We start from the raw sequence: 57,671 nt of genomic DNA, 5'->3' as shown, positions 1-57,671 counted from the left end.
CGGCCACACCGTGTTTTTCGGTGCCTATCCCGAGGGGGTAATAAGACAGATATTGCCCCGCTGTGAAAAAGAAGAGCTGGGGGTGGACCGGGCAGGTGACCGCTTTGGCCAATATCTGGCCGGTTTAATTGCCGGCCAAAAAGGACCCATAGAAAATGCCGCCATGCTGGCCGGCCATATCAGCACCGGCAGCCGGGGGGAAATGCTGGAAGAGGTGGCTGCCAGGGTGGAAAGACTGGTGGTTGACGGAACAAACCCGGGGGACCTAGCCCTTGTAGCCCCCATGGTGGATAAGGTAATGGAGTTTATATTAACTAACAAACTGCAAGAAAAGGGCATTGCCATTGCCAATGTCAGCCGGGGTAAAAAACTACTGGATCAACCCTTTGCCCAGGCAATGGTAACACTGGCCCTATTGTGCAACCCCCAGTGGGAAAGGCAAATTAACTTTTCCGGCCTGGTGCAGACCCTATCCTTGGTACTGGGCATTGACCCGGTGCGGGCAGGTATTTTAGCCGAGGAAATTTTTAAAAATGAACTGGTACTGCCGGATATAGACAATTTAAAGCTCCTTGAACGGGTGGGCTTTGACAATGCAGAGCGCTACCGTCAGCTGCAGGGGTGGGTAGAAGAGCGAAGGCAGGCCGGACCGGATATAGAGCTGCTCTTTCAACAGGCCTTTGCGGAACTCTTGTCGCCCTTGTTGCAGGCTGAAGAGGACCTATTGGCCTGCCGCCAAGTAATTGACTCTGCGGTAAAACTGCGCCGGGTTTTGGCCAGCTACCGCCCCGGCGGCGAAGAGACCTTGGGCTACAGCTTTATTGATATGGTGCAAAGGGGTACGCTGGCAGCGGATGTGCTTTACCGTCCCCCGGTTAACACCGACAAGGTAATTCTGACTACGCCGCTAAACTTGATATTAAATCCCCATGTGGCACCGGTTAAATATCAAATTTGGCTGGATGTGGGCAGCCGGGGCTGGCTGACCGGCATGGCCAAAGAGCTGGCTAACCCCTGGGTGCTGTCCAGGCGGTGGAAAGAGGGCCTGCTGTGGGATGATGCCACCGACCAAGAGGTGAGGGAAGCAAAACTAAGGCTGCTGGTCCAAGGACTGCTGGGAAAGTGCAGCCAGGGTATTTACACCGCCCATAGTCACCTAAGCAGCCAAGGCTGGGAACAGGAAAGTATACTGGTGGATGTTATTGAAACCGTGCAGCAGGGGGGTGGCAGTCAGTGATTAATTTAAGACCGGGCCAGCGGGAAGTGGCAGCCTACCGGGGCGGGAAAATGGCAGTGCCTGCGGTGCCGGGGGCCGGAAAAACCACGGTGCTGGCCTATTTGGCGGCGGACTTAATAGAAAAGCAGGCAACGGGCGGGGGTAAAATTCTCATAGTCACTGTGATGAATTCGGCGGTGGCCAACTTTCGCAGCCGCATCGGTGACTTTTTAGAGGACCGGGGACTGCCCCGTTCTAAAGGCTACGATGTTAAGACGCTGCACTCCTTGGCGATGACCATTTTAAAGGAAAAACCGGAGTTTTTACTGATCAACCAAAACTTTCAAATAATAGATGAAGGCAGCCAGCAAAAATTGCTGGCCCAACTGACCCAAGACTGGATGTCCAATAACCGTAAACTGTGGATGGAGCCAATCAATATACCCAGCCATGATAAATGGTACCACCGGGCACTGGAAAGCTGGGAACAGCGGGATTTACCCGCAATTATTAAGGATGCGGTGAGCTTTATTAAAGCTGCGGGTCTAAACACAGAGCAAATTAAAGAAATGCGGGCCCGGCTGGATGACAGCTCATACCTGGCCTGGGCATTGGACATATATCGGCAATACACCAGGGAACTAAACAAGAACGGTCTGCTGGACTTTGATGATTTAATAGTGCAGGCACTTCGCCTGTTAAAAGAGGAAGCCCAGGTGTTAGAACGCCTGCAAAAGCGCTGGACGCTTTTCTTTGAAGACGAGGCCCAGGATTCTTCACCCCTGCAGGAGGAAATTCTACTCTTGTTATCTGCCCACAGCGGAAACTTGGTACGGGTGGGCGATTCCAACCAGGCAATTCTGGGAACTTTTACTGCCGCAGAGCCGGAGATTTTTCGCAACTACTGCGCCCGGCCGGATGTGGTAAAGCAGGAAATATTGTATTCCAGTCGCAGTACCACCCAGATAATTAACCTGGCCAACGGGCTGGTGGACTGGGTAAACGAAAGCCACCCCCAAAAGGAGTGCCGCAGCGCACTGGAGCCCCAGCATATTCGGCCGGTGGATGACAGGGACCGATTTCCTAATCCAAAAACCAATGGCTACACCATACACATCAAGGGTTTTTCCAACCAAGAGCAAGAAACTGAACGGGTGGCCCGGCTAGCCGCTGAACATGTGCGGCAAAATCCGGAGAACACCGTGGCAGTGCTGGTGCCCACCCGGCGGATGCAAGAGAAGTACGCAGAACAATTTCACCTATTGAATGCACCCTTTGAGGAAGTGGGCCAAATTACCAATAAGCAGAAAAAAACAGTGGCGGATGTAAAGGAAGTGCTGACTTACCTGGCAAAACCCCATCACACCGGTAATTTGATAAGGGTGATGAAAAATATTTTTGTATCAGACCTAAATGATGATGCCCAGGTGATACTGGGAGGCCTGTTTGAGAAATATTCTCCGGAGCAGGTGCTCTACCCGGTGGGTGAAGCCCTGCCCTGGTTAGAAATGCCCGAAGAGTTTTCAGACCCGGAAGTTTATGGCAGGTTTGTGCAGGGAATTAATAAACTACAGCAGTGGTTAGATGCCAGTGTGAAAATGCCCCCCGATGAACTGGTGCTGTTTTTGGCTGAGGATATGAACTTAGAATTGGAACAGTTGGGCATAGCCCATAACCTGGCACTGCTAATACGCCAAAAGCTGCATCAATACCCCCATTGGCACCTGGTGGATATTGCTCAAGAATTGCCCGCCATGGAGAGTTCAGTGCGGACCTATTTAAAAGCGGTGAATGATCAGCAGGGTTTTGAGCCCAGCCCGGGGGTGATATCCCTTATTACCACCCATAAATCCAAGGGATTAGAATGGGATACCGTCTACCTCACCGGGGTTACCGCCGGTGAATACCCCAGCACTGTTAAGGACAAATTTAGAAGCGATATGTGGTACCTAAAGGAAGACAAAAACAGCCCCATGGCCAGGATTAAGGCAGAGCTCAAGGCCCACACCGGGAAGACCGCAACAAACCCCATCAGGCAGTTTAAAATTGATGAAATAAGCGAGCGTTTAAGACTGCTCTATGTGGCCATCACCAGGGTAAAAAAGAATTTACTGCTCACCTATTACGACAATTACTTCAGGAAAAAAATTGGGCCCAGTGAAGCGCTGATTGCACTGAGGAATATTATGGCAAGGGAGCGTGCCGCCAATGACAAAACATGATATCAAAGACTTATATTTTAGTCAGTTGGCACTGGGTGCCTTTGACAGTTGCTACTTAAAGTTTCGCCGCCGGTATATTGACGGTCTTTATTGGCCGGGAAACTGGGTTACCAAGGAAGAGTATCGGGAAGCCATAGAACTGGGCCAGCTTTTTCACCTCTTGGCCCAACGCTATTACAGCGGCCTGCCGGTGGGAGAGGGCCAAGGGGAAGAGGCACAGAGGGTGATCCGGTGGATCCGGGCCATGGCTGACTTTTGCCCCAGGGATAATAGCGGCATCTACCTGCCGGAACAAGAACTGCGCATTAACCGGGAGGGACTGCGGCTGGTGGCCAAATACGATTTGTTGAAAATATTACCCGACGGCAGGGCAGTGATTTACGACTGGAAGACCAACGACCGCCCACTAAAAGAGGCTTATCTGGCCCATCACATTCAAACAATACTGTACCGCTACCTGCTGGTAAGGGCAGGGGGCATATATACTCCCATAGGGCAGTTAAAGCCGGAGGATGTTTCCATGGTGTACTGGAATCCAAGGTATCCAAACCAACCGGTGTCACTGGCCTACAACGAAAAAAAATATCAAAGTGACGAAAAAAATATTAGGCAAAAGATTAAGGATATTGAAAGCAGAAGCTATGCAGAATTTTACGCCACCAGCAATGTAAAGAACTGTGCTCACTGTGAATATTCACCGCTCTGCCACGGGCAGCCAATGATTGAGCCCCCGGAGGGCGAAGAAGATGAATTGGAACTGGCATGGGATGAAATAGAAGAATATACCTTTTAACATTATTACATTACACAAGGGCGTAAAAGGAAGCGGCGAACAGGGGTGATTTGGTGGGGGAATACAATAACAATAACAAAGTATACCGGCACCTTGCCGGGCGCTTAGATAAGATGCTGGTACCTACACTGCTCTTTTTTCTTTCCCAAAAACCTTCCCACGGCTATGAACTAATCCAAAAAATTGACGAAGCTAATTTTTGCGAGCTGGAAGTGGACCCGGCAACCATATACAGAAATTTGCGCAAGATGGAAGAGGACGGGCTGGTTATTTCCAAGTGGCAGGCTGAATCAATAGGTCCGTCGAGAAGGTTATACCAATTAACCGCCGAGGGGGAAAGGGCCTTAATTTACTGTGTAGAATTAGTAAAAGAGAAGGTTGACAATTTACAGACCTTTTTAAATGAATACCGTAACTGGGCGGGGAGGGAATAGCCATGAAGACAAGCCTAAGGATATTACATGCCGGTGCCTTGCGGATGCCCATTACCCAGTGTGCTAAGCTGTTAAAAAACACATACCCGGGGCTTAATATAATCTTGGAGGGCCATGGCTCAAGGGCATGTGCTAAGCAGGTTGCCCATGGCAAAAAGGTGGATGTGTTAGCCCTGGCTGATCCAATGCTCTTTGAGGAACTGCTGGTGCCCAAATATGTTGACAAATACTATATCTTTGCCAACGACCAAATTGTATTGGCATATAATAAACTCTCCGGGGAAAGTGGGGCAATCAATGCCGACAACTGGTATCATATTTTACTAAAGGACAATATTACCTTCGGCCGTTCCGATGATAACCTTGACCCCTGCGGTTACCGCACCCTGATGGTTTGGCAGCTGGCAGAGAAGTATTACCAAAGCCCCAAGCTCTTTCAAAAGCTGGACAAAAAATGCAGCAAAGAATTTATCTACCCCAAATCCTACGACCTGGCCTCCGATGTCTTGGTCGGTAAACTGGACTACGCCTTTAGCTATCTTTGTGTTGCCAATCAGTTTGGCTTAAAATATGTCAGCTTGCCTGAAAAAATAAATCTGTCCAACCCTGCCCAAGCGAAAAATTACCGCCAAGCAAGCGTTAGTTTACAGGGAAAGAAATCCGGCGAAAGGGTGTCGATAACAGGGGCACCCATAGAATTTGCGGTGGCCCTTCCTAAAAATGCAGAGAATAAAGAGGTGGCAGAAGCATTTTTAGAATTAATACTCAGTAAAAAAGGCCAACACCTATTAGAAAAATGCGGTTTAATACCCTATTAACAAAAGCTTAAGGCGGGCAAGAATGCCCGCCTTAGAAAATTTCTGCCACATATCTTAAAGCAGCGAAAATCAATACAAAGGCCAGTACCCACTTAATGAAGGTTGCCGGTACAAACTTTTGCGCCCTGGCCCCTAAATACATACCCAAGGCTCCGCCGAAACCAAAGAGCAAGCCCAAGATCCAGTCGGGAGCCACGGCCAAATGGGGATAAAAGGGAGCAATAATTTGATAAAATAAAACAGCCGTTAATGAAGTGAGAAATGTTCCCATCAGGCAAGCGCCGGCTATGGTGTAAACCGGCAACTTAAAAATAGCGACAAAGATGGGAGAGATAATGGCCCCGCCGCCGATGCCGTAAATGCCGCCCACTATGCCGACAAAGGAAGAAAAAGAAATTATAATTATGGGGTTAACTGAAAAGGTTTCACCGTAAAAGGTGTACTCCATCTTTTTAATACCGAAACTTACTACCTTGGTGGTGGGCAGAGCTTCTTGGTTTACTTTATCTGCCTGGTTCTTACGAAATTGGAGGACCATTTCCTGAAAGCGCTTTTCAGCCGACTTTTTGTCACTGCCCGGAGCCGGTTTTTTAAGCAGGGAGTGAACCATCATACCGCCTATGTAAAGCAAAACCAAGCCGGCAAAAAATTTAAAATGAGTGGGATCAGGCAAATAATGCACCCTGGCCCAAACTCCCACAAAAACCCCGGGAATGGTGCCTATAATGACCATGATGCACAAGGGCCACACCATCCGCCCTTCACGGATATACCGATAAACCCCGCTGGGTATTGCCACGATGTTAAAGAAGTGGTTGGTGGCGCTTACGGCCGGGGTGGTAAAACCAAGTACGCTCATTTGAAAGGGCAAGAGCAGATTAGCCCCGGACACCCCGCCCATACTACAAAAGAAAGCCACCAAAAAACCCGCCAGGAAAGGCAGCCAAGGGGCTACCTCAATTCCGGCCACCGGAAAATACATTTCATTTCCCCCCTTAAAAGCTTGCTTTATAACACTATATGCACAGTGCAAATAGTCTTGCATTAATTTTAGCATTTAAGGATTGTGATTTCAATAACTATTTGCGGGCATAGCCCAGTTACCTTTGAACAATTATAAGCCCCTTGAAGACCCGGTAAGCTAAGGACAGTGGCTGACATTGGCCGGCTGCCGGGCCTTGTCCTTTTCAAGCCTGTTTTGAAGGGCTTTATGTCCTTCAGTGCTAAAATAATTGGCAATATATAGCCGGTATCGGATATAATTAGGCTGGTAACTTAAACAAGATGTTTTTTACTTACAGAAAGGGATGTTTTTTATGGCTCAAGTGACAATAAAAATCAAAGGTATGTCCTGTGCTGCCTGCGTACGCAGAGTAGAAAGGGGAATTAAAAAAATAGACGGTGTTTGGGAGGCCAACGTAAATCTCAGCACCGGAAAGGCCGCCGTTAATTATGATGAAGGGGCTGTGAAGCTGGAAACAATCATTGCCTCTGTTGAAAAAATGGGTTTTAAGGCCTACCCTGCCCAAGCGGAGAGGGCAATAATACCTGTGGGCGGTGTTACCTGCGCTGCCTGCGTCCGGCGCATTGAAACCGGTGTAAGCAAATTAGAGGGTGTTAACTCTGTGTCCGTTAACCTGGCCACTGAAAAGGTGGCAGTGGAGTACGACGGTGACACTGCTTCACTGGCAGACATTAAGGATAAAATAGCACAGCTTGGCTATCAAGTTTTTGAGGCGGTAAGGGAAACCGCCGAAGACCGGGAAAAAACAGAGCGGGAAAAGGAAATGAAAAAACTAACCTTTGACTTTGTTTTTGGGGCGGCACTGACAGCGGTGGTCTTGATGGGCTCTCTGCCCCATATGGTTGAAGGTTGGGGTCAATGGGTACCGGCAATTTTAACCATGCCTATCACTCTTTTGCTGATAACCACTCCGGTTCAATTTATCTCCGGATGGAGATTTTATAAGGGTGCCTATGCCGCCCTATCCCACGGCACCAGCGACATGAATGTATTGGTGGCAATTGGCACCTCCTCGGCCTGGCTCTACAGTGCGGCCATGACCTTATTCCCGGGCTTTTTAACCGGATTGGGTTTTCCATATCAACTCTATTACGATGTGGCAACGGTAATTACCACCTTAATTCTACTGGGCAGGTTGTTGGAAGCAAAGGCAAAGGGCAAGACTTCGGAGGCCATTCGCAGCCTGATGGGTATGCAGGCTAAAACCGCCCGGGTGGTTAGGGACGGCCAAGAGGTGGACATACCCATTGAAGATGTGGTCTTGGGTGACATAGTAGTTGTGCGCCCCGGTGAAAAAATACCTGTGGACGGCATAATTGTCAGCGGCCGTTCATCGGTGGATGAATCCATGTTAACCGGGGAGAGTATACCGGTGGAAAAATCCGAAGGGGACCAAGTTATCGGCGCCACCATCAATAAAACCGGTGCTTTCAGATTTAAGGCCACTAAAATCGGTAAAGACACCATGTTGGCACAGATAATACGGCTGGTGGAAGAAGCCCAGGGTTCAAAGGCCCCCATTCAAAAACTGGTGGATGTAATTGCCGCCTATTTTGTACCGTCGGTGGTGACCATAGCGGTAATTAGTTTTCTCTTATGGTGGTACTTTGGCCCCGAGCCCTCATTAATTTTTGGGCTGACAACCTTTATTGCGGTGCTGATAATTGCCTGTCCCTGTGCCTTGGGTTTAGCAACCCCCACCGCCATAATGGTTGGCACCGGCAAGGGGGCCGAAAACGGTATTTTAATTAAGGGAGCCGAAAGTTTAGAAACTGCCCATAAGATTGATACAATAGTATTTGACAAAACCGGCACCATTACTGTGGGTGAACCTTCCCTTACCGATTTAATTGTAAATGACGGCTATGCACAGGAGGAAGTTTTGTATTTAATAGCTTCGGTGGAAAGGGGATCTGAGCATCCCCTGGGTGAAGCCATTGTAAAAAGTGCACAGGAAAAAGGGATATCACTGGCTGAACCGGAAGAGTTTGATGCAGTTCCAGGTCATGGAATTTCAGCTAAGGTGAACGGTAAAAAGATATTAATAGGCAACCTGCGGCTAATGAAGTCCCAGAAGCTTGAGCTTGGGGAAGGCATACTAAAAACCTCAGATCAGTTGGCCGATGAAGGAAAAACCCCGATGTTTATTGCCATTGACGGCAGCATTGCCGGGGTGGTGGCCGTTGCGGACACTGTAAAAGAAACTTCGCTAAAGGCTGTCAAAGTTTTAAAACAAATGGGTATTGAAGTGATTATGCTCACCGGAGATAACAGGCGCACCGCAGAGGCAGTGGGCCGCCAGGTGGGCATTGATCGGGTGCTGGCCGAGGTGTTGCCGGAACATAAGGCCCAAGAAGTTAAAAAGCTACAGGATGAAGGCAAGGTGGTGGCCATGGTGGGGGACGGCATTAATGACGCCCCGGCCCTGGCCCAGGCCAATGTGGGTATAGCCATCGGCACGGGTACCGATGTGGCCATGGAAGCGTCGGATATTACCCTGATTAGGGGCGATTTGCGGGGGGTGCCCACAGCCATTAAACTTTCTAAGGCTACCATGGTGATGATTTGGCAAAACCTCTTTTGGGCCTTTGCCTATAACATTGTACTTATTCCGGTGGCAGCGGGTATATTATGGCCCTTCTTTGGCATTATCTTAAACCCCATGCTTGCCGCTGCCGCCATGGCCTTTAGCTCCATTTCCGTGGTCTTAAATACCCTAAGGTTAAGGACCTTCAAACCCCCGGCAGAATTGATGGATTGAGGAGTTTTTAATGAAAAAGTTAACTGACATGGTAACCGGCATACTAATCAAGAGAGGTGTACCCAGGGAGCTTTGGGACGGCTTTTTAGACCCGGCTCTATATAAGCCCACAGACCCCACTGATTTTCCCGGCATTGAAAATGCCGCCGATTATCTTCAGCAGGCAGTGGATGCAGGCAAGGGGATTTGTGTTTACGGTGACTACGACGTGGACGGGGTTACATCCACGGCACTGCTGGTGTCGGTGTTAAAATCCCTGGGTGCAGATGTAATATATAAGGTGCCCGATCGGTTTAAAGAAGGATATGGGTTAAATGCAGCGGTGATTAAAGAAATGCCTTTAAAAGGGGTAGACTTGATACTTACCTGTGACTGTGGCATAGCCAATGTGGAGGAGGTGGCCTTGGCCAGGCAGCTGGGCATGGATGTAATAATTACCGACCACCATTTACTGCCCGACAAGTTGCCGGAGGCAAACGGCATTGTAAGCTGCCAACTGCTGCCCCAAAATCACCGGGCCCGCCACCTGCCCGGGGTGGGGGTGGCCTATTTTCTGGCCCGGCTGCTGCTGGCCCGGTATCATAGGGAAGAGGAGGCAGAGCAATACCTGGACTTGGTGGCCTTAGGCCTGGTGGCCGATGTTGTGCCCCTGACCGGGGAAAACCGTTATTTACTGCAGCGGGGTTTGCCTAAAATCCGCCAAGCTTACCGGCCGGGCATTAAGGCCCTGTTGCAAGTGTGTAACTTAAATGCCGATGAACTAACTGAAGAGCATATTGCTTTTCAGCTGGCGCCCCTCATTAACGCCGCCGGACGGATGGAAACTGCCCAAGATGCAGTGGAACTGCTGCTCTGCCGAGAAGAAAAGGCCGCCCGGCCCTGGGCAGAAAAATTATACAAAATTAATCAACAGCGCCGCCAGGTTGGTGATCAAATGCTGGCCGAGGCCGAGGCACTGTTAGCCGGCCCGGTGGGCGGTGCCATAGTACTTTATCAACCCCACTGGCACCAGGGCATTATCGGTATCACAGCCGGCAGATTGTGTGAAAAGTACCGGGTGCCGGTGGTGCTCATGTGTAAAAAGGATGATGGGGAAACCATTGTGGGTTCAGCCCGTTCGGTGGAAGGGGTACATATTTACCGGGCACTGGGTAAATGTGCTGACTACTTGCTGAGCTATGGCGGCCACGCCGCTGCCGCCGGCCTTTCACTGCACCGGGACCAATTAACCATATTTACCGGCCTTTGTACCAAAGTATTATCTGAAATGAATGAACAAGCCCTAAAGGATGCCGGGCCCACCTATGATCTGGAACTGCCCATCGGCGGGGTAAACAGCCGCTTGTATTATCAACTGCGCCGGCTGGCTCCCTTTGGCGAGGGCTGGCCCCAACCTCTGTTTTACTGCCCCCAGGTCAAGGTGCTCAATGCTCGACCCACCACCGGGGACAAACACCTGCGCCTGGTAGTGGAGCATGGCGGCAGCCAAATGCCGGCCATTTACTGGTGGGGCGGAGATAAGAAGGACATAAAAAGCGGCCGGCTCTTATATAATCTTTCTGTAAACCGCTGGCAGGGGGAAGAAGCGGTGCAGCTGGTGGTGGTCAATCTAGAGGAGGCAGAGGAAGCCCCTGCCCAAGCCAGGGTAGAAAAACAAGTGATCGAGGTACAGGATTACCGGCGCTGGCGGGAGTTGGGCTACAGCCCACCCCAGTTTAATGATGCCCTCTACTTTTACGAGGGCCCGCCATTAAAGGACTTTCCTTACCGGGTCAACCACCGCTATTTGATGACCCCTGCGGACCGTTTAGTGCTGTTAACCTGTCCCCCCGATCCCCGGGTGTTGCGGGAAGTTATTGCCCTAAGCGGGGCCCGAAAACTGGTGCTGGCATATTCCATTAGCACTTCCCCAGGCTTGAGCGATGTTATAAAAACCTTGATGGGCTATCTAAAGTATATCATTAACCGGCGGGGAGGAAGTACCGATGTCTTTGAATTGGCGGCGGTAACCGGACATACCGAGCTGCTGGTGATGAAGCTGATCAGGCATTTACAGCGTTTAGAACTATTGGAGGTCCAAATGCCTGGCAGGGGGCAAATGTTAATTAAGCCAAGCCAAAAAAAAGGGAAGAAAAAAGCCCCGCCGGAGCCGCTAAAAAAACTACTGAACGAAAGCAACGCCTATCGCAGGTTTATGCTGCAGGCCGGTACCGAGCAGTTGCTGGCCCAGCTGCCCTAAGCCGCCTTTGGACTAAAGGGGGGAATATTCGCAAAATAATGATTTTTTTAGGATTTCCACTATTTTCTTTATGTTATTACCTGTATAATAAAGTAGATAAATAAAACAGGAGGGGATAGTTATGCATCCGGTTGTTAATGAAGAAACCTGTATTGCCTGTGGTACCTGTGAAAGTGTTTGTCCTGCCGACGTATTTAAGGTCGCTGAAGTGTCAAAGGTAGTAAATCCAGATGATTGTATTGAGTGTGAAACCTGTGTGGGTAGTTGCCCCACCGGCTCTATTACCTTAGTTGAATAATTAAATATAAACCTTCTACCGCATTTTTTGCTTGTGTTCCATGGACATGGTTGGTTAATAAAAAATATGTCAAAGGGGAGGAAACAAGATGTTTTGTAATCAGTGTGAACAAACTGCCAAGGGGACAGGCTGTACTGTAACCGGCGTTTGCGGTAAAAAACCGGATGTGGCCGCCCTCCAAGATTTACTGCTACATGCTGTGAAAGGCTTATCGTATTATGCCCATGAAGGACGTAGGTTGGGCGTAAAAGACAACAAAATAGATCACTTTGTCTGCCTGGCTATTTTTTCTACCCTGACCAACGTGGTCTTTGATCCGGAGCGTTTGCAGCAGCTGATTAATCAGACCGTTGAATATACGGCCCAACTAAAGGACAAAGTTGCCCAGGCCGGCGGAAATGTAGAATTTGCCGATCCGGCAGCTAACTTTAAGCCTGCTGCTGACCTGGAAGGTTTAGTTAAACAGGGTGAGGAGGTGGGCCTGCCTACCGCCCGCGATGTTGATGCCAATATACAGTCCCTGCAACAAATCTTATTGTACGGTATTAAAGGAGTTAGCGCTTATGCTGACCATGCAGCAATTCTGGGCCAGCATGATGATACTGTTTATGCCTTTATTTACGAGGCAATGGTATCCTTTGCCAATAAAGAGCTGGGCCTCAATGACTGGGTAGGTTTGGTGCTTAAATGCGGTGAAATAAACCTGCGGGCCATGGAACTGCTGGATGCCGGCAATACCGGTACATATGGACATCCGGTACCCACCGAAGTTCCCTTGGGTGCAAAACAAGGCAAGTGCATCTTAGTTTCCGGCCATGACCTCAAAGACCTGGAACAACTGCTAAAACAAACCGAGGGTAAAGGCATTAACATTTATACCCACGGGGAAATGCTGCCCACCCACGGTTACCCGGAATTAAAGAAATACCCCCATTTTTACGGCCACTACGGCACTGCCTGGCAGAACCAGAAAAAAGAGTTTGCTGAATTCCCAGGGGCGATACTGATGACTACCAACTGTATCCAGCAGCCCCAAGAGCTATATCAGCAAAACATCTTTACCACCGGACCGGTGGCTTGGCCAGGGGTTAAACATGTGGACAATAGCGACTTTAGTCCGGTAATTGAACGGGCTTTAGAGCTGCCCGGATTTGCCGCCGATGAGGATAAGGGCACAGTCATGGTAGGCTTTGGCCGCAACGCAGTCCTTGGGGTGGCCGATAAGGTTATCGAAGCAGTTAAAGCCGGCCAAATTAAGCACTTTATGCTGGTGGGCGGCTGCGACGGTGTGAAAGCCGGCCGTAACTATTATACTGAACTGGTGGAAAAGGCACCCAAGGATACCGTAATATTAACCCTGGCCTGTGGTAAATTCCGTTTCTTCGATAAGGATTTAGGAGATATCGGCGGCATTCCGCGGCTGTTAGACGTCGGTCAGTGCAACGACGCTTACTCAACTATCCAAATTGCTGTGGCACTGGCTAAAGCCTTTGACTGCGGTGTAAATGATCTGCCGCTGTCTCTGGTGCTTTCCTGGTATGAGCAAAAGGCAGTGGCAATTCTGCTCACCTTGCTGCACCTGGGCATTAAGGGCATCCGTTTAGGCCCCAGCCTGCCCGCCTTTATCACCCCGGCGGTGTTGGATGTACTGGTGCAGAACTTTGATATTAAACCCATCGGCACAGCAGATGAAGATCTGGCTGCTATTTTAGGCTAATAAGGATAATCAAAAAAGTCAGCTCTTGGGCTGACTTTTTTTAAATGCACCGCTGAAGAGGGCCCAGTGAATAAGCCCCCCGGGGATTTACAGTTTACCCTGCCCCCTTAATACAGGATGTAACCTGTTTGTCAACATTATAAAAAGGATAATTTGGATTAAAATAACAAACTTTTCCACAAACATACTCAATAATATTATTCTGGACTAAAAATTGCAAATTGCAAGAAAATAACTGGTGTATTGTGCTCTCCTCTGGTAATATAAGTATACAAAAAAAGGAAGGGGTGAGGTAAGCGGGGTAATGAGAAAAAAAATAATTTGGTTAACTACTTTGGCATTTGTGGGATTTTGTATGATGTTGCTTTCTAATGTGCCCGCCCTTGGCTTGGATGGGCCCAGTTTTTGCGGTCAATGCCACGTGATGGAAGAACATGTTGACACCTATCTTCATTCAGCTCACCGGTTTGAGGCGTCCTGTGGGGACTGCCATATTCCCCACAACTATGTTCTTGGCGCCACTTATAAAGCTTATACCGGCACCAGGGACGTTGTGGCGGTGGTTACCAATACTGTGCCAACGGATATTAGAACCAGTAACCACGGTAAAATAGTAATCCAAGGCAATTGCATTCGGTGTCACGGTGATCTGCTGGAACAAATAGGAGACACCATGAGAGCAGGCGGAAAAAATTGCTTTGACTGCCATCGCCATACCCCGCACCAAAGATAATGAAAGGAGGAAATTAGATAATTGATAGCTAAAGAACACCGTATTTTAGCGATTTTCTCTGTGATTGCAATTATTGCACTGGCTGTTTCAGGATTTATGTTATACAAAGCTAACAATACACTGGTAACCGCAGGGCCCTTGGGTGAAATTGAGGCCGATGAAGCAGATCCTGCGGTTTGGGGCATATACTATCCCCATCAATACGACAGTTACCTAAGTAACTATGAAAACACTGAGCAACCTTCACATTTTGAAACCAAACCATATATGCAGATCATGTACGCAGGAACCGGTTATGCGGCAGAGTTTAACGAACCCCGGGGACACCTCTACACCCTTGATGACATCAGGGCAATAGATCCCAATCGCTATAAGACCGGTGCAGCCTGCAACACCTGTAAATCCTCTGAAGTACCGTCCTTGATTGAAAGGTACGGCGAAGATTATTATTTAATGTCCTTTGAAGAAATCAACTCCCAGATTACACATCCCATAGCATGTCTGGACTGTCATGATCCTAAGACCATGGATCTGCGCATTAGCCGGCCGGCCTTGATAGAGGCCTTTGAAAGACAAGGGAAGGATATCACTGAAGCCAGCAGACAAGAGCTGCGGAGCTTGGTTTGTGCCCAGTGTCATGTCACCTACTACTTCCAGCCGGAAACCAAAAAGGTTACCTTCCCCTGGGATAAGGGCATAAAGGCAGATGAAATACTGTCATACTTTGACGATCTGGGTTTTGATGAGTGGATTCATCCCGATGCCGGAAGTCCATTGGTTAAACCGCGTCATGCCGAATATGAGATCTTCATGGGCAGCACTCACCAATCGGCAGGTTTGGCCTGTGCTGACTGCCATATGCCCTACGTCAAGGTGGGTAATGTGAAAATTAGTTCCCACCAGTGGACAAGTCCGCTGAACCATATAGAACAAAGCTGCAACACCTGTCACCGTCAGGAGGCAGATTGGCTTGTGGACAGGGTTAATGACATCCAAAACAAGACTAAAGAACTGCAGGATATTGCCGGCGATGTAATTGTGCAGGCCATCAACGAGTTGAAGATTGCCCGGGAGACTCCCGGTGTTGATCAAGGGCTTTTACAGCAGGCCCAAGAAATGCACCGCAAGGGTCAATGGTATCTGGACTATGTGATAGTAACTAACGGTTACGGGTTCCACAACCCCGCCGAATCGATGAACAACATAGGAAAGTCAATTGATTATGGTCACCGGTCTATCCAACTGGCTAGGGAAGCAGTGGAAAAAGCTAACTAATTATCTACCTGCGGAGTGATACCATTGACACAAAAAAATGAACAAAACAAGGGGAGGATAGGGGTTATAAAACTCCTATCCTCCATGAAGACCTGTATAATCATTTTATTTTTACTGGGGGCGATATCGTCCCTGGGCAGCTTAATTCCCCAGGGCCAGACCGGTGAATTTTATACTGCCCACTATGGCCACCTGCTGGGCAGCTTTATTTTACTGCTGTCTTTAAACAAGCTGTACAGCGCCTGGTGGTTTATCGCCCTGGGCCTGGTCTTCTGCGCCAGTGTTATAGTCTGCTCGGTGCAAAGGGCAAAAAAAATCATGGGTTGCCGGGGCTACGGTTCAATTATTCTCCACCTCAGTATGGTGGTTATTATTGTTGGGGCCTTTGTCTCCATGGCGGCCGGCCACAGCCAATACATGGAGATTGGGGAAGGAGATACGGTAAACCTGGCTGAAAAGGGTTTCTCTGTGGATGCCTTAACAGTTCACCAATTTGAAATTGACTACTACGAAAATCTCGAACCCCGGCAATACCGCAGTGAAATAACCCTTTATACAGGGGACGGTAAGATTGAGGAAGAAATAAGTGTAAACCACCCCCTTAAACACAATGGCCTAAAAATTTATCAAAACAGTTACGGCTGGATGTTAAGGGGTGAAGTTATAACAGGGGACCAAGTAATTCCCTATGACTTGGTTAACGGTTCAGAAATACCGCTCAACGATCACACCGTCCTTAAAATGCTCTTTATACCGGACTATGATGAACAGGGGCAGCGGCTCCATTCCAAGTCTCCCATTGACAACAATCCCACCTTGGCCTGTGGGTTGATACATCACGATGAACTGATTGATGTACTGCTAATCCCTGCGGGAGAAGCCCGGGACTTTATGGGTTATACCATTGGTTTTGAACAGTACCGCTACTATACAGGCCTGGAAATTAAAGAAGATTACGGAGTACAGATAGTATTTATTGGTTTTATCGCTATGCTGGCGGGCTTTGCATTGAGGTATTTAACTCCACCCAAAGGCGCTGGAAGGGGTGAAAGGCAGTAGTGGAGACAACTTTTAACTTAACGGCATACGTGTTACTGATGGCCGGGGTTGTTTTAAGCCTTATTTCATTGTGGAAACCAAACAAGTACCTTGAAGGGGCTTCTTTTTGGTCTATGGTTTTGGCCTGTGGGGCCTTAACCCTGGCGCTGGCCCACCGCAGCTTAACGGTGGGAAGGCTACCCTTTGCAACTCTCTATGAATTTACCTTTCTGTTTGCCTGGGGTATTTTACTTTTCTACATTATTGTCCGGCGGCATGTAAAATCTGCCCTTTTAACCTCCCTGGTTGCCCTCTGTACCGTAATTCTGGTTTCATACGGCAGCATGCTGCCCTCGGAAGCAAAACCTTTAATGCCGGCACTGCAGAGCGTATGGCTTGAGGTCCATGTGATCACCGCAGTTATTGCCTATGGGGCCTTTGGACTTTCTTTCTGCATCGGCATCGGTTATCTGCTCAAAGAAAGAAATCCTGATAAAGGCTTTGGTGTATCCCTGCCCCCGCTGGAAAAACTAGATAAACTGATGCACTGGTCAGTGGTGGTGGGTTTTCCCTTTATGACATTGGTCTTAATTACCGGGGCAGTATGGGCGGAGGAAGTCTGGGGTCACTGGTGGAGCTGGGACCCAAAGGAAACCTGGGCCCTAATTACATGGTTTATCTATGCGGGATACCTCCACGCCCGCAAAACCCGAGGCTGGCAGGGTAAAAGGGCGGCGGTGTTGGCGGTCATCGGTTTTTTAGCGGTCTTATTTACCTTGTTCGGCGTATCCTTTCTTTTACCCGGTGTTCACAGTTACGTATAAAAAAAACAAGGCACCTGCAGGTGCCTTGTTTTTTTGATCCCTACCCCCCGCTATTTATTATTGAATAATTATGGTAAAGGTGACAAATAATGATAGGGTACCGTATTGTTAGCACTTTTTGGGGGGACAGGCTTGATTTTACAACTTTACAAAAGGCTGAAAGAGAAGTTAACCCAATTAAAACCACAAAACTTGTTCCCGGAAAAGGGTCAAGAACAGCTCTTGTCCACCAGTGTTGATAAAAATCTGGCCCAATTAAAGCAGATATTCCGGTGTTGCAGTGACATAGTTTTGCGAGAAATAAAAATCAATGCCCCAAAACCCATTAAGGCAGTTTTGGTTTTTGTGGATGGTTTAGTTGATGAAGATAAGTTATCCGAACACATTATGGAAGCTTTACAGGTGGGGACCTTAAACAAGGCCAATGTTTTTGAAGCCATAGAGGCCAGAATCATTGGTGTTGCGGAAATAAACACCACATCATATATGAATGAATTGGTGGATTATGTAATGGCCGGGGATGTAGCAATAGTAATAGACGGCTGCAACAAAGCCATTGTTCCTGATGTCAGAGGGTGGGCAGACCGAGGGGTGGAAGAGCCGTCCACGGAAACCTTAGTGAGGGGCCCCAGGGATGGCTTCAATGAAACTATACGCACAAACACAGCCCTAATACGGCGGCGAATTCGCACACCCCGGTTGAAGATGGAGGCATTACAGGTGGGAAGGCTAACTAAGACCGACGTTGTGGTGGCCTATGTGGCGGGTATTGCCGATGATAATTTGGTAAAGGAAGTAAAAGAGCGTATTCAGAGAATAGATATTGATACCTTGGTCTCCAACGGGCCCCTGGAGGAGCTAATAGAAGACAATCCCTATTCCTTTTTCCCCCAGGCAGATACCACTGAAAGGCCCGATAAGACAGCCACCAGATTATTGGAGGGGTATGTGGCCATACTGGTTGACACCTCACCCATGGTACTAATTGTTCCCATTACCTTTCCGGAGTTTTTAAAATCTCCGGAGGATTATTACAACCGCTACCCCTATGCCAGTTTTACCAGGTTATTGAGGTTTTTCTCTTCAACAATTGCTTTGCTGTTGCCGTCTTTGTATATTGCGGTGGTTACCTTCCATCAAGAGATGCTGCCAACACCGCTTTTAATATCCATTGCTAATCAGCGGGAAGGGGTTCCTTTTCCGGCCTTTGTGGAAGCGCTGATGATGGAAATAGTCTTTGAAATACTGCGGGAAGCCGGTGTCCGTATGCCCCGACCGGTGGGACAAGCGGTAAGTATTGTGGGTGCCTTGGTCATTGGAGATGCGGCGGTAAACGCAGGTTTGGTTTCGCCGGCCATGGTAATGGTGGTGGCCCTTACCGCCATTGCATCATTTACCATCCCCACCATTTCCGGTTCTTACCCCATTCGTTTGTTGAGGTTTCCCATTATGTTTATGGCGGCCATGCTGGGCCTGTTTGGTATAATGATCGCTTTTATGGCCCTAATCTTTCATTTATGTTCGCTGCGGTCCTTTGGTATGCCCTATTTATATCCCATGAGTCCGGTAAATTATCATGATTTAAAGGATACCTATGTCAGGGTGCCCTGGTGGGCCAAGATCACAAGACCACACTTGATAGGGGATAAAAACTTCCAACGCCAAAAAATAGGTCAAATGCCCGGACCCCATCAGGGAACCCAAGGGCGCCGGAGAGGTGATAAAGACAATGCTTGAAAAAGGATGTGTTACAAACTGGCAAGGGGCATTGTTATTACCTGTCACCTTGGTGCTGGGCACTGCGGTTTTATTTGCACCGGCTGTCACTTCAGCCACCGCCGGCAGGGACGGCTGGATTTCTCTGCTTGTAGTTGCCACCTTGTATGCCATGGTGGTGTCCTTGGTGTCAGTGGCATTGGCCAGACGCTTTCCCAAACAAACACTGGTGGAGTACGCCCCCCTTATTTTGGGTAATTTTTTAGGGAAAGTGCTGGCCTTGCTGTATTTGCTGTGGTTTTTACATATTTCTGCCGTTATAGTGCGGGAATTTGGGGATTTTATGCTCAGTGCCTTCATGCCGGAGACTCCGGTCTTGGCCTTTAACATTTCACTGATACTGCTGACAGCGCTGGGGGTTAAATATGGCTTTGAGGTAATCTGCAGGGCCAATGAGTTTATATTTCCCATTTTAATACTGTCGGTAATATTTATATTTATTCTTGTGCTGCCCGAGGCCAACTTCACCAATCTATTGCCGGTAATGGAAAACGGTATAAAGCCGGTATTATGGGGTGGCATGACAACCGCGGCATTTCGGGGCGAAGTAGTATTAGTGCTGATGTTTTTTCCCTTTATCAAGGGCAAAGAAAAAACCGCCTGGTATTTAGTTGGGGCAGTGCTGTTTTTGGGGGTGCTCTTGGCCCTGACCGCTGTCATAGACACAGCGGTGATGGGAGAGGTGTCAAAGTACTTATCTTTTCCGATTTTTTCTCTGGCCCGGTACATTGCCGTGGGGGAGTTTATAGAACGGGTTGAGGCACTGATACTGGTGATGTGGGTGGCCGGTGTAACAATTAAGGTAACTATTTTCTATTACGTAACTGTCTTGGGAACGGCTCAGTTTTTTGGCCTAAGGGACTATAAAGCCGTAATATTACCCATTGGTGTTGTGATGGCAGTTTGGTCGCACAGCATCTTTGAAAACAGCAGGGAACTGGTGAACTGGCTTTCAATTTCCTTTCCCCCCTATGCCTTTTCCTTTCAATTGTTGTTGCCCATGCTTCTGCTAACAGTGGCCCTATTGAGAAAAAAGAGGGGGGTACAAAGTGAATAAACCCTTGTTATGGCTGACGGCAATGCTGCTATTGGTATCACTCATTTGTGGCTGTTGGAGTCGAAAGGAAATAGAGACACTGGCTATTTCCAGTGCAATAGGCGTTGATAAGGTGACAGTAAAGGGCCAAGATCTGTGGTTGTTCAGCTCTATAATTGTCCAACCGGAAGAGATAAATATTCAAAACGAAAGCCAGGCTGGAAGCGGCAATCCTGATTGGCTGGTGTCAGCCCATGGGGAAACCATCTACGATGCCGCAAGCAATATTTCATTGCGGAGTCCGCGGGAAGTTTTTCGGGCCCACGCCAACATCCTTGTGCTCGGTGAAAGGGTTGCTAAGGAAGGGGTGGAGGAAGTGATTGATTTCTTTCTGCGTGACCCCAGTTCCCGGCTGCGTTCCTGGGTATTGGTGACAGAGGGACAAGCTATCGATGTGCTAAAGGCAGAACCCCAGCTTAACAAATTGCTGGCGGAGGAATTTACCGGCATGGTAAGTGTTACCCAGAAAACGGTCAGTAAATCTTATGTTATAAGCCACAAGGACTTTATAAATCATCTGCTTACCCCTGGTAGGGACGCTGCCGCTTCTAGGGTAACAATATTTAAACCTCCCGAAAACGTTCCTCCCCCGGGTTTTGAAACATACAGTGATGAAGGTGATGTGCATATTGAAACAAAGCTAACGGGGGCATCTGTGTTTAAAAAGGATAGGCTGGTGGGTTGGTTAGGGGAAAGGGAAACCCAGGGCTTTTTGTTTGTTATTAATGAAGCTGACAGGGGGGCTATACCCGTTGGAATCCATAGACAGGCAAAAGATGTATCCTTTTTGCTGAACAGTTCAACAAGTAAAATTATCCCTGATATTCAAGGGGACAATATCACCATTACAGTGGACCTTGTGGTTGAAGGCGACTTGGCGGAGCACGACGAGGCAAGATATCACCTTACCCCGGAGATGATTTATGATATTGAACAAAACCTTGCCCAGGAGATTAAAGATATGGTGGAAGGGGTTATCTACACCTGCCAACATAAATATGGAGCAGATATCTTTGGTTTTGGCGAAAGCTTACGTAAGAAATACCCCCGTTACTGGAAAGGCATTGAGGAGCAGTGGAGGGATATTTACCCCCAGGTGAATATTGTAGTAAATGTGGAGGCCGATATTCGACGCACAGGCATGGTAGCAAACGCACCGGAAATAAAATAAAGGAGGGAATAATAAATGTACTTGCTATTGCTGTTTATTGCTTTTGCCTTAATTATTGCAACAGAAGTTCCCAGGCTGGTGCGCCAAGACAAATATAAAGAGTTGCTTGTGTTTAGCTTCTTACTGGCAGTGGGAATTGGGTTAAGCATAGCTGAAATCTTGAATTTTTCTCTTCTTAATCCAACCCAAATCAGTGAATGGATATTTAAACCGCTGGGTGAGGTGATGGTGGATTTTCTTTCACAATAAGACCAAAAAACATTGACCATATTATGGAACCTTTCAACCATGTCAGCCGCCTATATATATAAAAATGGTTAAGGGGGCAGGTCAGTGTTAAAGAGAAACATTTTTCTAATCCTATTGGTTGTTTTGCCGGTACTGGCAATGGGGTGTCAACAGCAATCACAGCCGGTTGGTGGAAACCAAGCAGGTAAGCTATATACTTTTCAGTCCCGGCAAGAGCTGGCCCAGTACGTGGAGGATAATATTATGATGGTGCAGGCCCTGGGAACGATAGGTTTTGGAAGGGGCATGGTAGCCCGGGATGTGGTGACCATGGATCTGGCGTCCGAGTCGGCACAGGAACTTAGGGCAGACACAAAGGAATCTGCACCCGCAGGCAGCGCCAATGACGGTGCAGCTGACTACTCCACCACTAACCTGCAGGTGGATGGGGTAGATGAGGCGGATATTGTAAAAAGTGACGGACGCTACCTGTATCTGTTATCAAGGGGCCATGTGTTTATCGTTGAAGCTTACCCGGCGGATAAGGCCCGGGTGTTATCACAAATAAAGCTGGATAATGGGCAGTCCATGTGGGACGGCGAGCAGTACGGCAGCGGACAAAATATCTTTGTCAAGGGCAATAAATTAGTGGTAATGGGCTATAACTACAAGAATAATGGCATGTATGCCCGGGTCTATGACATCAGCGATCGAAACAACCCGGTTCAACAAAAGGAAGTTATAAGCGATGGGGTATATAGCGATGCCCGTATGATTGGCGACCATTTGTACTTGGTAGCCGTTTCGCCCGTGTACCGCACCCTTCCGGTTACTAATAAGCCGCAGCCGGTGCTGCCCAAAATCACGGTGAACGGCAGCGAAAAAGAAATAGCACCACAGCAGATTTACCATTTTGATCAGTGCGATGTGGGCTATGACTATACCATGATATTATCCTTTAATATCAATGATGCCGGCAATGACATCAGCAGCAAAACCTACTTAACCGGCACATCACAAAATATATATGTTTCAGAGAACAATATTTATCTAACCAATAATCCCTACATGGTGCCAATCCCGCTGATGGAAGACCTCTTAAAGGATATGTCGGCCCTGCTGCCGGAAAAGGTGCAGGTGCAAATTTCAGAAATTGTAAACTCCAACCAAAGGGTGGCTGAAAAACTGGCAGCGGCGGAAGATGTATTGGATAACTACCTAGCGGGTTTAAGCAGTGCAGAGATTCAACAATTTGAGAAGGCTTATGGCCAATTGTCCATGGAGTGGCATAATAAATTGGCCCAAGCCAGAGATAAAACCACAGTCCACAAAATTGCCATTAACAAAGGGAATATAAAATACCTGGGCAGCGGGCAGGTTCCCGGCCGGGTATTAAATCAGTTCTCAATGGATGAACATAAGGGTTATTTTAGAATAGCAACCACCTCCGGGGATACATTCAGCGAGAACAACCCCTCTAAAAACAACATCTATGTACTGGATGGCAGCTTAAAAACCGTCGGTAAAATCGAAGGGTTAGCCCCCACTGAGCGCATCTATTCGGCACGCTTTATGGGCGATAGGGCTTATTTAGTCACCTTCCGCGAGGTGGACCCCTTCTTTGTTATCGATTTGAAGGATCCCCATAACCCTAAGATGCTGGGTGAATTAAAAATAACGGGCTACTCCAGTTACATGCATCCCTATGATGAAAACTGCATCATCGGCATAGGAAAGGAAATGGCGGAGCCGGCAGCTCCCGATGCTGGTGCTGTTAGGCCCTTGATATTCCCACCCGTTAATAACAACCTGGACTTAGGGGTAAAAATTTCACTGTTTGATGTATCTGATCCGGCTAATCCAAAGGAGAAGGCTAAATATGTGGTGAAAAACAATGGGGGCTATGTTGAAACAACAGCCCAGTGGAACCACAAGGCTGTACTCTTTAACAGGGACAAAAACCTACTGGTTTTACCCATTTCTTTCTATCCGCCATACAAGCCGTACAGGCCGGTGGATGACCAGTGGCATGGCGTTTATGTATTTGATATCTCTGAAGAGGGAATTAGCCTGAGGGGCAAAATAGCCCACCAGGATGACAGATATTATAGCAGTGATATTCGCTCCCTTTATATGGACGATGTTTTGTACACCACATCGGAAAAGATGATCAAGATGAACAGGTTAGATAATTTAAAGCAAATTAATCAGTTAAGGCTGCATAAGTAACGGCATAACCCTCCCTTTTAAAGGGGAGGGTTATTTTTTAACCCGTCATTAAAAGTGCTTGTAATTGCTCTCTGTAAAAACAAATGTTAACAAAGATTAAAAGGTTATTTGGTAGTTAGTGTAGAAATAAAGATGATAAATATACTAATAATCTCACTGGCCCTTATTCTTATACTATCCGTGAGCATAAGGGCTTTAGGCCAATTACCTTGTAAGGCCGGCGGGCACAGTCTTCTATCTTAAATTGCCCAATCAGCCGGAGTATTAGTAATAAAATTAGGCATTCTAAAAGGGGAAAATGTATATTTAGAGAGGTAGACTATGGATTTTAATTGGCAAGAGATACTATCTTGGCTGCTGGGTATTAACTCTTTGGTGCTAATTGTTTTTATCATTTTACAGAGAAAGAAAACAGAAAAGACCATTGCCTGGATATTAATTTTGCTCTTTTTACCGCTCTTGGGCTTAATACTGTACATGTTTTTGGGTGTTAACTGGAAGAGGGAGAAAAACAAACTTATTGAGCAGTTTTCTCCCTATGTTCGAAAACCTTTATGCCGGGCCGTTAATGAGCTTAAAAACTACCAATACCACGGTCTTATTGAACTGTTGGCCCGCAACAGCGACGCACCCTTATTTGTTGGCAATCAAATTAAAGTATTTAATTGCGGCCAAGAAAAATTTGCAGCCCTAAAGGAAGAAATGTTAAAGGCCCAGCACCATATTCATTTGGAATATTACATAGTGGAAAGCGATAATATTGGAAACGAAATAAAAGACATCCTCATCCAAAAGGCCAAGGAAGGAGTAAAGGTCCGCTTTATCATGGATAAGGTGGGCTCCATTAGAGTAAAAAAATCATATTTTAAAGAGCTAAGGGATGCCGGTGTAGACGTTATTCAATACTCGTATTTCTTAGCACCCCTTTTCAAGTTTATTAACACCCATATTAATTTTAGAAATCACCGCAAAATTGCGGTCATCGACGGCATGGTGGGTTTTGTAGGCGGTATGAATATTGGTGATGACTACCTTGGTAAAGGTAGGTTGGGCCATTGGCGGGATACCCACCTGATGATTAAAGGTGACTTTGTGCGGGGCTTACAGGCAATTTTTCTGGATGATTTTTGGACCATTAAAAAGGCAAATGGTGAAAGCTTCTTTTATGTGGAGGATTTTAGAAAGTACTTTCCGGAGCTTGAAAAGAACTGCAGTAAGGTACTGCAGTTGGTAAAAAGTGGCCCCGGTGCCGAATACCCTGCCATTATGCATGGAATGTTAAAAATGATATCCATGGCAAAGGATCACATCTACATCACCACTCCGTATTTTGTGCCCACTGAGAGCATACAAGATGCTTTAAAGGTGGCGGCAATGAGTGGGGTTGATGTGCGGATACTTTTTCCCGGCCGGTATGATCACGCCATTGTTCACTACGCTTCTAAAACTTACCTGGCGGAGCTGCTAAAGTGCGGCGCTAAGGTGTATTTTTACCGCAAGGACGCTTTTGTCCATTCCAAGGTGCTGACGGTGGATGGGCAAATTTCCACCGTAGGTACTGCCAATATGGATATAAGAAGCTATCAGTTGAATTATGAAGTAAATGCCATCATCTATGACCGGGAAATAACCGGAGAACTTGAGCAACAATTCCATAAGGACTTAAAAGAGAGCACCTTATTGACACTTGATGAGTATGAAAAAACCCCTAGAATTACCAAATGGTTAGAAGCGGTGGCCAGGGTCTTTTCATATTTCCTATAAAAAGGAGTGGAACCAGGTTGTCGGTGGTTGATTATCAAAGGGCGGTAGCCCTAAAAGAGGCCGGTCTCAGGTGGAATGCCAAACCGGGTGACAATTATTACCTGCCGGGCGGCGAAACCAGGCAGGTGTTGCAAAAAGGGGAAGAACCGGCCGGCCATGCTGTTTATGCTCCTAAAATCCTTGATATGCAGCAAGAAATTAAAGAAAATGGCTATGGATACCAGTTATTCAACCATAGTCACGGCCGGGGCGGTTGGGTGGTGGAAATATTTAGCCTCTACACCATGAACTTTGGTGTAAATAAACACGGTTTTTTCGGTGCCAGCCCGGAAGAAGCTGTGGCAGAGGCGCTCTTATGGGTGCTGGCAACTAAAGATAATGCCAGTGAAACATAAGTTATTGAGTTATCATTTGGCAGTAAAACCAAAAATTGTTAATAATGTGGATAAATATGTTAATAACTTTGCGGAGCTTGTAAAGATTTGGATAAGGTGCGTGCTGAATTAAGGGGGATGGGAAATGAACAGCGTTAAAGAACGAATTAAACTGGTACAGGAAGATATCACAAAATTGCAGGTGGACGCCATAGTTAACGCTGCCAACAGCTCCTTGTTGGGTGGCGGCGGTGTTGACGGTGCCATACACCGTGCAGCCGGGCCGGAGCTGCTGGAAGAGTGCCGCGGCTTAAAGGGCTGTCCCACCGGCCAGGCAAAAATCACCAAGGGATACAGGCTGCCTGCCAGGTATGTGATACACACGGTGGGCCCCATTTGGCGGGGCGGTAATAGGGGTGAAGATGAACTCTTGGCTTCCTGTTACCGAAACAGCTTGGCCTTGGCTGTGCGGCACAATATTAAAACCATAGCTTTTCCGGCCATTAGTACCGGGGTGTATAAGTTCCCCCTGGAGCGGGCTTGCCAAATTGCAGTGACCGAAATAAAAAATTTTTTAGAGGGCAATAAGGAGATTGAAGAGGTTACTTTGGTAGCCTTTGGTCAACATGCCTACCAAGCATATGAAAAAATTTTGCATGAACTTAAAGATTAAAGCAGGTGTTGTGTGCCTGCTTTTGTGATTTTTAAGGGGACCACCTTAAATTAAATAAAAGCGGTTTGCAGGAAAACGGAAAAACACGTTTAATTTTTATAGCCAAAATTTAATTTGTGTCGTTGGGGGTAAAAATGAGTATGGCGGAGATGAATGCGGCGTTGCTAGGCAATGAAATTAAAGAATTGCGCGAAAAACTAAGAAGGGCTGAAGAAGAGGAGAAAAAGTACCGAGCAATCTTTGAAGAGGCGGCCATCGGTATTTCAATGAATGATTTAGAGGGGCGTCAATTGGAGGTTAATGACTACTACTGTCAATTGTTGGGCTACTCGGCCCAAGAGTTGAAAAACCTAAAGTATTACGACTATACCCACCCTGAGGACATCGCCGCCGATGAGCACAAAAAGCGGCAAATGCTTGAGGGAAAGATAAATAGTTATCAGTTGGAAAAACGCTACATTCATAAAAAAGGGCATGTGATCTGGGTGCTCTTAAGTGTGTCATTAATCCGCGATGAAAATGGCCGGCCTTTATATACCATTGCCCAAGTACAGGATATCACCCAACGCAAACAGGTGGAAAACAACTTGCGCCTGCAAAAGGCCAAATTGGAAGAGCAGGCCCAGTTATTGGACTTGGCCCACGACAGTATAATAGTGCGCGATGTGAACGATAACATCATTTTTTGGAACCGGGGGGCCGAAAAACGTTACGGCTGGAGTAAGGAAGAGGTACTCGGAAAAAACTCTCACCGGCTGTTAAAGACTCAATTTCCCAGGGAGAAAAAAGAAATAATGAAAGAGTTGTTTAGCCGTGGTTACTGGGAAGGTGAGGTTATTAATACAACCCGGGACGGGAGAAGGCTGGTGGTGGCCACTCGCTCGGTGGTACAACGGGATGACCAGGGCAAGGCTGTGGCGGTGCTGGTTATCCACAACGACATTACCGAAAGGGTGCGTATAGAAGAGGAAATAAGCCGTTTAGAGAAATTAAACCTGGTGGGTGAAATGGCTGCCGGCATCAGTCATGAGGTGAGAAACCCCATTGCCACTGTACGCGGTTTTTTACAAATACTTGCGGAAAAGGAAGGGTGCAGACAGTACGCAAATTACTTTGATATGATGATTGAGGAGTTAGACCGGGCCAACTCAATCATCACTGAGTTTTTAACCTTAGGCAAAAAGGATAAGGGCTCTTGTATGAAGTTACGGAACATTAATGACATCTTGCAGGCCCTAACCCCATTAATTCAAGCCGATGCCCTGGGTATGGGCAAATATATTAATGTTGAATTGGGAAAGGTGCCCCATTTAATGCTTAACAGTAACGAAATACGCCAGGTTATATTAAATCTTTGCCGTAACGGCTTAGAAGCAATGGAGGCGGGGGGCAAGTTAACCATTAGGACCTATGCGGACAGCGACCATGTTGTATTGGCAGTGCAAGACGAGGGTAAGGGTATTGATCCTAAGGTGCTAAATAAACTGGGCTCGCCGTTTTTGACCACCAAGGAAAACGGCACCGGGCTGGGCCTTTCCATTTGCTATGGTATTGCCAGCAGACATGATGCTAAAATTGATGTGGACAGCGGTGAAAAGGGCACTACCTTTTACTTTCGGTTTAAAAGGTCGCTTAACAACAGCCGGCCACTTTCAAAACAATAGCTTAAAAGAAACACCTCAATAGCTTCAATTGAGGTGTTTCTTTATAAGTTAGCCTTTCTTTATTTTTTAGGTCCCAGCATTTGTACGGGACGCCACTTTCCTGATTTATTGGTGTCTTTGGCAGGAGTTTCTTTTCTCTTTGGCAGCATCTGCACAGGGTACCACAAACCGCATTTATTAGCCATGCCATTACCTCCCTTAATGATTTTATGTTTGTCTACATATCATGTTATAGCAAAGGCGGGTGAAAGTAAACACATTCACTAATAGTTGCGCTAGTAAGATAATTTAGCAAACTTATATTAATTAAATTATTTAAAATATCAAAACCCCCAGGTGATATCCTGGGGGTTACTGTTCAGCCATGTCTGGCGGTCAATAATTAACTAACTGAGCTTTTTGGCAATATCCCGGGCTATTACTACACCGCAGGCTCCGGCCTGTGCCAGACCTCTGGTGATACCGGCCCCGTCGCCGCCTGCGTATAAGCCCACCACTTCTGTTTCGAAATTCTTGTTCAGTTTGGGGCGGGCAGAGTAGAACTTAGCCTCCACACCGTAGAGCAGGGTGTGGTCCGATGCAATACCCGGTGTTACTGCATCAAGGGCTTTAATCATTTCTATGATGCTTAACATTGTGTTGTAGGGCAGTACCAATGCCAGGTTGCCCGGCACCGCTTCCTTCAGTGTGGGCTCGATAAATCCTTCCCTAATCCGCTTTTCTGTGGATCTGCGGCCCTTTAAAATGTCGCCGAATCTCTGTAACAATACGCTTCCGTTGGACAGATCGTTAGCCAATCTGGAAATTGATTTGGCGTATTCAATTGGCTTATTAAAGGGATAAGAGAATTTATGGCTCACCAGCAAGGCAAAGTTGGTTTTATCACTGGCCAGTTTTTTATCTTTATAAGCATGGCCATTGGCCAGCATTACCCCGCTGTGGTTTTCAATTACCACATGTCCGGATGGGTTACTGCAAAAGGTTCTAACCGTAATGCCGGTGGATGAGCGGTAGATAAACTTACCTTCATATAAATGCTCATTAATTTCTTCCATAATGGTGTCCAGGGTTTCTACACGGACACCCACATCCACCTGGTTATTGGTAATCTCAATGTTGCATTTGTTAAATATCTTGGTAATCCACTCGTTGCCATCCCGGCCCGGCACCAGCACAACTTTGTCGGCGTAGTACTGCTCCCCGTTTTGTAATATCACGCCGGCGGCGATTTTTTTATCACCCTCTGTTTTGATGAGGATGTCGGCCACTTCTCTCTCAAAGAGCATATCGACCTTGTTCTGCAGGTAGTTAAAAATGCTCTTCAAAATCTCTAGGTTTTGCTCAGTACCCAAGTGTCTTACCTGGGCCCGCAATAGTTTTAAGCCTACGCCTAAGCCCCTTTTCTCAATGTCCTTCACCGCACGGGTGGTGGGGTCAGAGGCTGTGGAGGTGGCCCCGTGTTTTATATTAATTTGGTCCACATACTTAATTAATTGTAAAACCTCTGATGGGGGTAAATAGTCAGTCATCCAGCCACCAAATTCAGTGGTGATATTAAACTTTCCGTCAGAATAAGCACCGGCTCCGCCAAAACCGTTGGTTATTGAACACGCCGGTTCACATCCGGCATGGTCTTTCTTTGTGGTTGCCGGTGGGCATTTGGCAGTTTTCTTTTGCAAAATGGGGCATACCCGTTTATGGATATCCCTTCCCTTATCTATTAACAGTACCTTTACTCCAGGGGACTTTAAGATCAACTCATAACATGTAAAAATACCGGCGGGACCAGCACCAACTACTATTACATCGTAATTTTTCACACTATCACATCCCGTCACTTATTAAAAAATAACAAACGGATTCATTATAAAACATTTTTCAATAACTTTCAATATGTTTACCGTAACTTTTAAGATAAAGACAAAAGGCGGGGCCTAGCAGCCTCGCCTTCTACAATTGATAATCACCGGCGGCCTCCGGTTGGTAAAGAATCTTTTCGATCTTTAACCTTGCCATGCCGCTGGGGACCGGCCAGTCAATTATATCTCCTTCTTTGTAGCCGAGAAGTGCTGTGCCCACCGGTGCCAAAACTGAAATTTTGTCTTCCAATAGGTCTGCGTCTGCAGGGTAAACCAGTGTATAGGTCATTTCTTCATCGGTATCTAAATCTTTTAATAAGATTTTTGAATTCATCGTTATGACATCGGGGGGAACCTCCTTAGAAGACACCACCTTGGCTGAATTTAATTCCTTTTCCAGATTGTGAATAAATTCTCTGCTACTGGGATTAAATTCCTTTTCCTCGTCAATCAGCTTTTGTAACTTCTCTTTATCAGCGTTAGTGATATATATAGTTCTGGGCATACTACCAATCCTTTCTTAATACTGTTGCCGTACCAATAAAGTATATAAATGCGACTACCTCAAAATATAAAGAGGTAGTCGCCCAAAAAGATATATACTTATTGGAAAAGTGTTATTATATATATTATAACCCGGTAAATTAGAGAAGTAAAGGGTTGGGGGTTATCAAATGGAAAAATTAACTACTTTTGTAATTAGCAGTGAAGCGGTGTGATAAATATAACAAGCCCCCAGGTGGAAGGGTGATTACCGGTAATGGAGAAGTGCCCGTATTTGTATTATGGGCTATACTGGATAGGGATGGGGCGGGTCCGTGGTGAACATTGAAGCATAAAACAAGTCCACAATATATAAAAAGGATGTGACTTTTTTGAAACCAAAAGTTTATATCACCAGAAAAATTCCCGATGAAACCTTGGCTTTAATCAGTGAAGTCTGTGAGGTGGCCCTATGGGAGCAGGAAGACCTTCCGGTTCCATATGAGGTGTTGGAAAAGGCCGTTGTTGAAGTGGACGGCATATACAGCCTGTTGACGGACAATATTGATGAGGCCTTGATCAGCAAGGCCAAAAATCTAAAGGTAATCAGCAATATGGCCGTTGGCTTTAACAATATTGACTTAAAGGCTGCCACTGCCAGGGGCATCATGGTAACAAATACGCCCGGTGTGTTAACAGAAACCACCGCTGACTTAACCTTTGCCCTGTTGCTGGCAACTGCCCGCAGATTGGTAGAATCATCGGACTTCCTGCGTGAGGGTAAATGGAAAACTTGGTCTCCGATGCTGCTTACCGGCCAGGATGTATACGGTGCCACCCTTGGAATTATCGGTATGGGGCGCATTGGGGAAGCACTTGCAAAAAGAGCCAAGGGCTTTGATATGAGGATAATTTATCATAATCGAAACCGGAAACCGGCTGTGGAAAAAGAACTGAATGCAGAATATGTTGACTTGGATGTATTGCTGAAGGAATCAGATTTTGTGGTTATAATGACGCCCTTTACACCGGAAACGGTAAATTTAATCGGCAAACGTGAATTATCCTTAATGAAAAAAACAGCCGTTCTCATAAATACTGCCCGGGGTGGAATTGTTAATGAAAAGGCTTTGTATAATGCCCTAGTAAAGGGCGAAATCTGGGCTGCCGGTTTAGACGTTTTTGAAGAAGAACCGGTTCCCTTGGATAATCCTTTGCTTTCACTGCCCAATGTAGTTGCCCTTCCGCACATTGGCAGTGCCAGTAAAAAAACAAGAATGACCATGGCTAATTTGGCAGCCGAAAATTTATTGCAGGCGCTGGCAGGCAAGACTCCACCAAACTTAGTTAATGTGGACCTTCTAAAGGGATGATCGCCTTTCCAAGGGCGGTAAAATTTAAGAGGGAAAAGAAGGTGCCCCGGCTCAATTTAAGGCCCTGGGGCACCCTCTATATTTTATATATTTATCTTACAGCGGAACCACGTTGGCTGCCTGGTAACCGCGACTGCCCTCAACAATATCAAACTCAACCCTTTGTCCCTCTTCCAGAGTTTTAAATCCATCCACCTGTATTGCTGAGAAATGAACGAAAATATCTTCACCTTCGCTGCTTTCAATAAACCCAAACCCCTTTGCGGCATTAAACCACTTTACAGTTCCTTGCATTAGCTTTTACGTCCTCCCTAATAGTCTTTTAATTTTATTATTTATTATTGACACTTTGCCATTCTAAGTTACTAGGAAATTATTGGCTAATTTAGAGGCGCTTATTTTAGGTTGAGAAAAATGTGTTATACTAACTTGTTAAAGGAAGAAAAAAATAGCACAATTCAGAAGGGGTCCATAAAATGAGAAAAACACTGGTACTAGCTGAAAAACCATCGGTGGCCAGGGATATAGCCAGGGTACTGAGGTGCAATCAGAAAGGAAACGGCTACTTAGAGGGACAAAAATATATTGTTACCTGGGCCTTGGGCCATCTGGTGACGCTGGCTGATCCGGAGGCCTATGATGCAAAATACAGTTCTTGGCGCATGGAAGACCTGCCCATAATCCCACCGTATTTTAAATTGGTGGTTATTAAACAAAGCGGTAAGCAGTTTAAAACCGTAAGCAGCCAAATGAACCGCAAAGACGTGAAAGATATTGTGATAGCCACCGATGCGGGCAGGGAAGGGGAACTGGTGGCCCGGTGGATTATTGAAAAGGCCAGGGTGAAAAAACCCATTAAGAGGCTGTGGATTTCTTCGGTTACCGACAAGGCCATAGTTGATGGTTTTAACAACTTAAGGGACGGTAAAGATTATGAAAACCTATATGCCTCTGCTGTGGCTCGGTCTGAAGCTGACTGGTTGGTAGGGATTAACGCCACCAGGGCGCTGACCTGTAAATATAATGCCCAGCTTTCATGCGGCAGGGTGCAGACGCCTACCCTGGCCATGGTATTAAAAAGAGATGAAGAAATTAAAAATTTTAAGCCGCGGCAGTATTACGGCCTTGTTGCTGTCACAGACAAACTCAAGCTGGTTTGGCAGCACAGCAAAACAAAGGATACAAGAATTTTTGATCAGCATAAGTGTCAGGAAATTTTAAATACCCTGAGCAATAAAAATGCCCAAGTTACCGCGGTGGATAAGGTGAATAAAAAAATCCACCCGCCGCACTTATACGACCTAACCACCCTGCAGCGGGATGCCAATAAATTTTTTGGCTACTCGGCAAAGGAAACGCTGTCGATAATGCAGCGGCTGTACGAACAGCACAAGTTGTTGACTTACCCCCGCACAGATTCCAGATATATTTCCACTGATATGGTGGACACCCTAAGGGATCGGGTTGAGGCTTGTGCCCATATGGGGTACGCTAAACTGGCTAACCAAGTGCTGAAAAACACTCTTAAGGCAGGCAGGCACTTCGTTGATAACAGCAAGGTATCAGACCACCATGCCATTATTCCCACTGAACAAGGGACATATTTGGATAACTTAGACGACAGGGAAAGAAAGATTTATGACTTAGTTGTAAAAAGGTTTTTGGCGGTGTTTTTTCCGCCCTTTGAGTATCAGCAAACTACCGTTAGGGCAGTCATAGGCCATGAGAACTTTGTCTGCCGGGGTAAAACTGTACTGGCCCAAGGTTGGAAGGAAGTATACGACTACAACTTTGAAGAAGATGATGGGGACGGAATTTCAGAAGAATTGCTGCCCCCTGTGAAAAAAGGGGACAGCTTAAAGGTATTATCGGTATCGCAAACCACGGGTGAGACTAAGCCGCCGGAGCCCTTCACCGAAGGAAGTTTACTGGCTGCCATGGAAAATCCGGTTCAGTATATGGCCGGTGAAAGTAAAGACCTTATTAAAACCCTTGGTAAAACCGGGGGTTTAGGCACGGTGGCCACCAGGGCCGATATTATTGATAAGCTCTTTAATAACTTTTTAATTGAAAAACAAGGCAAGCATATTTATATTACTTCCAAGGGAAGGCAGCTATTAGAACTGGTGCCAGAGGATTTGAAGTCTCCGGCCCTGACTGCCCAATGGGAGCAAAGGCTGGAAGCTATCTCGAAGGGAGCCCTGAACAAAAACAAATTTATAAATGACATGAAGGCCTATGCCAAAGCCGCCGTCAATGAAATTAAAAACAGTGAGGGAAAATTTAAACATGATAACCTAACCGGCAATAGGTGCCCGATCTGCGGCAAGTTTTTATTAGAGGTGAAGGGCAAAAGGGGCAAAATGCTGGTCTGCCAGGATAGGGACTGTGGTCACAGAGAAGGCGTCAGTAAAACCACCAAGGCCAGGTGCCCAAACTGCCGTAAAATGCTGGAACTGTACGGCCAAGGTGAGGGACAAATATTTGTCTGCGGCTGCGGCTATCGTGAGAAATTAACCGCCTTTAACGACAGAAGGAAAAATGAAAAGAGTAATGTGTCCAAAAGAGATGTGCAGAAATTCCTTCAGCGGCAGCAAAAGATTGAGGATGAGCCAATAAACACTGCTTTGGCCGACGCCCTGGCAAAATTAAAACTCAAATAAATAAGTAAAGGGCCTGAACATATATTGCCCCCCTTTAATACTATAAGAATAATCACAGATAAAGGTGGGTGATATACATGTTCAGAAAACCTTTAGAGGTTAGAATAATAAAGTCCATAGAGTTGCTGGTGAACGCCTATTTAATGCCGTCAATAAAGGGGCCCTTTGGCAAATACATTATTAATCGGTTGGTCAGAAAATAAATTAAGATAAAAGCCCGGCCCTACTTTTTGTAAAAGAGGATTTATGGTATATAATGGAATAAAACCAAAAGAAAGGATACTGACCATGGCTCACCATACCGCTAGGGCCAGCTATAAAAAGCTGCAGGAAAGATTAAACAGATTTCCCCAAGGGGCACCCCCCTCCGAAACATTGTATAAAATACTGGCCGTTTTATTTACCGAAAAAGAGGCCCAGTTGGTGGCCCAATTACCCATCAAGCCCTTTAGTGCCAAAAAGGCAGCTAGAATATGGAAAATGAGCGAGAAAGAAGCCCAGCAAATATTAGAGCAATTGACCTCCAGGGCAATTCTATTGGATGCCGATTATAAGGGCACCACTAAATATATACTGCCGCCCCCCATGGCCGGCTTTTTTGAATTTGCCTTGATGAGAACCAGGGGGGATATTGACCAGAAGCTGTTAAGTCAGCTCTTTTATCAATATCTAAATGAGGAAGAAGACTTTATTAAGGATTTGTTCTTTGGCAGTGAAACCCGCTTGGGCAGGGTATTTGTGCAAGAGCGGGTCTTAACCAATGAAAATGCCATCCATGTGTTAGATTACGAACGGGCCAGCCATGTGATTAAGACCGCCAAACATATCGGTATAAGCATGTGCTACTGCAGGCATAAAAAAGAACATTTGGGTACGGCATGCAATGCCCCCATGGACATTTGCATGACCTTTAACAATACAGCCCATTCCCTTATTAGGCATCAGTTTGCCCGGCGGGTGGATGCGTCCGAGGGCTTAGAGTTGCTGCATATGGCCTATGAAAACAATTTGGTGCAATGCGGAGAGAACGTGCGACACGATGTAAGTTTTATTTGCAACTGTTGCGGCTGCTGTTGTGAAGCCCTGGTGGTGGCTAAAAAATTTGGCATGCTGCAGCCGGTGCACACCACAAACTTTTTGCCCCATATCAATAATAAGAGCTGCACCGGGTGTGGCAAATGCGCCCAGGTGTGCCCCATAAATGCCATTAATATAGAAGAAATTAGTGTGGCTGGGAAAAGAACGAAAAAAGCCCGGGTGGACGAAAACATTTGTCTGGGCTGCGGTGTATGTGTAAGGAATTGTTCCTTGGGCTGTATTTCGCTCAAGAGCCGAAGCCGGCGGGTAATTACCCCGGCAAACTCAGTGCACCGGGTGGTGCTAATGGCCATAGAGAGGGGCAAACTGCAAGAGCTGATATTTGATAACCAAGCTTTTCAAAGCCACCGGGCAATGGCCGCCATTTTATCAGCAATATTAAAGCTGCCGCCAATAAAGCAGCTTATGGCCAGCAAACAAATGAAGTCGGTGTATTTAGACAAATTAATTGGCAGACTGAGCAATAAATAGATCTTAGCCGGGTAAGCCCTTGGCCCAAGCCAAGTAATTTTTTCAAGTGAATTAGTGATGTTTAACACAAGCTTTTATGTTAAAATACTTATGGACAAAAAATTAATTACAGGAGGAAAAGCATGAGATTTAAAAGACCACTAATCATGGTGCTAACCCTGGTATTGTGCCTGGCTTTGGCAATGGGCGCAGGGGCCATGAACTTATCGGCGAAGGATGCATTAATTGGCAAAATCAAGGTGTTTGACCTGGGTATTAACCCTGAGTTTTACAACAAGTCCAGGGGCGAATCCAACCTTGAGGTGGAAAAGTTTGCCGGAGCGCTGGCTCAAGGGATGCCTGATTTTACCGGATCTAAAGTAGACTTTATTTACTATCTGGACGAGCCCAACAAAACAATGAAATTAAATTTGCTAACTGACTTTTTAGGTAAACAACACAGCACTGACATGTACATCACAGAGGATAAATTGATTCTTGAAAGAGCATTGTTTGATATTGTTCAGCAGTACCTTGCTCCGGATCAGCCAATGCCCTTTGAACCAAGCACAGAGTATTTGTATTTACCCACCAAAGAAATGACCAGCATGTGGGAGCAAATGCAAAGCTATAAACAGCAAACATTGCCTAAGGAATATATTGAATTAATGCTCTTTATGATTGAAGCGGTGCCTGAGCAGTATTTCAGCATAAAGGGCGGCCATATAATAATTGAACTGGATCAGCAGGGATTTGAAGACACACTGATTAACCTGCTGACAAAATTGGAAAAGGAAACCAATCGTTTTGTTGACATCCTTGTGAAAATGAATGGGACTGCCTTTGAAGAGATGGGTGTTTCTGAGGAAGAATTGAGGCAAGAAATAATTAACAGTATCAGTGGAATGCCCAAGGAAGAAATAATCAGAGAAGTCAGCACTTACGTAACCATTGAAAAGCTTTACTATCAGACTCCCATACTGCCCGGCGGCAACAGTGAGTTTAATTTACTGGTTAGTTACAGTGATGCTGAAGAAATGAATTTAGGCAGCGTTGAATTTGTTATCACCGCCGACGGTGCGCCGGAGAACCGGAGCAGCGATCTTAACTTCACCGTCTGCCACAAAAACATTCCGTCAAACCTGGAAGTTAACTTTGCCTGGGTGCAAGAATATCAATATGACGACAAGCAAGGAACAGGCAAGGATAAAATCAGTGTACAGGCCTATGAAACCGCTAACAATATGGCCATGCTGGATGTGGTGGTAAACATCAATTCAGTGGCTGAAATAGACCCCCACATATCACTGTCTGCACCTCAACTAACTGAAGAAAACAGTCTGGATCTCAATGAATTAATACTCACGGCTATCGTTGAAGAGATTGCGGCTGAAGATGAACTTATTTTAGTGGTTAACGGTGATATTATGATAACTGATATAAATCCCTATATCAAAGACAATCGCACCGTGGCGCCGGTGAGATTTGTAGCGGAAGAACTGGGTGGCGCCGTTGATTGGGTGGAACCAAACCGGGTGTGCATCACCAAGGGTGATAAAGTTATTCAGATGCATATCGGTGAAAATTCCTTCAAGGTCAATGGGGAAGACAAGTCTTTAGACGTGGTGCCCTTTATTGAAGATGGCCGCACCATGGTGCCGGTAAGATTTGTGGCTGAACAATTGGGGGCCACCGTTGAAATGATTGGAAACCAAGTGCATATTAATTATTAGTGAATTAAACACGCCTTGCCTCTTCCGGCAAGGCGTGTTTTGTTGTCTGCTTCATTAAAAAACAGCGGCATGGGCGCATTTACATATTTTAACTATTGGGTTATTATGGATGGGGGTGATTTAGCATTTTAGCTTCCGGTAAAGAATCTATTGCCGGAGAATAGGGTTTTAAATCCAACAGGGGGCTGCCGTCTAAGGCATCTAAACCCTGTACCCTTAGCTTGTTTTCTGAAACTGAAATTAGCTTAACCATTGTTACCCCAATGGGATTGGGCCGGGACGGAGAGCGGCAGGCAAAAACCCCTTTTATTTCTTCACTAAAGGGAGTTTTGGTTTGCAGCTTTTCTCGGTTTGCCAGATGTAGCCAGTAAAGCACAATCAGGTGAGTGGCGTTAGAAATATCCTTCAACCCGTCAACATATTGATTAAATATCTCCAGCGTAAATATCTGATCAGAAAAACGCCCCTGCTTAGGTGCCTCTTCCTTTGTTTTATAAGGGGAATGGATTACTCCAATGGGGTAGAGCTGCATTTTACTACCTCCGAAATTTTGCCCGGCTGGGCTGCTTATTAAAAAGATTATACAACATATTCAAGGGTGGTTAAATATGTCCGCTAAAAGACTTTTCAAAATTTTTACATGTCTATTGCTGCTCACCCTTCTGTTTGGTTGCGGTGGCGGCAGGCCTGACACCTACACAGTGGCCGATGAGACCGGTGATTGGGGCTACCCAAGCCCCCATGGCATATATGCCCGGGGCCCGGCTTATGTGCGGATGAGTTTACTTTTTGATACACTAATCTGGAAGGATGCCCAGGGATTTGTGCCTGCCCTGGCAGAAAAGTGGGAATACATGGCAGAAGAACAGGCCTACCTTTTTACCCTGCGCCCAGGTGTTAGCTGGCATGACGGAAAACCCTTCACCGCCAAGGATGTGGCATTTACCTTTAACTATTTTAAAGAACATCCCTTTGTATTTGCAGATATCTCAGATGTAGCCGGTGTGCAGGTAATAAATGAATATGATGTTAAAATAGTGCTGGAAAAACCAAGGGCTTCTTTTTTAGAAGATGTGGCCGGCACCTTGCCCATAATACCGGAACACCTCTGGCAGGATGTTGCTGACCCTTGGAATTATCAGCAGCCCCAGGCCTTGGTGGGTACAGGCCCCTTTAAGCTGGCTGATTACAGTAGGGAGCACGGCAGTTATTTATATACCGCCAACGAGAACTACTACCTGGGCCGGCCGCTGATAGAAAATCTGCAATTTGTCAAAATGAGCAAGGATGTGGTGCCGGCAGCCCTGCGCCGGGGGGAAATTAATGCGGCGGAAATTCCGCCGGAAATGACCGGCCCACTGTCAGATGAGGGCTTCAATGTCATATCCGGACCCTTGTACTGGAACCATCGGCTGATGATTAACCATACCAAGGAGCCTTTTAACGAGAACCGGCTTCGCCGGGCGCTGGCCCATGCCATAGACCGGGAGGAGCTGGTACAGGTGGTGGCCCGGGGGCATGGTCAGGCCGGGTTGGCAGGGATGCTGCCGCCGGACAACCCCTGGCACAACCCCCAAGTGACCCAGTATCACCATGATAGGGTTAAGGCAAAGCAACTGTTGGCAGAACTGGGCTTTGGGCCTCACCGGCCGCTGACTTTGGAATTGCTGGTATCCCAACGCTTTGCCCGGGACGGCGAGATTATAGCTTCCCAACTGGCTCAAGTGGGCATAAAGGCGGAGTTAAAGAGTTTGGAACAAAAATCGGTGGATAACAAAATAAACAACTGGGATTTTGATTTGGCCGTCACCGGTCACGGCGGCCTGGGCGGTGACCCCGATGTGTTGAGAACATTGATTTTAGATGACGGTTTTAACAGTGCCCGCTATGACGGCAATGCTGAGCTGGTGCAGTTGCTGCAGCAACAGCTGGGTGAGATGGATGCAGAAAAACGAAGGGAGTTAATTAACCGGGCCCAAAGCATTTACGCCGAAGAAGTTCCCGCTTTAAGTTTATATTATCCGCGCTGGTATTTTGCCCATGACGGCAGTTTGCCTTTATACTATACCAAAGGCGGTATAGCTGTTGGCGTGCCGCTGCCGTTAAACAAAATGGCTTTTATAGAAAGTAAACTTTAATCAGGGGTGTCATTGTCATCAACTATCTAATTGCACTGCTGTTCATTTTGGGCATAAACTTTTTACTGCCCAGATTATTGCCCGGCGACCCCATAACAGCCATTTATGGCCCGGAGGTACATGTGCAAGGCAACAGCCAACTAAAGGCAGAGCTTACACAGCGTTTTGCACTGGACCAGCCCCTGGCAGGCCAGTTTATTACCTATATTGGCAACCTGGCCAAAGGGGATTTGGGCTACTCCTTTTATTATCAAGCCCCGGTCAGCGAGGTACTCCTTAGTTTTCTGCCCTGGACCCTGCTGTTGGCCGGGGGAGCCTTAATACTTTCCACCGCAATTGGCTTTATACTGGGTGTGGAGTCGGGGTGGAACCGGGCCGGAAAAAAGGATATGACCCTGCTCACCGGGGTGATGCTTTTAAGCGGCATGCCCGATTTTGTGGTGGGCACCTTACTGCTGCTGGTCTTTGGGCTGACCCTGGGCTGGTTTCCCCTGGCAGGGGCAGTTACTCCCTACGGAGGGCTTAGCGGCCTGGCCCTGGTGCTCGATGTGCTGCATCATTTGGCCCTGCCCCTGGCCACCTTAACCATTGCCGGTTTAACAGGCACCTTTATGCTCACCCGCAACACCATGGTTACGGTGTTAAAGGCGCCCTTTTTACTTACTGCCCGGGCCAAGGGGCTTTCCCCCCGGCTGGTGCGCTACCGTCACGCCGGACGGAACGCTTTGCTGCCGGTGGTTACCGGCACCGGCATGCGCCTGGGCCGGCTGGCCACCGGCGTGTTATTCGTGGAAGTGATTTTTTCCTATCCCGGAATAGGCCTGTTAATGCATACCGCCCTTATGGCCAGGGACTATCCCATAATACAGGGAGTTTTTTTGGTGGTGACCCTGTCGGTGCTCACCGTCAGTTTTTTATTAGATATTATTTATACTAAATTAGACCCGAGGGTTGTCTATGCACCTTAATTACCTAAAATTATTTATCAATAACAAGGCCGCCCGGCTGGGGATGGCACTGTTGGGGACGGTGCTCTTGGCGGCATTGCTGGGCCCCCACCTGGTGCCCCATGACCCTTGGCAATATTCCGGCCATGTGCTGCAGGCTCCTTGTGAGCGGCACTGGCTGGGCACCAACGATGTGGGCCAGGATATCTTTAGTCAGCTTGTTTACGGGGCGCGCACCTCCATGGCGGTGGCCTTTGGGGTGGCGCTGCTATCAACCCTGACGGCGCTTGTACTGGGCAGTGCCACTGCCATGGTGGGGGGCCGGTGTGATACTGTGTTTATGCGCATCACCGATGCCATGCTGTCTATTCCCCCGGTGCTGATTATAATCTTGGCCGCTGCCTACTTAAGGCCGGGCATACCCTCATTAATTTTGCTGCTGGTGGCGGTGGGCTGGCCTGCCGGGGCCAGAATAGTACGCGCCCAGGTGCTCACCCTAAAGGAGCGTACCCATGTTTATGCGGCCTATACCTTTGGCTCCGGCCCTTTGGCGGTATTTATTAAACACCTTTTGCCCGATTTGGGACCGGTGGCGGCGGCGGGCTTTATTCAAGGGGCCAGACGGGCCGTTCTTACCGAGGCCGGCCTGTCTTTTTTAGGCATCACATCCCCGGGCTTAATCAGCTGGGGGAGCATTATTTACCAGGCTGTGAACTTTAGTTATTTAGGTGTTTGGAAGTGGTGGCTGCTGCCTGCCTGTGCCGCCCTTTCTGTTACCGTGTTGGCCATTACATATCTTGCCTACGGGATGGAAGCGGTATTGGACCGTCCTTTAGGTGTGCAGGGGCGTGAAGTATAACATGCTGCAGGTAAAAGATTTATCACTGCGTTATCACAAAAAACAGGTACTAAATAAGATCAGTTTTAACATTGCACCGGGCCAGGCAGTTGCGGTGATTGGCGAATCCGGTGCCGGTAAAACGTCCTTGGCCTTGGCCATTGGCCGCTTAACCGAAGGGGCACAGGTGACGGGCCAAATACTGTTTAACGGTCAAAATATATTATCCCTCAGTGAACAAGAGATGCGGCAGTTGCGCTGGAATAAAATATCATTTGTCTTTCAAAATATGTGGAATTCCCTAAACCCGGTGCTGCCGGTCATTGACCAGGTGGCTGAACCGGTGATAGCCCACCGGCTAATGATGCGGGATGAGGCCTTTTTACATGCCCGGCGGCTGCTTATTGAGGCCGGATTAGACGAAGATAAACACCGGCATTACCCACATATGTTGAGCGGCGGGGAAAAACAGCGGGTCAGCCTTGCCATGGCCCTGGCCAACAAGCCCCGGCTGGTGATAATGGATGAACCCACCGCCTCGCTGGATGCAGTGACCAAAGGGCAAATACTGGCCCAGCTGTGCCGTTTGAAGGGTAAAAAATCTTTCTTGCTGGTTACCCATGATCTTTCTGCCGCTGCCATGGTGGCCCATTGGGTGCTGGTGCTCTATAACGGTGTCATAGTGGAGGCAGGGCCGGCAGAGCTTGTGTTTAAAGAGCCCAGGCACCCCTACACACGGGGTTTGATACGCTGCTATCCCAATATGGATACCACAAAGGATCTGGTGGGCATTAAAGGGCAAATGATAAAAGAAACAGGGGGCTGTTGTTTTAGCAACCGCTGCACCCAGACGGTGGCCCCTTGTTTCACGGAAATACCCCCGCTGGTGCCGGTGGGTAAGGGTATGCTGGCCTGCCACCGGGGCGGTGTGGTTCCCTTGCTGCAGGTGCAGGGATTAACAAAACACTATGGTAGAGTTGCGGCACTAAATGGTGTGGACTTAACCTTATACGAAGGGGAAACACTGGGCTTGGTGGGTGCCAGCGGCTCCGGTAAAAGCACCCTGGCATACACGGTAATGGGCTTGGAAAAACCCAACCGGGGCCGGATTTTGTTAGAGGGTGAAGAAATAAAGAAAAGGGACCGGGGATTTTATCAGAGGGTACAAATGATTTTTCAGCACCCCCTGGATGCCATCAATCACCGCAGTATGGTGGTTGATGCGGTAAGGGAGCCCTTGGATGTGCAGAAGGTGGGCACTGCCCCGGAACGGCTGGCCCGGGTAAAACAGTGTTTACAAGAGGTGGAACTGCCCACAGAAGAAGAGTTTTTACATACCTACCCCCACCATTTAAGCGGTGGCGAAATACAGCGGCTGACCATTGCCCGGGCCCTGGCTGTCAAGCCCAAAATGTTAATAGCCGATGAACCTACCTCGGCATTGGATGCCAGTGTACAGGCTAAGGTGTTAAAGTTACTGCTCAGTTTACAAGAAAAGTACGGCTTGGCCATACTCTTTATCACCCACGACTTGGCCCTGGCCAGAAAGGTCAGCGACCGCATTGCAGTGATGCACCAAGGTAAAATAGTAGAAGAGGGCAGGGCGGCAGATATCACCTCTAAGCCCCAAAGGGCATATACCAAACAGCTGTTACAAAGTGCTGCCCGGTTATTTGTTTAATAGATTTTACAATTACTGATTGCATAAAGGGGAAATTATGAATAAAGGAAATGAAGCAAGTTACCAACTAATCTGGCCCGGTAAAGAAGAGGCCTTACTGGCGGCACACAGCCCCACAGGTAAGAAGATGTATCCGGTAAAGGAGGACAGCAGCCATTGGGCCACCACCGAAAACCTTTACATTGAAGGAGACAACCTTGAGGCACTAAAGCTATTGCGGCAGTCCTATGCCAACAAAATAAAGTGCATTTACATCGACCCCCCCTATAACAATGTTAAGGACTTTGTGTATAAAAACAACTTTAAACAGCAAAGGGATAACCACAGCCACTGGCTCAATTTAATCTATCCCAGACTTATATTGGCCCGGCAGCTGCTGACCGAAGACGGTGTTATTTTTATCAGTATCGACGACAACGAAATTGCCAACTTAAAAATTATCTGCGATGAAATATTTAAGGAAGAAAACTTTGTCGCTATTTTAGTGTGGGAAAAGAAGAAAAAAGGCTCCTTCTTACGTAAAAGCATTACCAATGTTAAAGAATACCTGCTGGTTTACTGTAAAAATAAGGGGCGGTTTGAAGGCTTAATCGGTGAAATTAATAAAAGACCGGAAACCTATCCCTGCATCAATGCCCAGAACAAAAGGGAAATACGCAAAATACCAAAGGGGATAGCCAGCAAGTATAAAGAAAAAAACTATTTCCTGCCCACAGGAACGGTAATTTCTGATACCACCATGAGCATTGTGCTGCATTCTGATTTAGTAATTAAAGACGGCAAACTGGCTGAAGATGTGCTTATTGAAGGCAACTGGCGCTATACACAGTCTTTAATGGAGCAATTTGCCCAAAAAAATGAGCTTTATATCACCAGGGATCTCTACATTCGCCGAATAGTCAATAAGCCCCGGCAAAAACAGCTCAAGGACTTGCTGCCCAGGGTGGGCAGTGATGAGGAAATGAGCCACCAAGATATTAACCTGGACAATTTATTTGCCTCGGGGTGGGGTTCCAACGAAGATGCCGATGAAGAACAGCGAATACTGTTCCAGGTCCAGGGTTTAATGGATTACCCCAAACCGGTAAAGCTAATTACCAAGCTTATAGCCTCTGTGAGAGATAAAAATTTATGGTTACTTGATTTCTTTTCAGGCTCTGCCACCGCCGCCCACGCAGTGATGCTGCTAAATGCCTTGGACGGCGGCAGCCGAAAATATATCATGGTGCAATTGCCGGAAAAATGCGGCGCGCATACAGTGGCCTATAAAAACGGCTACACCAATATTTGTGAAATAGGAAAAGAAAGAATAAGAAGGGCGGCCCAAAAGATAAGGGAAGAAACAGGTGCCGACATAGATTACGGCTTTCGGGTGTATAGGATAAAATAGTTTTAGGTGTTTACCGGGGGCGGTGACTGCGTCCCCCGGCATGTCAATTTTACGGATATCAAGAAGAGGTGCACTCTTCTTTTTTTGTAAAGTGCCCCTCAATCCGATCGATGTAAGGTATGAAGAACTTAATAATGTAGCCGCTGAATACCGCCACCACCAGTGTGCCAATGCCTATGGGCCCGGCAAATAAAAAGGCAAGGATAACCAGCACTATGTTAATTAGGGCCCGGGAAATACCCAGGTTAAAATTAGTTAACTTACTAACTACCAGCATGGTGCGATCTATGGGGTTGGGGGCAAAGTCAGAATGCAGGTAAATGGCTATGCCCAGACCGGAGATTACCATACCGGCCCCAAAGCAGACCACCTGCATAATTAAGGTGCCCGGTTGAATTAGCCCACCCAACAAAAACATCCACAAATCAATGCCTGCACCGGTAATTAAGGAGGTCACCAGGGCCCAGTATTCCAGACCTTTACGCATGGCAATGGCATTAAATATCACCATGGTGAGGCCCACAATTATTTCCCAACTGCCTATTGTAAAACCAAGGGTGATAAACAAGCCCACCAGCAAAGCATCAAAGGGTGAAGTGCCCAGATCTGCCTGAATGGTTAATACGATACCCAAGGTTAAAAGGATAATTCCCACCACATAAAAGATAAAGCTGCGTTTCATCCGGTACAACTTCCTTCCATAAAAATAAAACTTATAAAAATAAAGCCAATCTTAATGTTAACACAGGATCGCAATAAGTGCCAGTTGGCAGATTTGTGTTCACAAGGGGTGATTTAACCCTATACATTGTTGGAAAAATTAGTGTATTATATTATTGTTGATCTTTCACGGCAATTTATTAATAAGAGGTAAGAAATGAATAATACCCTTTTGACAAACCTTATTATAGTAGGCGTTTTTATAGTTTACGGTGTTATTAACTACTTTATCGGAAGAACCTGTTGGGAATATTTATTTAGCTACATTCCACATCTAAATGAGAAAGTATTTTGGTTGCTTTTTTGGTTTGTGGCCTGGTCCTATATTTTACTTAAACTGCTTAATAGGTATTTGCCCCATGGCATCAACAGCCTATTAAGTTGGGTTGGCGGTTTCTGGTTATCAATACTCTTTTATTTATCTTTGCTTCTATTAGGCATATTGTTGATTAAATTACTGAACTCGTACTTTAACTTTTTGCCGCCGGCCTTACAAAACCCCCACGGGGTAACTGTCGGCCTGTTAATTGTGCTTGGCTTGCTGCTTGCCTGCGGTCTTTGGAACGCCAGAAATATTGAAAGGGTGCCCTATGATGTGGTAATTAATAAAGAAGCAGGCAATTTTGAGGAACTGAAGATAGTTTTAGTTGCCGACCTGCACCTAGACCATATCAATAATAAGAGGCGACTGGAGAAAATAGTTGCGAAAATAAATGAAAGTGAACCGGATCTGGTACTTTTGGCAGGCGACCTTGTCGACACCGACCTTAACTATTTTAAAGAGCAGCAAATGGACAAGACCCTGCAAAAGATACAATCTAAATACGGGGTTTACGGTGTGCCGGGCAACCATGAATACTATAACAGCGCTGACATAAATGACCTTATGTCAGCCATTGAAGGCGGCAATGTAAAAATGCTGCGGGATGAGTACGTCAAAGTGCAGGATAGTTTTTACATTGTGGGCAGGGATGATCTGACGGTGGGGCAAATGCATGGTGCGGGGCGGAAGAATTTAAGCTCTTTGATGAAGGATTTTGATAAAAAACTACCAATTATTTTAATAGACCACCAGCCTTTATTTTTAAAGGAGTCCCAGGAAAACGGTGTGGACTTACATTTATCCGGACATACCCATGGGGGTCAGCTATTTCCCAATCATCTGATAACCCAAAGGATGTTTGAAATAGACAGGGGCCATTTAATAAAAGATAAGCTACATGTGATTGTGACCTCCGGTGTCAACACCTGGGGTCCGGTGATTAGGCTTGGTACTAAGGCAGAGATAATAAATATTAAGGTGACCTTTAATAAACAGTAGTATTGCGGCTGTGGAATTGAGGGGGCGCGAAAGATGAGTATACTTATTGTCACCGCTGTGCCGGTGGAGAGAGATGCGGTGCTGCAGGGGCTAAACAATGATGAAAACTTTGATGTGGCGGTGTCTGGGGTTGGCCCGGCGGCTGCTGCTGCAGCCACTGCCAGCCAGCTGGCCGCAAAACAATACCGCCTGGTGGTCAGTGCCGGCATTGGCGGCGGCTTTTCAGGCCGGGCTGAGGTGGGTTCGCTGGCGGTTGCCAGCGAAATTGTGGCCGCCGATTTAGGGGCAGAGACCCCCCAGGGCTTTTGCAGTATAGACCAACTGGGTTTTGGTTCAAGCCGCATTGCCGTGGATGCCGCTGTGGCTAAACAAGTCAGTCAAGGGCTGCAGAGGGCCAAACTGCCGGTTAACACCGGCCCGGTGTTGACGGTGTCCACCGTCACCGGAACCGCTGAAAGCGCTGCAGAAATCATTGAACGGGTGCCCGGTGCCGTGGCCGAGGCCATGGAGGGCTACGGGGTGGCCTTGGCAGCCCATAACAAAAATATTCCGGTCATAGAGATTCGGGCCATCTCAAACCTGGTGGGCCCCAGGGATCGCAGCGCCTGGCGTATAAAAGAATCTTTAGAAATGCTGACAAAGGCCTGTTCAGTGTTATTGGAGGTGCTGCCATGAAAATAGCCTTTTCACCCTGTCCCAACGATACATTTGTATTTCATGCCTGGGTACACCAACTGATACCGGGTGCACCACAGCTTGATGTTACCTATGCCGATATCGATATTACCAACACCTTGGCATCGGGATCCAAGGGGCCGGATGTGGTGAAGATTTCCTATGCCGCTTTACCCTGGGTGTTAGATCGGTACGCACTGTTGCCCTGTGGGGGTGCAATGGGCAGGGGTTGTGGCCCGTTGGTTTTAACGGCCGACAAAATATCTGACCCGACGGTATTGGCTAACAAAAGGGTGGCGGTGCCCAGTGAACGGTCGACTGCTTACCTACTCTTTCGGTTGTGGGTGGCCCAAGAGGTTCCGGGGGGAGTGGGTGAAATTGTAGTGATGCCCTTTCATGAAATAATGCCTGCGGTACGGGACAAAGCGGTGGATGCCGGCCTTGTCATTCACGAGGCCCGCTTTACTTACCGTAATTACCGCCTTAGCCGGTTGGTGGACCTAGGCCGCTGGTGGGAGGATGACACTAAACTGCCAATACCCCTGGGTGCCATTGTGGCCCGGCGCACCTTAGATCTTTCAGCCATTGCCAATTGGATTAGAGCCTCGGTTAAACATGCCTGGGCCAATCCGGAAGATTCCCGGCAGTATGTGATGCACCATGCCCAGGAGATGTCCTACCAGGTGGCACAGCAGCACATTAAGCTTTATGTGAACGAGTTTACCGAAAATATAGGAGGTCTGGGCTATCAAGCCATAGAAACACTGCTAACCCGGGCTCATCAGGCAGGTTTAGTACCAGAGGTAGATTTGGCAAAATTGCGCCCATAAACATAAAAAATCTCGTATTGGTTGACAAAACACCATTGCTTATAATAACCTTTGCCAAGGGAACAGAATTAGTAGGGGGTTTAAAATGCCAGACCATATTAAACAAGGTTTATGTGGGGCGATAGCCTTTGCCTCGATTTTTACTGTTTTGCAGTACATATTATCCGATGAACTTAATTTTGCTGGTTTACTTGCTGGTTTATTTGGAGGAGCGTGTTATTTTTTATCTTGGGTGTTTTTTTCTTCTATTAGAAGAAAAAAGCGTTGAAAACCCCAAAAGTTTAACAAAGTTGGATGAAATTACATATACTGTTAAAAAAGGGGGAAACCAAGATGTCCAAAGTGGAAACCAGCGTATGGCCCATATGGTGGTGGCCAATTGTATTTGCCTTTGTAATTCTGTTTATTATTCTAATAATTTGCTGTATTTGTTTTCTGTAAAACTGCCTTGGGCAGTTTTTTATTGCCCCACTAAGCATCAAAGTATTTTTAGAGTAGTGAAGGAAATATTAATAGTCAAAGTTGCTGCCTCCCAAAGGACAAGCCGAATAGGTGCGGATGCAAAAGATAGTGTTGCGGCGGAACAAATCAGGTTTGCCACTTAAAAGCCGTATAAAAGGAGAAAATATAAATGACACAAGTAACAGCAGCGATAATAAAGAAAGATGATTTAATACTAATTGCCAAAAGAAATTCAAAAGACAAACTGGCAAATAAGTGGGAATTTCCCGGCGGAAAAATTGAACAGGGGGAGACCCCCGAAGAATGTCTTTACAGAGAAATAAAAGAAGAACTAAACATTGAAATTGAAGTTGGCCAATATTTTGGTAGAAGCATCTATCATTATAAACATGGAATTGTTGTATTGTTGGCCTACTGGGCCACCTGGAAAAGCGGAGACATAAGACTACAGGTCCATGATGAATATAAATGGGTTACGCTGGACCGGCTCACTGATTTTGACTTTGCTCCGGCAGATGTGCCCATTGTAGAGAAACTGCTGAATATAACCAATTCTTGTACCATCTGATGATTTTGCCCGCAGGCTCGAAAATGAAGTGGTTAGGTCATTGGGGCCTAACCACCCTTTAGGTTTTAAAGCTAACCCAGGTGCAATCACGAAAATTACCCTTTGGGGTGATATTAGTGTACTTAACAAAACCTTTAATACCGGCCGGCAGCCATATGCCATCGGCCTTTTTAACACCGTATAGGTCAAGCAGTTTTAAAAGGGCTGCTTTTTCCTCTTTTCCAATACCCGAAGCGTGGCCCTGTACCTTATCCCCTTTACCTACTAAAACATAGCCGTCCTTTGGTTTATAGCCAAAAATGTTAACTTCACTTACTGTCCAATTTTTAATTTTTAACCATGCAGAACTGCGCTGGCCGGGCAAGTACCTGCTGTTCTTGTGTTTGGCAACCATTCCTTCAAGCTCTTGCTTTTTAATGGCTTCCCAAAGGCTTAACCCATCCCTTTCAATAAAATCTATTTTTTTAATATTTGCTGAATCCTTTAGTGCCTCGCCTAACACCTCTTTTCGTTCTAACAGACTTTTATCCAATAAGGGCTGGCCGTCCACTGATAATATATCCCAAACAAGGTAGTAGGCCGGCTGAGTTTTAGATATATTAACTGCATTTTTAGAAGATAAATACCTTGACATTGTCCCTTCAAAGTTAGGTTTGCCCTCCGTTAAAACCGTTATTTCCCCGTCTAAAATTGCTTCCTCTGCCGCCAAGTCAGGGGCCAGCAACTCGGGAAAAGCCGCAGAACAATCCTTGCCGTTTCTGCTTTGCAGACGTGTTTGGCCATTGGAAAAATGCAAAAGACACCTTACCCCATCCACCTTCCATTCAAACAAATAATTATCATCGTTAAAAGGTTTATTGATAGTTTTTAGCAGCATTGGTTTTACCGGAAAAGATAGCATAAGACACCCCCTAACACTTATAATTGTGCCCAAACCCATAATCGCTATTTATATGTGAAAACAGACATAAAAAAGAAAGACTTCTGATATAATGTTAGTTGACCAAAACCGCATACAAAAGACGGGCACCTCATCTAAGATAAATACAGGGGATTTTCTGTTGGCAAGACCGACAATTAATGAAAGGAGGTATAGGGGATGAATAGATGTATAATATACACCTTGTACTTAATTGCAATACTTGGGTATATTGTGGGCATGCAGCAATTTGATATTTATGTAAAAAACGAACTGAACACTACGTTAAATGTGAATATAATTAATCATTTGATAAATATAATTATTTTACCGTTAATCTTTGGCTTTTTATTAGGCTCATTATCACTTTATGAGCGGTTTATTTCTAAAAGGAAGAAATGGAAAGTGAATTATAAAAAACTAATGATTGTGGGTTTACCGTGCTTGGTAATTTGCATGACCCCCTTAATAGCTTACGCCGGCTCTTTTTTTTATACCGGAAATATGGTGCAAAAAATAATTTATTTGGTATATAGCAATATCGACTTAAAACTATTAACCGTCTTTCTTGGGTTTATTCTACTAAACAGTATAGAAGAAAAGGACAAATAATAACTATACTAATGACACAATCGGTAATCGCTATAAACTTGACTGAAAACTTTAAAAGCATTAAAATTATAGTGCGATATGGGAGTGGATGGTGCCTGGTGGTGCCCCTGGTCTTCAAAACCAGTCGTGGGGCGGTTGTCCCGTCCCTGGTGAGTTCGATTCTCACACATTCCCGCCAATAACATCAAGACCTCCGGAATTCCGGAGGTTTTTTTGTCCAAAATAGAATAATTTCCGTAGGGGAATTGTGATCCAAACCTTGTCTAAAAAATGACAATCTGAGCATGTCATAACCAGTGTTTGAGTTATGGCTGTCCCTTCACCGTTAAATTCAATACTTCTTTTTAGTTCATTAAATCTTGACCTAATATGGTAAAAAAGTTTTTCTTTTTCCCGGGTATCCTTCTCTAAATAACTTTTCTGAAGTTTTTCCAGTTCTTCGATTAATTTTTTTACATCTGTTTTAATGACAAAATATGTGGAAATCAAAATAGTATTTATGTCATTTAGAATAATTTCTTCAAATTCATACCGGCTTGCCAAGTCAAAAAATACAGCCCCTCCACCAACAAATGGTTCAATATATTTCTTTATCTTTCCCTTCTTTAATTTATTGGGGTATAATTCTACAAAGGTAGATAAGAGTTGTCTTTTTCCACCTGCCCATTTTACAAAAGGTTTTGCTTGAACCCGACCATCAATCATGCTAATCCCCCTAGAAGCTTTAAAACCATTCTAATTGGATATAAGTATTATAACATGCTTTCACTAATAGTGAAGTTTTACTGGCTTATATGGTATACTTGTAATTATCAGTATTGAAGGGTGGAGCCAATGGGTAAAGATTATTACGAAATATATAAAAAAATCGGGCAAAACATTAAAAAGTTAAGGATAAAAAATCAACTTACACAGCAAGAGTTTAGCAAACTAATTGGAATCAGCTGCAGTTACTTAACAAAAATTGAAGCTCCCAACTGCGATAAAAAATTCTCCTTGGAGCTTCTAATAGTGATTTCAGACAAGTTGAACATTGACATAAAGGAACTGTTCAATTTTGATGAAGAGAAAGTGACATAAACCGGCTCCATTCACTATAACTAACGAACTAAGTGACTATGTTCATAGGAGGAAGAACATTGAAGTTTATTTCATGGAATATTGACTCATTAAATGCGGCGTTAACAGGTGTTTCAGCACGGGCTTTATTATCTCAAAATGTATTAGATACGATTAAAGAACATAATCCGGAAATTATTGCCTTACAGGAAACTAAGTTACCAAGTACCGGTCCCACCAAAAAGCATTTAACTATTTTGAATGAAAGGTTTCCGGATTATGAAATTGTTTGGAATAGTTCTGTAGAACCGGCCCGCAAGGGTTATGCAGGTACCATGTTTTTATATAAGAATGATTTAAAACCATCTGTTACCTTTCCTGTTATTGGTGCGCCAGGTACCATGGACGCTGAGGGCCGAATCATTACATTAGAATTTGAACATTTCTACTTAACACAGGTTTATACTCCCAATGCAGGTGACGGTTTGAATCGTTTAGCAGATCGTCAGATTTGGGATATAAAATATGCGGATTATCTGGCAGAGTTGGATAAAAAGAAGAATGTTATTGCAACAGGAGATTTCAACGTAGCACACAAAGAAATAGATTTGGCTCATCCCAATAACAACCGTCGCTCTGCCGGCTTTACTGATGAGGAGCGTCAAGGTTTCACAAATCTCTTGGCAAAGGGGTTTACAGATGTCTTTCGTTACCTGCATGGTGATGTAACAGGTGTTTATACTTGGTGGGCCCAGCGTGCTAAAACAAGCAAAATTAATAATTCTGGCTGGAGAATTGACTATTGGCTGGTGAGTGATCGGATTGCCGATAAGGTTATTAAATGCGAAATGATTGACTCAGGGCCAAGGCAAGACCATACACCAATATTACTTGAAATTGATTTATAGTTTATAAATAGTTAATGAATAAATTATGTCAATGGGATCAAAAACAGTTCACTGATAAATACGATTGCACAGCAGGATAGTGATACCATAAAAAGACTGGCACCGAACCAAGCGGCAACTACACCGATTATTAAGGCCAATGCCCCCGATATGGGGCTTTGCGTTGCCCCCAAAATTGCAGGAAAGGTCATAACTGCTAATGTTATGTATGGCACGTAATAAAGGAATGACTGCAAAAAATCATTTTTAATTTCTTTTCGAATCAGCGTTAGGGGTAAAACGCGTATTGCGTATGTGACACCGGCCATGATTGCCAGATAAATGTAAATATTATTAGTCATTCTCCATTTCCTTTCTCTTAACTGGAAATAATAAGGCTGCCATTGCAGATATTGCCACTGTTAAAATTATTGTTCGTGTGCCTGCAGACAGACTTGAAACCAAGGGTAGCCAAGTTGCTGCATAACTGGATGCAAAACAAATTAATATTAAACCGGCTATAACTTTATTTTTATTGGCAGGCGGAATAATGACGGCAAGAAACATTCCATAAAGTGCGACACTTAGAGAACTAACGGCACGCAAAGGAAGAAGATTGCCTGCTATAACACCCAAGGCAGTTCCTGTTGCCCAGCATGGTGCCGCAACAAGGATAGCACCATAAGTATAGTAGGGGTTTAAAAAACCGGGCCTTGCAATTGAAATACCGAAAAGCTCATCGGTAACATAAAATCCCATTAGAAGACGATGATGTAGGGGTGTTTCCGGTTTCATACGTTGACTCATGGCGCAGCTCATGAGAAAGTATCTGGCATTTGCAATTAATACGACAATTACCATTTCCAAATATGCTGCACTTGCCGCAATCAATGTAAAGCCTGCATATTGCCCAGCGGAAGCGTTGACAAGTGCACTTGCCAGAAATCCCTGAAAAGCTGTAAGGCCTGCATTCTTTGCTACAATGCCCAAGGAAAAAGAAACAGCAAAGTAGCCGAGACCAATGGGAATGCCATCTCGCATTCCATCATAAAAGACACGGGAATTTTCAGCTTGAATACCTGGCAGGGATGATAATAAAGGTTTCATAGATGTTCTCCCAATAGTTTTTCTTATATAGTATAGAATGGTGATTTAAATAAGTAAAGTGAATGATTATGTAGTCATATATAAAAAATGGCTGTCCTGCAGGACAGCCGTTTTTCATAGGGTTATTAACTAAAGAGTTTTGGCATAATCGCCTATTTTTTTATCCATGGTTTTTATGTGTTCAGAAAGCCAGTTAATAACCATTTTATTGGCATTAAGTATTACCAGAATATTACCGCCGGACTTGTTATAATCGCTCTTCAATTTGGCAAGATCTTTGATAAAGCTTGCATGGGCTCTCTTTTGAGCATCAATTTCTGGGTAACTGATTTTTTCCATATAGGCTTCTTCATCTCTAAAGTGTTGCTTTGTATACTCATCTAAGAAATCAAGCATGGTTTCTATGTATTCTTTTGCTCTCCGTTCTTTTCCGGCCTCAAACAGTCCATTAGCCTTTTCAAACCAAACCTTGTGTTGGTCATCAATATGTTTAATACCGACCGACAAGTTAGGAGTCCATACTACTGACATATAAACCCTCCTTTTTATATAGATTTTATAGATATTTTGGGATTAATTCAATAGATTTCCTGAAAAAGGGCGTATTTTGTATTATTTTGCATACCAGGATATGAGGTTATGAAAGTAAACAGACGCCAGTAGCTATTTTATTCCTGCTGGCGCTAGTGGCTTTTTGTAACCGGTTTAGACTAAAATTTATATGATTTGGGCACAAACTTAATAGATTTTAAACAAATATTAGTTGGGATATAGAAATATTTAGAAAATATAGCAGGAGAACATTAAAAATATTTGAATAATACAGAATAATACATTAGGAGGTGTTTAATATGAGTTTAAACACAAAAATATTTCACAAGATGAGTTACGGTCTATATGTTATAACATCGAAAAAAGAAGACAAATTGAATGGCCAAGTAGCTAACACGGCTTTTCAAATCTCGTCAGATCCTGCAACTGTAGCCATTGGTATTAATAAAAACAACTTAACAAACGAATTTATAAAGGAAAGCAAGGTATTCTCGATAAACATATTACCGACCAGTGTCTCCATGGATTTAATAGGCAACTTTGGATTTAAATCCGGCAGGGATCACGATAAGTTTACTTCTATACCATACTCTATAGGACAAACAGGGGTTCCCCTCCTTAAAGAAAGCTGTATTGGTTGGCTGGAGGCTGAGGTAATTGACAGCATGGATATTGGAACCCACACTTTGTTTATAGGTAAAGTAGTAAATGCCGAGGTTCTCTCGGCAGAAGATGAACCGATTACTTATGCCATGTACCATTTACTAAAAAAAGGAGTAATGATTAACAAAAAAAGTGACGAAGATACCAATGTTAGCGAGAATGTAAAAAATGATAATAAGGCAAAAAAATATGTGTGTTCAGTTTGCGGTTACGTTTATGATCCTGAAGCCGGTGATGCCGATTCAGGCATTGCCCCAGGGACAGCCTTTGAAGACCTGCCTGCGGACTGGGTGTGCCCGCTTTGTGGTGTAGGCAAGGATCAGTTTGAAGCTGATGAATAAAAATTGAGTAGAAAAACTACTTCAATAAAAGGAGATTAGCAATGAAAAAAACTTTAAAGAATAATGTCCACTGGGTCGGCAAAGTGGATTGGGAGCTGCAAAAATTTCATGGGGATGAATATTCAACACACAATGGTTCAACATATAACGCCTATTTGATACAGGAAGAAAAAAATGTTTTAATTGATACCGTCTGGTCACCTTTTGCAGCTGAATTTGTCGACAACTTGGCTAAAGAAATTGATTTAAACAAAATAGATTATATAGTGGTTAATCATGGCGAAGTGGATCATAGTGGGGCACTCCCTGAGTTAATGAAGCGTATACCGAGTACCCCCATTTACTGTACTGCTAACGCAGTAAAATCATTAAAAGGCCAGTATCATCAAGAATGGAACTTCAATGTAGTAAAAACAGGAGATAAACTGGATATTGGTAACGGAAAAGAACTGGTATTTGTAGAAATGCCAATGCTTCACTGGCCGGACAGTATGGCCGCTTACCTCACCAAGGATAATATATTATTTAGTAATGATGCCTTTGGGCAGCACTATGCAACTGAAAAAATGTTTAATGATTTGGTGGATCAATGTGACTTATACAAAGAGGCTATTAAGTATTATGCAAATATCTTAACTCCATTTAGCCATATACTCAGAAGAAAGTTGGATGAAATTATATCATTAAACTTAGCAATTGATATCATTGCACCCAGCCATGGTGTTATATGGAGAGATAACCCCATGCAAATTGTAGAAAAATATTCCCAATGGGCTAATGATTATCAGCAGAACCAGATTACAATTATTTACGACACCATGTGGAATGGTACCAAAACAATGGCCGAGAATATTGCAGAGGGAATTGAAATAGCTGATAAAGAGGTAGAGGTTAAAGTATTCAATCTTGCCAAGAGTGATGATAATGATTTAATTACGGAAGTATTTAAATCTAAGACAGTTGTTGTTGGCTCCCCGACAGTTAATAGAAGCATTTTGCATTCCATTGCCGGCTTTGTTCATTTAATGCATGAACTTAACTTTAAGAATAAAAAAGCGGCAACCTTTGGGTGTTATGGTTGGAGTGGCGAATCAACAAAGGTGTTATCGGAGTTATTAAACAAGGCAGGATTTGAAGTGATTGATGAGGGGTTAAAAAATCACTGGGCCCCTGATCAAGATGGGAAACTTGCTGCCATAGAGTATGGTAAAAAAATAGCCAAGGCATAGTGATATAAAAGAACACGGCGTTTACACTTTTATAAGGTAAACGCCGTGTTCTTTGATTATTTATAAATAATCTCTAAAACTCCATCTTCTTAACAACAATAGAACCTAATTTTGCCAGATCTTCTTCTAGCTTTTTGATTTCTTCTTCAGCCCCATTAAAGAATTCCAGCAGAATAAGCCCTTTGTTACCACATGAATCTTCTGCTTTACAACTAGCAATATTTTGATTTAATCCCAGTCTAGTTTTAATACTGCACCCTGCCTTAGTTAATAGCTCCTGAACTGTAACGGCATCCTTAGTTCTTTGGTCAATTTGAATACCCATAATAACTTTTGCCATGGCTTGTCTACCCCCTTTTATTAGAAAATTGTACCATATTATCACGAATTTTGCGAACATTTCTTTTTTACTGGACGGTGTCAACTTTTTGTAGGATATTTCTTTCCGACCACTCATCTTGGTTTTTAGATTTTAAATGACCCATGCTGTATACCTTTTAAACATCGAAACATAGGTATTACTTTCCCGCGGTTTAATATCGTCACATTCTTAAATTGTTCCTGTGTCTGTTTATAAATATTGCACATCTTGGCTGTACCAGCTTTGCCTAGACTATAGGTATTATTACACAGCCGTTTTAAATGTTCCAATTTAACTTTTCCACCACTGCTGGTATATGCCCGCAGTTCTGCCATGGCTTTTAGA

At 45.5% G+C, this 57,671-nt stretch carries 55 protein-coding genes, 1 tRNA gene and 1 pseudogene (1 of these 57 running past the window's edge); 43 read left to right on the top strand and 14 right to left on the bottom strand.

Annotation, left to right across the window (positions count from 1 at the left end; translation table 11 throughout):
• The 5 genes in view from BR02_RS0107455 to BR02_RS0107435 are tightly spaced (at most 53 nt apart) and all read left to right on the top strand, a layout consistent with a single transcriptional unit that may run on beyond the window.
• Window positions 1-1,237, top strand: partial view of a UvrD-helicase domain-containing protein gene (locus BR02_RS0107455; RefSeq protein WP_031515753.1) — the 3' portion only. Its footprint begins 755 nt before the window's first position; the window shows 1,237 of its 1,992 coding nt (coding positions 756-1,992); the start codon falls outside the window, past its left edge; the stop codon is at window positions 1,235-1,237.
• Entirely contained in the window at window positions 1,234-3,438 is a 2,205-nt protein-coding gene (locus tag BR02_RS0107450) for an ATP-dependent helicase (RefSeq protein ID WP_051688192.1), read from the top strand. The genes BR02_RS0107455 and BR02_RS0107450 overlap by 4 nt, the downstream gene beginning before the upstream one ends.
• Complete coding sequence (locus BR02_RS0107445; RefSeq protein ID WP_031515749.1) at window positions 3,425-4,231, top strand: PD-(D/E)XK nuclease family protein; 807 nt, start codon at window positions 3,425-3,427, stop codon at window positions 4,229-4,231. Before BR02_RS0107450 ends, BR02_RS0107445 begins: the two co-directional genes overlap by 14 nt.
• A 53-nt stretch (window positions 4,232-4,284) precedes the next feature.
• The gene (locus tag BR02_RS0107440) at window positions 4,285-4,665 is read left to right on the top strand and encodes a PadR family transcriptional regulator (protein ID WP_031515747.1); all 381 of its coding nucleotides are present in this window, start codon (window positions 4,285-4,287) and stop codon (window positions 4,663-4,665) included.
• Between the two features lie 2 nt (window positions 4,666-4,667).
• A complete protein-coding gene (locus BR02_RS0107435; protein ID WP_031515745.1) occupies window positions 4,668-5,483 on the top strand; it encodes an extracellular solute-binding protein in 816 nt (271 codons plus the stop codon).
• A gap of 31 nt (window positions 5,484-5,514) precedes the next feature.
• Here BR02_RS0107435 and BR02_RS0107430 read toward each other — a convergent pair whose 3' ends face one another.
• On the bottom strand, window positions 5,515-6,465 hold the full coding sequence (locus BR02_RS0107430) for a sulfite exporter TauE/SafE family protein (protein WP_031515743.1): 951 nt from the start codon (window positions 6,463-6,465) through the stop codon (window positions 5,515-5,517).
• Between the two features lie 334 nt (window positions 6,466-6,799).
• Here BR02_RS0107430 and BR02_RS0107425 point away from each other — a divergent pair, with 334 nt between their 5' ends.
• From BR02_RS0107425 to BR02_RS0107345, 17 genes are all read left to right on the top strand, one after another.
• Complete coding sequence (locus BR02_RS0107425; protein WP_031515741.1) at window positions 6,800-9,268, top strand: heavy metal translocating P-type ATPase; 2,469 nt, start codon at window positions 6,800-6,802, stop codon at window positions 9,266-9,268.
• A gap of 10 nt (window positions 9,269-9,278) precedes the next feature.
• On the top strand, window positions 9,279-11,507 hold the full coding sequence (gene recJ / locus BR02_RS0107420; protein WP_031515739.1) for a single-stranded-DNA-specific exonuclease RecJ: 2,229 nt from the start codon (window positions 9,279-9,281) through the stop codon (window positions 11,505-11,507).
• 121 nt (window positions 11,508-11,628) lie between these two features.
• Entirely contained in the window at window positions 11,629-11,805 is a 177-nt protein-coding gene (locus tag BR02_RS0107415) for a DUF362 domain-containing protein (protein ID WP_031515737.1), read from the top strand.
• An 88-nt stretch (window positions 11,806-11,893) separates the two neighbouring features.
• Window positions 11,894-13,522, top strand: coding sequence for a hydroxylamine reductase (gene hcp, locus BR02_RS0107410; RefSeq protein ID WP_031515735.1), 1,629 nt, complete (start codon window positions 11,894-11,896; stop codon window positions 13,520-13,522).
• A 304-nt stretch (window positions 13,523-13,826) separates the two neighbouring features.
• Window positions 13,827-14,255, top strand: a complete 429-nt coding sequence (locus tag BR02_RS0107405) for a NapC/NirT family cytochrome c (RefSeq protein ID WP_031515733.1) — start codon at window positions 13,827-13,829, stop codon at window positions 14,253-14,255.
• Window positions 14,256-14,276: 21 nt separating this feature from the next.
• Entirely contained in the window at window positions 14,277-15,530 is a 1,254-nt protein-coding gene (locus BR02_RS0107400) for an ammonia-forming cytochrome c nitrite reductase subunit c552 (RefSeq protein WP_238442424.1), read from the top strand.
• 24 nt (window positions 15,531-15,554) lie between these two features.
• Window positions 15,555-16,589, top strand: coding sequence for a cytochrome c biogenesis ResB family protein (locus tag BR02_RS0107395; RefSeq protein WP_031515729.1), 1,035 nt, complete (start codon window positions 15,555-15,557; stop codon window positions 16,587-16,589).
• Window positions 16,589-17,392 carry a c-type cytochrome biogenesis protein CcsB gene (gene ccsB / locus BR02_RS0107390; RefSeq protein WP_031515728.1) on the top strand — a complete coding sequence of 268 codons (804 nt, stop codon included), beginning with the start codon at window positions 16,589-16,591 and terminating at the stop codon, window positions 17,390-17,392. The genes BR02_RS0107395 and ccsB overlap by 1 nt, the downstream gene beginning before the upstream one ends.
• A gap of 132 nt (window positions 17,393-17,524) precedes the next feature.
• Window positions 17,525-19,129, top strand: a complete 1,605-nt coding sequence (locus BR02_RS0107385) for a spore germination protein (protein ID WP_207640997.1) — start codon at window positions 17,525-17,527, stop codon at window positions 19,127-19,129.
• Window positions 19,122-20,225, top strand: a complete 1,104-nt coding sequence (locus BR02_RS0107380; protein WP_031515723.1) for a GerAB/ArcD/ProY family transporter — start codon at window positions 19,122-19,124, stop codon at window positions 20,223-20,225. The genes BR02_RS0107385 and BR02_RS0107380 overlap by 8 nt, the downstream gene beginning before the upstream one ends.
• Window positions 20,218-21,435: a Ger(x)C family spore germination protein gene (locus BR02_RS0107375; protein WP_031515721.1), complete on the top strand. Its 1,218-nt coding sequence runs from the start codon at window positions 20,218-20,220 to the stop codon at window positions 21,433-21,435. Before BR02_RS0107380 ends, BR02_RS0107375 begins: the two co-directional genes overlap by 8 nt.
• 15 nt (window positions 21,436-21,450) lie before the next feature.
• Entirely contained in the window at window positions 21,451-21,684 is a 234-nt protein-coding gene (locus tag BR02_RS0107370) for a hypothetical protein (protein ID WP_031515719.1), read from the top strand.
• An 84-nt stretch (window positions 21,685-21,768) separates the two neighbouring features.
• Window positions 21,769-23,892 carry a beta-propeller domain-containing protein gene (locus BR02_RS14400; protein WP_034638993.1) on the top strand — a complete coding sequence of 708 codons (2,124 nt, stop codon included), beginning with the start codon at window positions 21,769-21,771 and terminating at the stop codon, window positions 23,890-23,892.
• A 321-nt stretch (window positions 23,893-24,213) separates the two neighbouring features.
• Entirely contained in the window at window positions 24,214-25,656 is a 1,443-nt protein-coding gene (gene cls / locus BR02_RS0107360) for a cardiolipin synthase (RefSeq protein WP_031515716.1), read from the top strand.
• A gap of 17 nt (window positions 25,657-25,673) precedes the next feature.
• The gene (locus BR02_RS0107355) at window positions 25,674-26,051 is read left to right on the top strand and encodes a hypothetical protein (RefSeq protein ID WP_031515714.1); all 378 of its coding nucleotides are present in this window, start codon (window positions 25,674-25,676) and stop codon (window positions 26,049-26,051) included.
• Window positions 26,052-26,175: 124 nt separating this feature from the next.
• Window positions 26,176-26,703, top strand: coding sequence for an O-acetyl-ADP-ribose deacetylase (locus BR02_RS0107350; protein WP_031515712.1), 528 nt, complete (start codon window positions 26,176-26,178; stop codon window positions 26,701-26,703).
• A 134-nt stretch (window positions 26,704-26,837) separates the two neighbouring features.
• Window positions 26,838-28,367 (top strand): PAS domain-containing sensor histidine kinase, encoded by a 1,530-nt coding sequence (locus BR02_RS0107345; protein ID WP_051688191.1) that lies wholly within the window; start codon window positions 26,838-26,840, stop codon window positions 28,365-28,367.
• Between the two features lie 59 nt (window positions 28,368-28,426).
• On the opposite strand, the gene BR02_RS15990 is transcribed toward BR02_RS0107345, so the two are convergent.
• The 3 genes from BR02_RS15990 to rnk all read right to left on the bottom strand — a co-directional run bounded on the left by BR02_RS15990 (window position 28,427) and on the right by rnk (window position 30,731).
• The gene (locus BR02_RS15990) at window positions 28,427-28,552 is read right to left on the bottom strand and encodes a hypothetical protein (protein ID WP_274377121.1); all 126 of its coding nucleotides are present in this window, start codon (window positions 28,550-28,552) and stop codon (window positions 28,427-28,429) included.
• Window positions 28,553-28,753: 201 nt separating this feature from the next.
• Entirely contained in the window at window positions 28,754-30,187 is a 1,434-nt protein-coding gene (locus BR02_RS0107335; RefSeq protein ID WP_031515708.1) for an NAD(P)/FAD-dependent oxidoreductase, read from the bottom strand.
• A gap of 130 nt (window positions 30,188-30,317) precedes the next feature.
• The gene (gene rnk / locus BR02_RS0107330; RefSeq protein ID WP_031515706.1) at window positions 30,318-30,731 is read right to left on the bottom strand and encodes a nucleoside diphosphate kinase regulator; all 414 of its coding nucleotides are present in this window, start codon (window positions 30,729-30,731) and stop codon (window positions 30,318-30,320) included.
• A gap of 370 nt (window positions 30,732-31,101) precedes the next feature.
• Here rnk and BR02_RS0107325 point away from each other — a divergent pair, with 370 nt between their 5' ends.
• Window positions 31,102-32,082, top strand: coding sequence for a 2-hydroxyacid dehydrogenase (locus BR02_RS0107325; RefSeq protein ID WP_031515704.1), 981 nt, complete (start codon window positions 31,102-31,104; stop codon window positions 32,080-32,082).
• A gap of 96 nt (window positions 32,083-32,178) precedes the next feature.
• Here BR02_RS0107325 and BR02_RS0107320 read toward each other — a convergent pair whose 3' ends face one another.
• Window positions 32,179-32,376, bottom strand: a complete 198-nt coding sequence (locus BR02_RS0107320; protein WP_031515702.1) for a cold shock domain-containing protein — start codon at window positions 32,374-32,376, stop codon at window positions 32,179-32,181.
• Window positions 32,377-32,558: 182 nt separating this feature from the next.
• Here BR02_RS0107320 and BR02_RS0107315 point away from each other — a divergent pair, with 182 nt between their 5' ends.
• The 4 genes from BR02_RS0107315 (at window position 32,559) to BR02_RS14775 (ending at window position 38,026) form a co-directional block, all read left to right on the top strand.
• The gene (locus tag BR02_RS0107315) at window positions 32,559-34,745 is read left to right on the top strand and encodes a DNA topoisomerase III (protein WP_031515700.1); all 2,187 of its coding nucleotides are present in this window, start codon (window positions 32,559-32,561) and stop codon (window positions 34,743-34,745) included.
• A 77-nt stretch (window positions 34,746-34,822) separates the two neighbouring features.
• Window positions 34,823-34,948: a hypothetical protein gene (locus BR02_RS15985; RefSeq protein WP_274377120.1), complete on the top strand. Its 126-nt coding sequence runs from the start codon at window positions 34,823-34,825 to the stop codon at window positions 34,946-34,948.
• 85 nt (window positions 34,949-35,033) lie between these two features.
• Entirely contained in the window at window positions 35,034-36,314 is a 1,281-nt protein-coding gene (locus BR02_RS0107305) for a 4Fe-4S dicluster domain-containing protein (RefSeq protein WP_034639008.1), read from the top strand.
• 122 nt (window positions 36,315-36,436) lie between these two features.
• The gene (locus BR02_RS14775; protein ID WP_051688190.1) at window positions 36,437-38,026 is read left to right on the top strand and encodes a copper amine oxidase N-terminal domain-containing protein; all 1,590 of its coding nucleotides are present in this window, start codon (window positions 36,437-36,439) and stop codon (window positions 38,024-38,026) included.
• A gap of 103 nt (window positions 38,027-38,129) precedes the next feature.
• Here the strand turns inward: BR02_RS14775 and tsaA are convergent, their stop codons facing one another.
• Window positions 38,130-38,558 carry a tRNA (N6-threonylcarbamoyladenosine(37)-N6)-methyltransferase TrmO gene (gene tsaA / locus BR02_RS0107295; RefSeq protein ID WP_031515694.1) on the bottom strand — a complete coding sequence of 143 codons (429 nt, stop codon included), beginning with the start codon at window positions 38,556-38,558 and terminating at the stop codon, window positions 38,130-38,132.
• A gap of 76 nt (window positions 38,559-38,634) precedes the next feature.
• On the opposite strand from tsaA, the gene BR02_RS0107290 reads away from it, so the two are divergent.
• Genes BR02_RS0107290 through BR02_RS0107270 form a run of 5 tightly spaced genes read left to right on the top strand, consistent with a single transcriptional unit; the run spans window position 38,635 to window position 45,020 of the window.
• Window positions 38,635-40,164, top strand: a complete 1,530-nt coding sequence (locus BR02_RS0107290; RefSeq protein ID WP_031515692.1) for an ABC transporter substrate-binding protein — start codon at window positions 38,635-38,637, stop codon at window positions 40,162-40,164.
• Between the two features lie 47 nt (window positions 40,165-40,211).
• The gene (locus tag BR02_RS0107285) at window positions 40,212-41,132 is read left to right on the top strand and encodes an ABC transporter permease (protein ID WP_238442423.1); all 921 of its coding nucleotides are present in this window, start codon (window positions 40,212-40,214) and stop codon (window positions 41,130-41,132) included.
• Window positions 41,122-41,970, top strand: a complete 849-nt coding sequence (locus BR02_RS0107280; RefSeq protein WP_031515688.1) for an ABC transporter permease — start codon at window positions 41,122-41,124, stop codon at window positions 41,968-41,970. Before BR02_RS0107285 ends, BR02_RS0107280 begins: the two co-directional genes overlap by 11 nt.
• Window positions 41,960-43,630 (top strand): ABC transporter ATP-binding protein, encoded by a 1,671-nt coding sequence (locus tag BR02_RS0107275; RefSeq protein WP_238442422.1) that lies wholly within the window; start codon window positions 41,960-41,962, stop codon window positions 43,628-43,630. The genes BR02_RS0107280 and BR02_RS0107275 overlap by 11 nt, the downstream gene beginning before the upstream one ends.
• A 37-nt stretch (window positions 43,631-43,667) precedes the next feature.
• Entirely contained in the window at window positions 43,668-45,020 is a 1,353-nt protein-coding gene (locus tag BR02_RS0107270; protein WP_051688188.1) for a site-specific DNA-methyltransferase, read from the top strand.
• 58 nt (window positions 45,021-45,078) lie between these two features.
• Here the strand turns inward: BR02_RS0107270 and BR02_RS0107265 are convergent, their stop codons facing one another.
• A complete protein-coding gene (locus BR02_RS0107265; RefSeq protein WP_051688187.1) occupies window positions 45,079-45,702 on the bottom strand; it encodes a YczE/YyaS/YitT family protein in 624 nt (207 codons plus the stop codon).
• A 195-nt stretch (window positions 45,703-45,897) separates the two neighbouring features.
• On the opposite strand from BR02_RS0107265, the gene BR02_RS0107260 reads away from it, so the two are divergent.
• The 5 genes from BR02_RS0107260 to BR02_RS0107240 all read left to right on the top strand — a co-directional run bounded on the left by BR02_RS0107260 (window position 45,898) and on the right by BR02_RS0107240 (window position 49,596).
• Window positions 45,898-47,061, top strand: a complete 1,164-nt coding sequence (locus tag BR02_RS0107260) for a metallophosphoesterase (RefSeq protein WP_031515680.1) — start codon at window positions 45,898-45,900, stop codon at window positions 47,059-47,061.
• A 33-nt stretch (window positions 47,062-47,094) separates the two neighbouring features.
• Window positions 47,095-47,736: a futalosine hydrolase gene (locus BR02_RS0107255; RefSeq protein WP_031515678.1), complete on the top strand. Its 642-nt coding sequence runs from the start codon at window positions 47,095-47,097 to the stop codon at window positions 47,734-47,736.
• Window positions 47,733-48,566, top strand: coding sequence for a 1,4-dihydroxy-6-naphtoate synthase (locus BR02_RS0107250; RefSeq protein ID WP_031515677.1), 834 nt, complete (start codon window positions 47,733-47,735; stop codon window positions 48,564-48,566). Before BR02_RS0107255 ends, BR02_RS0107250 begins: the two co-directional genes overlap by 4 nt.
• Before the next feature lie 85 nt (window positions 48,567-48,651).
• On the top strand, window positions 48,652-48,834 hold the full coding sequence (locus BR02_RS15420; protein WP_157834939.1) for a hypothetical protein: 183 nt from the start codon (window positions 48,652-48,654) through the stop codon (window positions 48,832-48,834).
• 363 nt (window positions 48,835-49,197) lie between these two features.
• Complete coding sequence (locus tag BR02_RS0107240; protein WP_031515673.1) at window positions 49,198-49,596, top strand: (deoxy)nucleoside triphosphate pyrophosphohydrolase; 399 nt, start codon at window positions 49,198-49,200, stop codon at window positions 49,594-49,596.
• 58 nt (window positions 49,597-49,654) lie between these two features.
• Here the strand turns inward: BR02_RS0107240 and BR02_RS0107235 are convergent, their stop codons facing one another.
• Complete coding sequence (locus tag BR02_RS0107235; protein WP_051688186.1) at window positions 49,655-50,497, bottom strand: ATP-dependent DNA ligase; 843 nt, start codon at window positions 50,495-50,497, stop codon at window positions 49,655-49,657.
• Between the two features lie 198 nt (window positions 50,498-50,695).
• On the opposite strand from BR02_RS0107235, the gene BR02_RS0107230 reads away from it, so the two are divergent.
• Both BR02_RS0107230 and BR02_RS15415 read left to right on the top strand, forming a co-directional pair.
• Window positions 50,696-51,127, top strand: a complete 432-nt coding sequence (locus tag BR02_RS0107230; protein WP_031515669.1) for a hypothetical protein — start codon at window positions 50,696-50,698, stop codon at window positions 51,125-51,127.
• An 80-nt stretch (window positions 51,128-51,207) separates the two neighbouring features.
• Window positions 51,208-51,305, top strand: a tRNA-Sec gene (locus tag BR02_RS15415).
• Here the strand turns inward: BR02_RS15415 and BR02_RS0107225 are convergent.
• Entirely contained in the window at window positions 51,290-51,832 is a 543-nt protein-coding gene (locus BR02_RS0107225; RefSeq protein ID WP_051688185.1) for a DNA adenine methylase, read from the bottom strand. The genes BR02_RS15415 and BR02_RS0107225 overlap by 16 nt on opposite strands.
• 129 nt (window positions 51,833-51,961) lie before the next feature.
• Here BR02_RS0107225 and BR02_RS0107220 point away from each other — a divergent pair, with 129 nt between their 5' ends.
• On the top strand, window positions 51,962-52,207 hold the full coding sequence (locus tag BR02_RS0107220; protein WP_031515665.1) for a helix-turn-helix domain-containing protein: 246 nt from the start codon (window positions 51,962-51,964) through the stop codon (window positions 52,205-52,207).
• Between the two features lie 59 nt (window positions 52,208-52,266).
• Window positions 52,267-53,094, top strand: coding sequence for an exodeoxyribonuclease III (locus tag BR02_RS0107215; RefSeq protein ID WP_031515663.1), 828 nt, complete (start codon window positions 52,267-52,269; stop codon window positions 53,092-53,094).
• A gap of 23 nt (window positions 53,095-53,117) precedes the next feature.
• Here the strand turns inward: BR02_RS0107215 and BR02_RS0107210 are convergent, their stop codons facing one another.
• From BR02_RS0107210 to BR02_RS0107200, 3 genes are all read right to left on the bottom strand, one after another.
• Window positions 53,118-53,435, bottom strand: a complete 318-nt coding sequence (locus tag BR02_RS0107210; protein ID WP_031515661.1) for an AzlD domain-containing protein — start codon at window positions 53,433-53,435, stop codon at window positions 53,118-53,120.
• Window positions 53,428-54,180 carry an AzlC family ABC transporter permease gene (locus BR02_RS0107205; protein WP_031515659.1) on the bottom strand — a complete coding sequence of 251 codons (753 nt, stop codon included), beginning with the start codon at window positions 54,178-54,180 and terminating at the stop codon, window positions 53,428-53,430. Before BR02_RS0107205 ends, BR02_RS0107210 begins: the two co-directional genes overlap by 8 nt.
• Window positions 54,181-54,309: 129 nt before the next feature.
• Window positions 54,310-54,711, bottom strand: coding sequence for a bacteriohemerythrin (locus BR02_RS0107200; protein WP_031515657.1), 402 nt, complete (start codon window positions 54,709-54,711; stop codon window positions 54,310-54,312).
• Between the two features lie 320 nt (window positions 54,712-55,031).
• Here BR02_RS0107200 and rd point away from each other — a divergent pair, with 320 nt between their 5' ends.
• Together rd and BR02_RS0107190 are read left to right on the top strand one after the other, a co-directional pair.
• The gene (gene rd, locus BR02_RS0107195) at window positions 55,032-55,736 is read left to right on the top strand and encodes a rubredoxin (RefSeq protein WP_031515655.1); all 705 of its coding nucleotides are present in this window, start codon (window positions 55,032-55,034) and stop codon (window positions 55,734-55,736) included.
• A 41-nt stretch (window positions 55,737-55,777) separates the two neighbouring features.
• Window positions 55,778-56,965 carry an anaerobic nitric oxide reductase flavorubredoxin gene (locus BR02_RS0107190; RefSeq protein WP_031515652.1) on the top strand — a complete coding sequence of 396 codons (1,188 nt, stop codon included), beginning with the start codon at window positions 55,778-55,780 and terminating at the stop codon, window positions 56,963-56,965.
• A 73-nt stretch (window positions 56,966-57,038) separates the two neighbouring features.
• Here BR02_RS0107190 and BR02_RS0107185 read toward each other — a convergent pair whose 3' ends face one another.
• Window positions 57,039-57,305 (bottom strand): CPF_0552 family protein, encoded by a 267-nt coding sequence (locus BR02_RS0107185; protein ID WP_031515650.1) that lies wholly within the window; start codon window positions 57,303-57,305, stop codon window positions 57,039-57,041.
• A gap of 125 nt (window positions 57,306-57,430) precedes the next feature.
• Window positions 57,431-57,671 (bottom strand): annotated as a pseudogene (locus tag BR02_RS15750) (ISLre2 family transposase); the annotation flags it as partial.

This window comes from Desulfofalx alkaliphila DSM 12257, from assembly GCF_000711975.1.
Classification (GTDB): domain Bacteria; phylum Bacillota; class Desulfotomaculia; order Desulfotomaculales; family Desulfohalotomaculaceae; genus Desulfofalx; species Desulfofalx alkaliphila.
The sequence above is the reverse complement of the archived record's forward strand: the minus strand, read 5'-3'. Positions and strand labels throughout refer to the sequence as shown.

What these genes read in the sequence shown, in the direction of transcription:
- BR02_RS0107445 (WP_031515749.1), top strand. Translation starts at nt 3,425, where the DNA reads ATGACAAAACATGATATCAAAGACTTATATTTTAGTCAGTTGGCACTG.
- BR02_RS0107435 (WP_031515745.1), top strand. Translation starts at nt 4,668, where the DNA reads ATGAAGACAAGCCTAAGGATATTACATGCCGGTGCCTTGCGGATGCCC.
- BR02_RS0107430 (WP_031515743.1), bottom strand. Translation starts at nt 6,465, where the DNA reads ATGTATTTTCCGGTGGCCGGAATTGAGGTAGCCCCTTGGCTGCCTTTC.
- BR02_RS0107425 (WP_031515741.1), top strand. Translation starts at nt 6,800, where the DNA reads ATGGCTCAAGTGACAATAAAAATCAAAGGTATGTCCTGTGCTGCCTGC.
- recJ (WP_031515739.1), top strand. Translation starts at nt 9,279, where the DNA reads ATGAAAAAGTTAACTGACATGGTAACCGGCATACTAATCAAGAGAGGT.
- BR02_RS0107415 (WP_031515737.1), top strand. Translation starts at nt 11,629, where the DNA reads ATGCATCCGGTTGTTAATGAAGAAACCTGTATTGCCTGTGGTACCTGT.
- hcp (WP_031515735.1), top strand. Translation starts at nt 11,894, where the DNA reads ATGTTTTGTAATCAGTGTGAACAAACTGCCAAGGGGACAGGCTGTACT.
- BR02_RS0107405 (WP_031515733.1), top strand. Translation starts at nt 13,827, where the DNA reads ATGAGAAAAAAAATAATTTGGTTAACTACTTTGGCATTTGTGGGATTT.
- BR02_RS0107380 (WP_031515723.1), top strand. Translation starts at nt 19,122, where the DNA reads ATGCTTGAAAAAGGATGTGTTACAAACTGGCAAGGGGCATTGTTATTA.
- BR02_RS0107370 (WP_031515719.1), top strand. Translation starts at nt 21,451, where the DNA reads ATGTACTTGCTATTGCTGTTTATTGCTTTTGCCTTAATTATTGCAACA.
- cls (WP_031515716.1), top strand. Translation starts at nt 24,214, where the DNA reads ATGGATTTTAATTGGCAAGAGATACTATCTTGGCTGCTGGGTATTAAC.
- BR02_RS0107350 (WP_031515712.1), top strand. Translation starts at nt 26,176, where the DNA reads ATGAACAGCGTTAAAGAACGAATTAAACTGGTACAGGAAGATATCACA.
- BR02_RS0107345 (WP_051688191.1), top strand. Translation starts at nt 26,838, where the DNA reads ATGAGTATGGCGGAGATGAATGCGGCGTTGCTAGGCAATGAAATTAAA.
- BR02_RS15990 (WP_274377121.1), bottom strand. Translation starts at nt 28,552, where the DNA reads ATGGCTAATAAATGCGGTTTGTGGTACCCTGTGCAGATGCTGCCAAAG.
- rnk (WP_031515706.1), bottom strand. Translation starts at nt 30,731, where the DNA reads ATGCCCAGAACTATATATATCACTAACGCTGATAAAGAGAAGTTACAA.
- BR02_RS0107320 (WP_031515702.1), bottom strand. Translation starts at nt 32,376, where the DNA reads ATGCAAGGAACTGTAAAGTGGTTTAATGCCGCAAAGGGGTTTGGGTTT.
- BR02_RS0107315 (WP_031515700.1), top strand. Translation starts at nt 32,559, where the DNA reads ATGAGAAAAACACTGGTACTAGCTGAAAAACCATCGGTGGCCAGGGAT.
- BR02_RS15985 (WP_274377120.1), top strand. Translation starts at nt 34,823, where the DNA reads ATGTTCAGAAAACCTTTAGAGGTTAGAATAATAAAGTCCATAGAGTTG.
- BR02_RS0107305 (WP_034639008.1), top strand. Translation starts at nt 35,034, where the DNA reads ATGGCTCACCATACCGCTAGGGCCAGCTATAAAAAGCTGCAGGAAAGA.
- BR02_RS14775 (WP_051688190.1), top strand. Translation starts at nt 36,437, where the DNA reads ATGAGATTTAAAAGACCACTAATCATGGTGCTAACCCTGGTATTGTGC.
- tsaA (WP_031515694.1), bottom strand. Translation starts at nt 38,558, where the DNA reads ATGCAGCTCTACCCCATTGGAGTAATCCATTCCCCTTATAAAACAAAG.
- BR02_RS0107290 (WP_031515692.1), top strand. Translation starts at nt 38,635, where the DNA reads ATGTCCGCTAAAAGACTTTTCAAAATTTTTACATGTCTATTGCTGCTC.
- BR02_RS0107280 (WP_031515688.1), top strand. Translation starts at nt 41,122, where the DNA reads ATGCACCTTAATTACCTAAAATTATTTATCAATAACAAGGCCGCCCGG.
- BR02_RS0107270 (WP_051688188.1), top strand. Translation starts at nt 43,668, where the DNA reads ATGAATAAAGGAAATGAAGCAAGTTACCAACTAATCTGGCCCGGTAAA.
- BR02_RS0107265 (WP_051688187.1), bottom strand. Translation starts at nt 45,702, where the DNA reads ATGAAACGCAGCTTTATCTTTTATGTGGTGGGAATTATCCTTTTAACC.
- BR02_RS0107260 (WP_031515680.1), top strand. Translation starts at nt 45,898, where the DNA reads ATGAATAATACCCTTTTGACAAACCTTATTATAGTAGGCGTTTTTATA.
- BR02_RS0107255 (WP_031515678.1), top strand. Translation starts at nt 47,095, where the DNA reads ATGAGTATACTTATTGTCACCGCTGTGCCGGTGGAGAGAGATGCGGTG.
- BR02_RS0107250 (WP_031515677.1), top strand. Translation starts at nt 47,733, where the DNA reads ATGAAAATAGCCTTTTCACCCTGTCCCAACGATACATTTGTATTTCAT.
- BR02_RS15420 (WP_157834939.1), top strand. Translation starts at nt 48,652, where the DNA reads ATGCCAGACCATATTAAACAAGGTTTATGTGGGGCGATAGCCTTTGCC.
- BR02_RS0107240 (WP_031515673.1), top strand. Translation starts at nt 49,198, where the DNA reads ATGACACAAGTAACAGCAGCGATAATAAAGAAAGATGATTTAATACTA.
- BR02_RS0107235 (WP_051688186.1), bottom strand. Translation starts at nt 50,497, where the DNA reads ATGCTATCTTTTCCGGTAAAACCAATGCTGCTAAAAACTATCAATAAA.
- BR02_RS0107230 (WP_031515669.1), top strand. Translation starts at nt 50,696, where the DNA reads ATGAATAGATGTATAATATACACCTTGTACTTAATTGCAATACTTGGG.
- BR02_RS0107225 (WP_051688185.1), bottom strand. Translation starts at nt 51,832, where the DNA reads ATGATTGATGGTCGGGTTCAAGCAAAACCTTTTGTAAAATGGGCAGGT.
- BR02_RS0107220 (WP_031515665.1), top strand. Translation starts at nt 51,962, where the DNA reads ATGGGTAAAGATTATTACGAAATATATAAAAAAATCGGGCAAAACATT.
- BR02_RS0107210 (WP_031515661.1), bottom strand. Translation starts at nt 53,435, where the DNA reads ATGACTAATAATATTTACATTTATCTGGCAATCATGGCCGGTGTCACA.
- BR02_RS0107205 (WP_031515659.1), bottom strand. Translation starts at nt 54,180, where the DNA reads ATGAAACCTTTATTATCATCCCTGCCAGGTATTCAAGCTGAAAATTCC.
- BR02_RS0107200 (WP_031515657.1), bottom strand. Translation starts at nt 54,711, where the DNA reads ATGTCAGTAGTATGGACTCCTAACTTGTCGGTCGGTATTAAACATATT.
- rd (WP_031515655.1), top strand. Translation starts at nt 55,032, where the DNA reads ATGAGTTTAAACACAAAAATATTTCACAAGATGAGTTACGGTCTATAT.
- BR02_RS0107190 (WP_031515652.1), top strand. Translation starts at nt 55,778, where the DNA reads ATGAAAAAAACTTTAAAGAATAATGTCCACTGGGTCGGCAAAGTGGAT.
- BR02_RS0107185 (WP_031515650.1), bottom strand. Translation starts at nt 57,305, where the DNA reads ATGGCAAAAGTTATTATGGGTATTCAAATTGACCAAAGAACTAAGGAT.